The 57,671-nt window shown below is 44.2% G+C and carries 50 protein-coding genes (2 of these 50 running past the window's edge); 29 read left to right on the top strand and 21 right to left on the bottom strand.

Going from position 1 to position 57,671, the window contains the following annotated elements:
- From mqnE to GJU82_RS11205, 6 genes are all read left to right on the top strand, one after another.
- Positions 1-1,072 carry the 3' portion of an aminofutalosine synthase MqnE gene (gene mqnE / locus GJU82_RS11230; protein ID WP_153632226.1) on the top strand. Its footprint begins 59 nt before the window's first position, so 1,072 of the gene's 1,131 nt are visible here — the last part of the coding sequence; the start codon falls outside the window, past its left edge; it ends in the stop codon at positions 1,070-1,072.
- A gap of 175 nt (positions 1,073-1,247) precedes the next feature.
- Positions 1,248-2,045 (top strand): PASTA domain-containing protein, encoded by a 798-nt coding sequence (locus GJU82_RS11225; RefSeq protein ID WP_153632225.1) that lies wholly within the window; start codon positions 1,248-1,250, stop codon positions 2,043-2,045.
- A 14-nt stretch (positions 2,046-2,059) separates the two neighbouring features.
- Positions 2,060-3,115 (top strand): RluA family pseudouridine synthase, encoded by a 1,056-nt coding sequence (locus GJU82_RS11220; protein WP_153632224.1) that lies wholly within the window; start codon positions 2,060-2,062, stop codon positions 3,113-3,115.
- Positions 3,116-3,126: 11 nt separating this feature from the next.
- The gene (locus tag GJU82_RS11215; RefSeq protein ID WP_153632223.1) at positions 3,127-4,119 is read left to right on the top strand and encodes a D-alanine--D-alanine ligase; all 993 of its coding nucleotides are present in this window, start codon (positions 3,127-3,129) and stop codon (positions 4,117-4,119) included.
- 205 nt (positions 4,120-4,324) lie between these two features.
- The gene (dnaB, locus tag GJU82_RS11210) at positions 4,325-5,887 is read left to right on the top strand and encodes a replicative DNA helicase (RefSeq protein ID WP_153632222.1); all 1,563 of its coding nucleotides are present in this window, start codon (positions 4,325-4,327) and stop codon (positions 5,885-5,887) included.
- Positions 5,888-5,912: 25 nt separating this feature from the next.
- The gene (locus tag GJU82_RS11205; RefSeq protein WP_153632221.1) at positions 5,913-7,172 is read left to right on the top strand and encodes an asparagine synthetase B; all 1,260 of its coding nucleotides are present in this window, start codon (positions 5,913-5,915) and stop codon (positions 7,170-7,172) included.
- Positions 7,173-7,529: 357 nt separating this feature from the next.
- Here GJU82_RS11205 and GJU82_RS11200 read toward each other — a convergent pair whose 3' ends face one another.
- From GJU82_RS11200 to GJU82_RS11175, 6 genes are all read right to left on the bottom strand, one after another.
- Entirely contained in the window at positions 7,530-8,648 is a 1,119-nt protein-coding gene (locus GJU82_RS11200) for a hypothetical protein (protein ID WP_153632220.1), read from the bottom strand.
- 20 nt (positions 8,649-8,668) lie between these two features.
- Positions 8,669-10,147 carry a SusD/RagB family nutrient-binding outer membrane lipoprotein gene (locus GJU82_RS11195; RefSeq protein WP_153632219.1) on the bottom strand — a complete coding sequence of 493 codons (1,479 nt, stop codon included), beginning with the start codon at positions 10,145-10,147 and terminating at the stop codon, positions 8,669-8,671.
- A gap of 14 nt (positions 10,148-10,161) precedes the next feature.
- Positions 10,162-13,407 (bottom strand): SusC/RagA family TonB-linked outer membrane protein, encoded by a 3,246-nt coding sequence (locus GJU82_RS11190; RefSeq protein ID WP_153632218.1) that lies wholly within the window; start codon positions 13,405-13,407, stop codon positions 10,162-10,164.
- 721 nt (positions 13,408-14,128) lie between these two features.
- A complete protein-coding gene (locus tag GJU82_RS11185) occupies positions 14,129-14,926 on the bottom strand; it encodes a YjjG family noncanonical pyrimidine nucleotidase (protein WP_153632217.1) in 798 nt (265 codons plus the stop codon).
- A gap of 28 nt (positions 14,927-14,954) precedes the next feature.
- Positions 14,955-15,677, bottom strand: coding sequence for a 16S rRNA (cytidine(1402)-2'-O)-methyltransferase (rsmI, locus tag GJU82_RS11180; RefSeq protein WP_153632216.1), 723 nt, complete (start codon positions 15,675-15,677; stop codon positions 14,955-14,957).
- Positions 15,678-15,681: 4 nt separating this feature from the next.
- Positions 15,682-16,410: a hypothetical protein gene (locus GJU82_RS11175; protein WP_153632215.1), complete on the bottom strand. Its 729-nt coding sequence runs from the start codon at positions 16,408-16,410 to the stop codon at positions 15,682-15,684.
- A gap of 204 nt (positions 16,411-16,614) precedes the next feature.
- Here GJU82_RS11175 and GJU82_RS11170 point away from each other — a divergent pair, with 204 nt between their 5' ends.
- Positions 16,615-17,190 carry a thymidine kinase gene (locus tag GJU82_RS11170; protein ID WP_153632214.1) on the top strand — a complete coding sequence of 192 codons (576 nt, stop codon included), beginning with the start codon at positions 16,615-16,617 and terminating at the stop codon, positions 17,188-17,190.
- Positions 17,191-17,196: 6 nt separating this feature from the next.
- Positions 17,197-19,680, top strand: coding sequence for a bifunctional UDP-N-acetylmuramoyl-tripeptide:D-alanyl-D-alanine ligase/alanine racemase (locus GJU82_RS11165; protein ID WP_153632213.1), 2,484 nt, complete (start codon positions 17,197-17,199; stop codon positions 19,678-19,680).
- 64 nt (positions 19,681-19,744) lie between these two features.
- Here GJU82_RS11165 and GJU82_RS11160 read toward each other — a convergent pair whose 3' ends face one another.
- The 3 genes from GJU82_RS11160 to GJU82_RS11150 form a co-directional block, all read right to left on the bottom strand.
- Complete coding sequence (locus GJU82_RS11160; RefSeq protein WP_153632212.1) at positions 19,745-20,446, bottom strand: Crp/Fnr family transcriptional regulator; 702 nt, start codon at positions 20,444-20,446, stop codon at positions 19,745-19,747.
- A gap of 130 nt (positions 20,447-20,576) precedes the next feature.
- Positions 20,577-22,226 (bottom strand): NAD+ synthase, encoded by a 1,650-nt coding sequence (locus tag GJU82_RS11155; protein WP_153632211.1) that lies wholly within the window; start codon positions 22,224-22,226, stop codon positions 20,577-20,579.
- Between the two features lie 36 nt (positions 22,227-22,262).
- Positions 22,263-22,925 carry a porin family protein gene (locus GJU82_RS11150; protein WP_153632210.1) on the bottom strand — a complete coding sequence of 221 codons (663 nt, stop codon included), beginning with the start codon at positions 22,923-22,925 and terminating at the stop codon, positions 22,263-22,265.
- A gap of 171 nt (positions 22,926-23,096) precedes the next feature.
- On the opposite strand from GJU82_RS11150, the gene GJU82_RS11145 reads away from it, so the two are divergent.
- Positions 23,097-24,107 carry a hypothetical protein gene (locus GJU82_RS11145; protein WP_153632209.1) on the top strand — a complete coding sequence of 337 codons (1,011 nt, stop codon included), beginning with the start codon at positions 23,097-23,099 and terminating at the stop codon, positions 24,105-24,107.
- A 50-nt stretch (positions 24,108-24,157) separates the two neighbouring features.
- Here the strand turns inward: GJU82_RS11145 and GJU82_RS11140 are convergent, their stop codons facing one another.
- Positions 24,158-24,949 (bottom strand): DUF1080 domain-containing protein, encoded by a 792-nt coding sequence (locus tag GJU82_RS11140; RefSeq protein WP_153632208.1) that lies wholly within the window; start codon positions 24,947-24,949, stop codon positions 24,158-24,160.
- Positions 24,950-25,375: 426 nt separating this feature from the next.
- Between GJU82_RS11140 and GJU82_RS11135 the strand changes: the two genes are divergently transcribed.
- Entirely contained in the window at positions 25,376-26,407 is a 1,032-nt protein-coding gene (locus tag GJU82_RS11135) for an ATP-dependent 6-phosphofructokinase (RefSeq protein WP_153632207.1), read from the top strand.
- Between the two features lie 11 nt (positions 26,408-26,418).
- Positions 26,419-26,595 (top strand): hypothetical protein, encoded by a 177-nt coding sequence (locus GJU82_RS11130; RefSeq protein WP_153632206.1) that lies wholly within the window; start codon positions 26,419-26,421, stop codon positions 26,593-26,595.
- Here GJU82_RS11130 and GJU82_RS11125 read toward each other — a convergent pair.
- Together GJU82_RS11125 and GJU82_RS11120 are read right to left on the bottom strand one after the other, a co-directional pair.
- A complete protein-coding gene (locus GJU82_RS11125) occupies positions 26,556-27,758 on the bottom strand; it encodes a M20 family metallopeptidase (RefSeq protein ID WP_228488671.1) in 1,203 nt (400 codons plus the stop codon). The two genes, GJU82_RS11130 and GJU82_RS11125, sit on opposite strands and share 40 nt — an antisense overlap.
- Positions 27,755-28,123, bottom strand: a complete 369-nt coding sequence (locus GJU82_RS11120) for a sulfite exporter TauE/SafE family protein (RefSeq protein WP_153632205.1) — start codon at positions 28,121-28,123, stop codon at positions 27,755-27,757. The genes GJU82_RS11125 and GJU82_RS11120 overlap by 4 nt, the downstream gene beginning before the upstream one ends.
- A 193-nt stretch (positions 28,124-28,316) precedes the next feature.
- Here GJU82_RS11120 and GJU82_RS11115 point away from each other — a divergent pair, with 193 nt between their 5' ends.
- From GJU82_RS11115 to GJU82_RS11105, 3 genes are all read left to right on the top strand, one after another.
- A complete protein-coding gene (locus GJU82_RS11115; protein WP_153632204.1) occupies positions 28,317-29,402 on the top strand; it encodes a DUF1573 domain-containing protein in 1,086 nt (361 codons plus the stop codon).
- Between the two features lie 131 nt (positions 29,403-29,533).
- Positions 29,534-30,673: a methylmalonyl Co-A mutase-associated GTPase MeaB gene (gene meaB, locus GJU82_RS11110; RefSeq protein ID WP_228488670.1), complete on the top strand. Its 1,140-nt coding sequence runs from the start codon at positions 29,534-29,536 to the stop codon at positions 30,671-30,673.
- Positions 30,674-30,884: 211 nt separating this feature from the next.
- The gene (locus tag GJU82_RS11105) at positions 30,885-31,985 is read left to right on the top strand and encodes an AhpC/TSA family protein (RefSeq protein ID WP_194831036.1); all 1,101 of its coding nucleotides are present in this window, start codon (positions 30,885-30,887) and stop codon (positions 31,983-31,985) included.
- A gap of 209 nt (positions 31,986-32,194) precedes the next feature.
- Here the strand turns inward: GJU82_RS11105 and GJU82_RS11100 are convergent, their stop codons facing one another.
- Positions 32,195-32,770 carry a superoxide dismutase family protein gene (locus tag GJU82_RS11100; RefSeq protein ID WP_228488669.1) on the bottom strand — a complete coding sequence of 192 codons (576 nt, stop codon included), beginning with the start codon at positions 32,768-32,770 and terminating at the stop codon, positions 32,195-32,197.
- Positions 32,771-33,336: 566 nt separating this feature from the next.
- Between GJU82_RS11100 and GJU82_RS11095 the strand changes: the two genes are divergently transcribed.
- The 5 genes from GJU82_RS11095 (at position 33,337) to GJU82_RS11080 (ending at position 37,133) form a co-directional block, all read left to right on the top strand.
- The gene (locus GJU82_RS11095) at positions 33,337-34,218 is read left to right on the top strand and encodes a metallophosphoesterase (RefSeq protein WP_153632201.1); all 882 of its coding nucleotides are present in this window, start codon (positions 33,337-33,339) and stop codon (positions 34,216-34,218) included.
- Between the two features lie 701 nt (positions 34,219-34,919).
- Positions 34,920-35,165 carry an ApaLI family restriction endonuclease gene (locus GJU82_RS11090; RefSeq protein WP_153632200.1) on the top strand — a complete coding sequence of 82 codons (246 nt, stop codon included), beginning with the start codon at positions 34,920-34,922 and terminating at the stop codon, positions 35,163-35,165.
- Positions 35,165-35,425 carry a DNA methyltransferase gene (locus GJU82_RS17975; RefSeq protein WP_373921433.1) on the top strand — a complete coding sequence of 87 codons (261 nt, stop codon included), beginning with the start codon at positions 35,165-35,167 and terminating at the stop codon, positions 35,423-35,425. The genes GJU82_RS11090 and GJU82_RS17975 overlap by 1 nt, the downstream gene beginning before the upstream one ends.
- Positions 35,409-36,395, top strand: a complete 987-nt coding sequence (locus GJU82_RS11085) for a site-specific DNA-methyltransferase (RefSeq protein WP_255474012.1) — start codon at positions 35,409-35,411, stop codon at positions 36,393-36,395. The genes GJU82_RS17975 and GJU82_RS11085 overlap by 17 nt, the downstream gene beginning before the upstream one ends.
- A gap of 378 nt (positions 36,396-36,773) precedes the next feature.
- Complete coding sequence (locus GJU82_RS11080) at positions 36,774-37,133, top strand: helix-turn-helix transcriptional regulator (RefSeq protein ID WP_153632199.1); 360 nt, start codon at positions 36,774-36,776, stop codon at positions 37,131-37,133.
- A gap of 10 nt (positions 37,134-37,143) precedes the next feature.
- Here GJU82_RS11080 and GJU82_RS11075 read toward each other — a convergent pair whose 3' ends face one another.
- The 5 genes from GJU82_RS11075 to hpt all read right to left on the bottom strand — a co-directional run bounded on the left by GJU82_RS11075 (position 37,144) and on the right by hpt (position 42,079).
- The gene (locus tag GJU82_RS11075; protein WP_153632198.1) at positions 37,144-38,955 is read right to left on the bottom strand and encodes a hypothetical protein; all 1,812 of its coding nucleotides are present in this window, start codon (positions 38,953-38,955) and stop codon (positions 37,144-37,146) included.
- Positions 38,955-39,644 (bottom strand): phosphatase PAP2 family protein, encoded by a 690-nt coding sequence (locus tag GJU82_RS11070; protein WP_153632197.1) that lies wholly within the window; start codon positions 39,642-39,644, stop codon positions 38,955-38,957. The genes GJU82_RS11075 and GJU82_RS11070 overlap by 1 nt, the downstream gene beginning before the upstream one ends.
- 99 nt (positions 39,645-39,743) lie before the next feature.
- On the bottom strand, positions 39,744-40,736 hold the full coding sequence (gene obgE, locus GJU82_RS11065; RefSeq protein WP_153632196.1) for a GTPase ObgE: 993 nt from the start codon (positions 40,734-40,736) through the stop codon (positions 39,744-39,746).
- A 159-nt stretch (positions 40,737-40,895) separates the two neighbouring features.
- Positions 40,896-41,468, bottom strand: a complete 573-nt coding sequence (locus tag GJU82_RS11060; RefSeq protein ID WP_153632195.1) for an adenylate kinase — start codon at positions 41,466-41,468, stop codon at positions 40,896-40,898.
- A 68-nt stretch (positions 41,469-41,536) separates the two neighbouring features.
- Positions 41,537-42,079 carry a hypoxanthine phosphoribosyltransferase gene (gene hpt / locus GJU82_RS11055; protein WP_153632194.1) on the bottom strand — a complete coding sequence of 181 codons (543 nt, stop codon included), beginning with the start codon at positions 42,077-42,079 and terminating at the stop codon, positions 41,537-41,539.
- A 352-nt stretch (positions 42,080-42,431) separates the two neighbouring features.
- Here hpt and purE point away from each other — a divergent pair, with 352 nt between their 5' ends.
- The 6 genes from purE (at position 42,432) to lysA (ending at position 50,128) form a co-directional block, all read left to right on the top strand.
- Complete coding sequence (purE, locus tag GJU82_RS11050; protein ID WP_153633386.1) at positions 42,432-42,938, top strand: 5-(carboxyamino)imidazole ribonucleotide mutase; 507 nt, start codon at positions 42,432-42,434, stop codon at positions 42,936-42,938.
- Between the two features lie 112 nt (positions 42,939-43,050).
- Positions 43,051-43,884: a hypothetical protein gene (locus GJU82_RS11045; protein ID WP_153632193.1), complete on the top strand. Its 834-nt coding sequence runs from the start codon at positions 43,051-43,053 to the stop codon at positions 43,882-43,884.
- A 6-nt stretch (positions 43,885-43,890) separates the two neighbouring features.
- Complete coding sequence (locus tag GJU82_RS11040; protein WP_153632192.1) at positions 43,891-45,942, top strand: helix-hairpin-helix domain-containing protein; 2,052 nt, start codon at positions 43,891-43,893, stop codon at positions 45,940-45,942.
- 242 nt (positions 45,943-46,184) lie between these two features.
- On the top strand, positions 46,185-47,339 hold the full coding sequence (locus GJU82_RS11035; protein WP_194831035.1) for a 1-acyl-sn-glycerol-3-phosphate acyltransferase: 1,155 nt from the start codon (positions 46,185-46,187) through the stop codon (positions 47,337-47,339).
- 308 nt (positions 47,340-47,647) lie between these two features.
- Positions 47,648-48,964, top strand: coding sequence for an aspartate kinase (locus GJU82_RS11030; protein WP_153632190.1), 1,317 nt, complete (start codon positions 47,648-47,650; stop codon positions 48,962-48,964).
- Positions 48,965-48,970: 6 nt separating this feature from the next.
- Entirely contained in the window at positions 48,971-50,128 is a 1,158-nt protein-coding gene (lysA, locus tag GJU82_RS11025; RefSeq protein WP_153632189.1) for a diaminopimelate decarboxylase, read from the top strand.
- Between the two features lie 88 nt (positions 50,129-50,216).
- Here lysA and GJU82_RS11020 read toward each other — a convergent pair whose 3' ends face one another.
- A complete protein-coding gene (locus GJU82_RS11020) occupies positions 50,217-50,987 on the bottom strand; it encodes a DeoR/GlpR family DNA-binding transcription regulator (RefSeq protein ID WP_153632188.1) in 771 nt (256 codons plus the stop codon).
- A gap of 288 nt (positions 50,988-51,275) precedes the next feature.
- On the opposite strand from GJU82_RS11020, the gene GJU82_RS11015 reads away from it, so the two are divergent.
- From GJU82_RS11015 to GJU82_RS11000, 4 genes are all read left to right on the top strand, one after another.
- Positions 51,276-52,841 carry a glycerol-3-phosphate dehydrogenase/oxidase gene (locus GJU82_RS11015; protein ID WP_153632187.1) on the top strand — a complete coding sequence of 522 codons (1,566 nt, stop codon included), beginning with the start codon at positions 51,276-51,278 and terminating at the stop codon, positions 52,839-52,841.
- A gap of 66 nt (positions 52,842-52,907) precedes the next feature.
- The gene (gene glpK / locus GJU82_RS11010; RefSeq protein WP_153632186.1) at positions 52,908-54,398 is read left to right on the top strand and encodes a glycerol kinase GlpK; all 1,491 of its coding nucleotides are present in this window, start codon (positions 52,908-52,910) and stop codon (positions 54,396-54,398) included.
- Positions 54,399-54,431: 33 nt separating this feature from the next.
- Entirely contained in the window at positions 54,432-55,169 is a 738-nt protein-coding gene (locus tag GJU82_RS11005) for an MIP/aquaporin family protein (protein ID WP_153632185.1), read from the top strand.
- 111 nt (positions 55,170-55,280) lie between these two features.
- Positions 55,281-55,697 (top strand): hypothetical protein, encoded by a 417-nt coding sequence (locus GJU82_RS11000; RefSeq protein WP_153632184.1) that lies wholly within the window; start codon positions 55,281-55,283, stop codon positions 55,695-55,697.
- A gap of 501 nt (positions 55,698-56,198) precedes the next feature.
- Here the strand turns inward: GJU82_RS11000 and GJU82_RS10995 are convergent.
- Both GJU82_RS10995 and cls read right to left on the bottom strand, forming a co-directional pair.
- The gene (locus tag GJU82_RS10995; protein ID WP_153632183.1) at positions 56,199-56,690 is read right to left on the bottom strand and encodes a Dps family protein; all 492 of its coding nucleotides are present in this window, start codon (positions 56,688-56,690) and stop codon (positions 56,199-56,201) included.
- A gap of 749 nt (positions 56,691-57,439) precedes the next feature.
- Positions 57,440-57,671 carry the 3' end of a cardiolipin synthase gene (gene cls / locus GJU82_RS10990; protein WP_153632182.1) on the bottom strand. The gene runs 1,226 nt beyond the window's last position, so only the last 232 of its 1,458 coding nucleotides appear in the window; its start codon lies off the right edge, out of view; the stop codon is at positions 57,440-57,442.

Raw genomic sequence — 57,671 nt, 5'->3', positions numbered from 1 at the left:
GGATATAGCAGAAAAAGCACTCAATGGAGAGCGAATTTCCTTCGACGAAGGAGTAACACTTTATCGTGAAGGGGAAATTCCCTTTTTGTCGATGTTGTCCAATGCAGTGCGTCAGCGTATCAATGATGAGTATGTTTATTTCAACCGTAACTTTCATATCGAACCTACGAATATTTGTGAAAGCCATTGCTCATTTTGTTCCTATCGCCGCGATGCCGGTGAAGAAGGAAGCTGGGAGCACAGCTTGGACGATATTCGCCGCAAGGCAGAAAGTTATGTTGGTAAAGAGCTGACGGAAGTACACATCGTTGGAGCGGTGCATCCCGATCGTGACCTTTTCTATTACGCCGATTTGGTGAAAACAGTTAAATCGGTGTTGCCGGATATTCATATCAAGGGATTTACGGCCGTTGAGATCGATGCCATGATAAAGAAGTCGGGACTGTCGCTGGAAGAAGGATTGCAGGCCCTGAAAAAAGCCGGGTTGGATTCGATGCCTGGCGGGGGTGCCGAAATTTTCGATGAAAAGACACGTGCCCGTATTTGTCCTGATAAGACCGATACAGCCGGATGGTTGAAAATTCACGAAACTGCGCACCGTCTGGGAATTCCGAGTAACGCGACCATGCTTTACGGATTGATTGAAACTTACGAGCACCGTATCGATCACATGAACCGTTTGCGCGATTTGCAAGACCGGAGCAATGGTTTTAACACCTTCATCCCATTGAAATTCCGTCATTCGAACAATGCATTTTCGCATATTGCTGAATCGACAACGATGGAGGATCTGAAAAATTATGCAGTTGCCCGGATTTTCCTCGACAACATTCCACACCTGAAGGCTTACTGGCCAATGATTGGTAAGTCGGTATCCCAGTTGTCGCTGGCCTTTGGAGTAGACGATCTGGATGGGACCATTGATGATTCTACGAAGATTTACTCGATGGCAGGCGCCGAAGAGCAAAATCCATCTGCATCGACTGATGAGCTGGTTAAAATGATTAAAACAGCCGGTAAAGTACCGGTTGAACGCGATACGCTCTATAACATCGTTCGCCGATTTGATTAATTGAACGGAAGTATTTTTTAGTTACAACATACAAAACCGGAAGAGTGAAATTTTCATCCGTTGGTGAAGATTTACTCCTTCGGTTTTTTTATGGGCAATCGGTATGATTAATTTTTACTTTTGGAGTTTAGGATTAATTTTGTTGCAAGGTCATATTCACCCTAGATAAGAAGATATGTCATTCCGAAAATTTCTGAAAAGCAAGGTTTTTTGGCTGAATGTAATTCTGGCCGTTGTCCTTACGATTATTTTCTTGTGGTTAACCATGTATGCACTGTCGAAATACACGCATCATGGCGAAGCCTTCCCAACGCCGAATCTTACGGGACTTGGGCAGACCGACTGGGAAAAAATAGCCAACGACAAACAGATTGATGTGGTTATTCGCGATTCGGTTTACAATACTGATTATACACCCGGCTCTATTATTGAACAAATGCCACGAACAGGGCACTACATCAAGGCCGGGCGAACGATTTATGTAACGGTTGCTGCGGTTAAACCGGAAATGGTCCAACTGCCGAAGTTAACGGATGTGTCATTGCGTCAGGCAAGGGTTTTGCTGGAATCGAAAGGCCTGAAACCGGGTGATGTGACATATCGTCCATCGGAATATAACAGTTTGGTGCTTGCTCAGAAGTTGCATGGCTCCAGTGCCGACCCGGGAATTTTGGTCCCCCGGGGAACGCCAATTGATTTGGTGGTAGGCAAAACGATGGAGAACCAGCGGACGATTGTTCCCGATTTGACCGGTTATACTTATGATGCGGGAAGAAAAATACTTCAGGATGTATCGCTAACGGTTGGCGCTGTTATTTACAGCAAAGAGGTTAAAACCGAAGAGGATTCGACCAATGCGGTTATTTGGCAGCAATCGCCGCAATTTAACCGGCACGAAGGTGTGGAAATTGGCCATTCAGTCGATTTGTGGCTGAAGTTGCCGGTTGACAGCCTTTCAGGAAACGATAATTAATAAGGAGCTTTTTGATGACAGATAAGAAATTGCCGGTTGATGACCAGGATGAACTGGATGACGAAAACGGAATGTTTGAACATTACCGGCTCACGGTTGATCCCGGTCAAAAACCTTTGCGCATCGACAAGTTTCTGGTAAACCGGATTGACACCGCGTCGCGCAGCCGCATTCAGTCGGCCGCCGAGGCCGGAAGTATCCTGGTCAATAATGTTTCGGTAAAGGCCAACTACAAGGTCAAGCCCGGTGACGAGATTTCCATTGTCATGGATTATCCGCGCCGGGAGCTCAAAATCATTCCGGAAGATATTCCGCTGAACATCGTTTACGAAGATGATGATTTGCTGGTGATTAATAAACCGGCAGGTCTGGTGGTCCATCCGGGGCACGGTAATTATTCCGGGACACTGGTCAATGCACTGGCTTATCGTTACCGGGATTTACCGCTTTATGGCGGTGATGATCCGCGTCCGGGGCTGGTGCACCGCATCGATAAAAATACAACCGGACTGTTGGTCGTAGCCAAAACAGAAATGGCGAAGAATCATCTGGCAGCACAATTTTTCAACAAAACGACCAAACGAAAATACAATGCCATCGTTTGGGGAAACCTGAAGGAGGACGAAGGGACCATCGAAGGCAATATCGGGCGGAGTTTGAAAAATCGGCAGGTTTTTACCGTATTCCCGGAAGGGGATTATGGTAAACCGGCGGTGACGCACTACAAAGTGATTGAAAAGCTTGGATATGTCAACCTGGTGGAATGTGTGCTGGAAACAGGTCGTACGCATCAAATCCGGGTGCATATGCGCTACATCGGACATCCGTTGTTTAACGATGACAACTATGGCGGCGATAAAATTCTGAAAGGAACGACCTTTACTAAATACAAGCAGTTTGTGGAAAACTGCTTTAAAATTCTTCCGCGGCAAGCGTTACACGCCAAATTACTTGGATTTGTGCATCCCCGCACCGGCGAGGAGATGATTTTCGATTCAGAGTTACCTGAAGATATGACACAGGTGATCGGGAAGTGGCGAACCTATATTTCAAACAGAAACCAGTTTTAATCTGATCCTGGATGACAACGAGAAACATTGCAGTAGTGGTTGGCGGCGATTCATCGGAATATGTGGTATCGATGAATAGTGGCGCTAATGTGATAAAATTAATCGATCGGGAGCATTTTACACCGTGGATGGTGAAAATGAGGAATGGTGTATGGGAAGTGGCCGACGGTGAAAGTAAAATTGCGGATGTTGATAAATCGGATTTCTCTTTTACGGTTGACGGTAAACGTATCCGGTTCGAATATGCCTATATCATCATTCATGGCTCGCCTGGCGAAAATGGTATCCTGCAAGGTTATTTCGACTTGATTGGGGTTCCTTATTCGTCGAGCAATACAGAGTCCTCTGCATTGACATTTAACAAATTCTACTGCAATAATTTTCTCCGGACGTTGGGAATTGAAATGGCACGTTCGTTTCACCTGGTGAAAGGCGATGACTATGATATTGATGCGATGCTGGCAGTTTTGGGATTGCCTGTTTTTGTCAAACCGAATTCAGGCGGTTCGAGCTTTGGTATCACGAAAGTGAAAACGGCAGATGAGCTGAAACCTGCCATCGAAAAGGCATTCGAAGAGGATGACGAAGTGTTGGTAGATGAATTTATTTCGGGAACCGAGTTCACCTGTGGGTTGGTGAAAATTGGCGGGAAGAAGTTGGTTTTCCCGGCAACGGAAATCATTCCCAAAAACGAATTCTTCAATTACGAATCGAAATACGTGGCCGGCATGGCCGAAGAGATTACTCCTGCCCGCATATCTGAAGAAGCGATGTTGGAAATTCAGGCGCTGTCATCACGGATTTACGACTTGTGTGATTGCAACGGTATTGTCCGTATCGATTTCATCCGGCACGAAGCCCGGTTTTATTTCCTCGAGGTGAATACCATTCCCGGTATGACCGGAACAAGCTTTATCCCGCAACAGGTAGAAGCCATGGGGCTCGATTTGAAAGAGTTATTAACAGAAATCATCGAAGAGGGAATAAATAAGGCTAATGCGTAGTTATCAACCTGAATTGTTTATATCCTGTTGGTAAGCGTGTGTACAAGATGTTCAAGTTGGTGGTGATTTCCTGTCGGTAAATTAGTAACGTGCTGATTGAGCAGTATTGGGACCTTCATGGTGGATAAATTAAACCACATGGCGTGGTCGGAATCGTTATTTTTGGATCTTTGCAGACCCAACAATGCATTAATTTTTAAGTTAAATGGCTGGCGAAAATTATAATAACCGCAATAAAAACAGGGGTAAGCTAACACTGGATCAAATCAATGCGCAGTATGGAAAAATTCCGCCCCAGGCATTAGAGGTTGAGGAAGCTGTGTTGGGCGCACTGATGCTCGAACGGGACGCTTACATCGTTGTGGCGGATATTCTTAGGCCCGATAGTTTCTACAAGGAGGAGCATCAAAAGATTTTCAAGGCCATACAGGAATTAAATGCCAACGAAAAACCGGTGGACTTGCTGATGGTGACGCAAGAGCTGAAGAACCGGGAAGAGTTGGAAGAAGTTGGCGGCCCCCTGTATATTACCCAGCTCACCAGTAAAGTTGCTTCAGCTGCGCACATCGAATTTCATGCCCGCATCATAGCACAAAAGTACATTCAGCGCGAACTAATCCGTATTTCTACCGAAATCCAGACCAAATCCTACGACGATACCATGGAGTTGGAGGATTTGATTGATTATGCAGAAGGGGCTTTATTCAAAGTAACCGAAGGCAGTATTACCAAAGAATCGCTGCCGATTAAACCTATTTTGCGGGAAGCCATCGAGCGGATTGAAGAAAACTCGAAGAAAAAAGAAGGACTGAGTGGTGTGCCTTCCGGGTTTACCCGTTTAGACCGGATTACTTCGGGGTGGCAAAAAACGGACTTGATGATTATTGCTGCCCGTCCTGCAATGGGAAAAACGGCCTTTGTTTTATCGATGGCCCGTAATATGGCAGTCGATCACCATGTCCCGGTGGCTGTATTTTCACTGGAAATGTCCTCCATTCAGTTGGTCAACCGTTTAATTGCTGCTGAAACGGAACTTGGTTCGGAGAAACTGAAAACCGGACGTTTGGAAAACTGGGAATGGGAGCAACTAAACCGGAAAATTAAAAATTTAGAGGAAGCCCCTCTTTTCATTGACGATACACCCGCACTTTCCGTTTTCGAATTCCGCGCCAAAGCGCGACGTTTAAAAATGCAACACAACATCGGCATTATCATTGTCGACTATTTACAGCTGATGACAGCTGGATCAGACGGGAGAGGAAGTCGTGAACAGGAAGTGAGTACAATTTCGCGTAACCTGAAAGCTATCGCCAAAGAGGTGGATGTACCGATTATCGCATTATCGCAGCTGAACCGTTCGGTTGAATCGCGCGACGGAAAACGTCCGCAGCTTTCTGACCTTCGTGAATCCGGAGCGATTGAGCAGGATGCGGACATGGTTATGTTTATTCACCGTCCGGAATATTATGGTATTACGGAAGACGAAAGCGGTAATTCGCTCATCGGTATGGCCGAAATCATCATTGCCAAGCATCGTAACGGTGCCGTAGGGGAAGTTCATTTGGCATTTAAGAGCCATTTAGCACGCTTTAGCGATCCGGATGAAGAAAGCCTGGGTACCATGCCCGAAGATTTAGGAAATGGACAGGTTGGTGCCCGTTTCAGTTCGAAGATGAATGAGGATACGGAGTCCTCATTCGAGCACAGTTTAGGCGCCCGCGGATTCCCCTCAACCGGAGGCGGGTTGGACGATGATACACCTTTCTGAGAAAAGCCTCTCAAAAACAGGTATTATGAAACGAACAGTCTCTTTGCTTCTTTTATTGATCGTCCTGGCAACTAAAGCCCAGTCTGCTTTTTTGCTAATCCCGATGGATGACCAGCAAAAGAATCATCTCAAAGCCTATGGTATTGTCTATTGGGCACTTCAAAAGGACATCGAAGTTAAATGGTTGTTGAATTACCGGGGCGGTAGTTTCTTATTGCAATCCGATAAAAATGTCCATGATGAATGCCTTATCCGCGGCGTGAGTGTTGATCTGGTTCCGGATGCCAAGGCATCATCCATTTTGCAGTATATTGCCCGCGAAGATGTAAATATGGATGCGGTGGCCATGCAAAAGGCGCCGGAAATAGCCGTTTATTCGCCACCTAACAAGCAGCCCTGGGATGATGCAGTCACGTTGGTGTTGACCTATGCAGAAATCCCGTACGATGTTATTTATGATCAGGGAATACTCGACGGTAAGTTGAAGAATTACGACTGGCTCCATTTGCATCACGAAGATTTCACCGGGCAATTTGGAAAATTCTTCCGCAATTACCAACACATGCCCTGGTACCAGGAAGAAGTTCGGATAAACCGTCAATTGGCGCAAAAAAACGGGTTTCAGAAAGTTTCACAGTTAAAGCTCAAGGTTGCCGGGCTTATTAAAAATTTTGTCAAAAACGGCGGCTTTTTGTTTGCCATGTGTGCGGCAACCGACACCTACGACATCGCCCTTGCTGCCCACAACACCGATATTTGCGGCCCCATGTACGACGGAGGCCCGGAAGATCCGGATATGGATAGCAAACTGGATTTTGCCAATACACTGGCATTTCAGAATTTTCACATTGTCAAGGATCCTTATGCTTATGAATTCTCGGACATTGATGCGACGGAAACCCGAAAAGTGAAACCCGAAGAAGATTATTTTACCTTATTTGATTTTTCGGCCAAATGGGACCCGGTACCGACCATGCTTACGCAGGACCATGTGCGGATTATTAAAGGTTTTATGGGGCAGACTACCGCGTTTAATGAAGAAAAGTTGAAGGCAAACATCCTGATTATGGGGGAGAATAAATCGGCTCACGAGGCCCGCTATATTCACGGTGATTTTGGGAAAGGCTTTTTCTCGTTTTATGGAGGTCACGATCCGGAAGATTACCGCCATTTAGTTGGCGACCCGCCTACTGATTTGAACCTTCATCCCAACTCTCCCGGCTACAGGCTAATTTTAAATAATGTTTTATTTCCTGCCGCACGTAAAAAGAAGCATAAAACATAATGGTTGCTCCATGGTATCTCAAAACATGTTGAGCATACATACTTTTTTGTCCGGCGGTGTCAAAAACATGTTTTGGGTTGACCTTTTTCTTACGCAAAAAAAGAGAGCAGGAAATCCGGGGACTTCCTGCTCAACTAAACCAGGGAATAAATTGGGAATAGCTGGAATAGTAAAATCTTTTGCTATTCAACCTGTCAATTAAAAGCCTGGGTTTAGCTTAAAATTCCCCTTGCGGGGAATTTATTTTGCTTAAAGAACAGGAGCCCGGAGAAGGAGTGTGTGATTGTTGTATCTCTAATTAATCTATAAGTATAGGTCGTATTAAAACGGGCTCCTGTATCTTCTTATATCAGTGTTTTAGTATTTGTACTCAATTTCAATTGATGAGTCTTCCAAAACACCCTGAGGTTTGTTTACAGCGGTTACTTTCAATACGCCGTACATGTAATCTCCGGTACCACGCATGGTACGGAAGATATATACATCACCGGCAGCTGCATTGGGAACAGATGTCGTTGCTCCTGAGAAATCAGTCGCTTCGATGGTTACTATATCAGTGTTAGAGTAGTCATCAGCGGTGCCTTTAACCAGCTGAGCATTGTTGAGGGCATTGAAACCGACCTCAACAGGGCCGCCTAATACAGGATAAGCAGCAGTGAATTGCACATCAGCACTATCACCGGCTGTAGTCGTATTTACATACCTGGCTTCAATCAAGTCGTATGCCTGGTTGCTGGTAGTGTCCAGTGTGAATGTTTCAACATTGCTGAAACTGTAAGGTGCAATCGGAACTATAGCAACAGAAGTAGCTGATTTTGTTCCGGCCGTGCCGGTCACTTTAACGAAAACAGTGTCACCAACCTGGTGGTCGGTACCTTTTATCTCGATTGAATCGGTTGCATTAAAAGGACCAGCTTCTGCTACATATGTTCCAGCGACTCCTACCTTCGTCTCAACAGTTACGCTGCTCAATGTTTCGGTTACTGGTTCAACACTGAATTTTACATGAAAAACAGTATCGATACGGTGATTCACATCAGGAACCTCAATTGAAATCGGGTCAGCAACGGTAATTGTTTTGTATCGTGTTATGTTTTTGCCGTTGTATGAACCAGAAAACTGCAGACTTGCTGAGTAGTTGATGTCTGAGATACCTAATTGGCTATCGGTGAGGGTCATTGAGCCACTTCCGTCAGTCAAATCAATTGTCCCAAGATCTTTTTGGGTATCAGAAAGGACATTGCCATCCGCATCGGAGCTACTCAATAGGATAACACTCAGGGAAGAAAGATTTTTCTGCTGGTTGTCAATGCTTACCGTAGCAGAATTGTCGAGGCTTGTTAAGCCATCGCTCGAAATGAAGAACTCTGTGCCGAGATCATAAAAATCTACTTTGTTACCGGCATTATAGTCCTGGCAAGAAGCCATAAAAAGAGAGAGGACTATTCCTACAGAGAAAATTATATATTTTTTCATATGATCCTTGATTAATTTTGTTAGTTAATATCCCAGAAGATTTTGGTTGTCAATTTGTCTCCACCAATGGCAGTAGCAGCAGCTTTATAGTTGTCTTCGTTCAAAGTTTGTTCGTTAACGGGATAAGTGAAACGAGTTGGTATTGAAGCTACACCTGTCGGTGGGGTCGGAGGCATATTAAATGCAGGGTAATCCAAACGCCGGAATGTTGTATATCCGACCAAACCTCTGGTATAGGATGCTAACCAGGATTGCGTACCGATTACTTCTTTCCAGTTTCCGGTATTGGTTACAGCTGAGGTATAATTAACCGATGGATTTGCCAAATAACCATTGGCTTCAGCATCTGTACCTCCCCACCACAAGATGGAAGATTTAATTCCTTCGTTGTAGTATGCTTCTGCAGTCTGACCTACATTCCAACCGCGTGCAGCAGCCTCGGCAAGATAGAATTGCAATTCAGAATAAGTTATCAAAATACCCGGGAAGGTAGGTTGCAGCAATTGATCAGATACGTGAGAGTAGTTGTCAAAAGGACTATTTTCACCGTATACACCACCAACGTAAGCGAGTTTTTCAACACCAGTAACGGTTGAAGTATTAACCTGTGTGAAATACAGCGGCAGGCGCGGGTCGGACATCCCGTTCATCACATCAACCACGGTATTTGCAGCCACGAAGTCATGACGGCCACTTAATACGAGATCCTCATACAAGGTATTCGTATTCGGAGTGTTTGTTAAATAAGGCATCAAACAATCATCGCTGGATGAAGAAAAGGCATTGGCATATGCACTCTCAACTGTTGACTGGGCCAAAGTTTCGTCAGCGTCAGCAATGGTGATTCCCAATTTCACTTTCAACGTGTAAGCGAACTTTTTCCAGGATGCAACATCACCTCTATAGTAGAAGTCTGCCGGACCAAAGCTACCTTCTGAATTATCCAATCCTGCAATATCTGCAGTTACCCGGCTGATGAGGTCTTTGTATATGGTCATCGCGTCGTCATACTTGGGCGAGATGTTCGTGATATCCAGATCTTCGGAATAGGGAACATCGCCAAATATATCCACCAACCGCTGATAGGAATATACCTCCAGCAAATCGATGATGTACAGCTTGTTTTGTTGTACTACTTTATCGGCATCGGTTACCGGCGTTTGTGCATTAATCAACTCACTGGCACGCTTCAGGTCCATCAGGAAGCCGCGATAATAGTAGCGGAAGATCTGATCAGGAATGGTCCGGTTCACGATATTGTAGTTGGCTTCATCCGTATAGGTTGTTTCCGTCCAATACTGTGAGACAAGCTTCCATATATTTAGGTTTACATTCGTGCTTGAAATCTGATCGGAGAGGGACTTCTCCGCGTTGGAGAAGAGTGATTCTCCGGGTACTTCCGACGGATTCTTCGTGTCGGTGTTGTATTCTTCAAATTTATCGGTACATGACGCGAGAAGTGCAATCACTACCAATAATAACCAATATCTGTTTTTCATAGTTGTGTCGATGTTTAGAATTGAACTTTTACACTAAAACCAATATTCCGGGTGGTTGGCATTACACCACTCTGCCATCCTTGAATATTACCGGCACCCTGGCTGGCTTCCGGATCGGCATACGGCAGGTTTTTATGAATAATCCAAAGGTTCGAACCTACAACACTCAAAGAAGCGCCTGCGATGAAGGTGTTGCTGAGCAATGTTTTCGGGAAGTTGTAGGTCAATGAAGCTGAACGTAGTTTTATGTACGAAGCGTCATAAACGAATCTGGCGTTAGGGCTGTCAGTGTATCCGAATGCGTGATAATTATCTCCTGCGATACGAACGTCGTTTGGAGTACCATTTTCTTTAACACCCGGCAGAATGTAACCTCCTCCTTGGGAAATAGAATTACGTACGGGGTTTCCCAGGTCGTTAGTGAAATCTGTTTCAGCATACAAACCGGTAGCCATACCGTACCATTGGTCGAGCGAGAATACGCTACCACCTTGTTGTACATCAATCAGGAAGCTCAGTGTAAAGTTTTTGTAGTTAAGCGTGTTGCTAACACCACCAACCCAGTCGGGGTTAATGTTACCAATAATTTGGTCTGAAGTAGCAGTCACTTCGTAATGACCGTTAGCTCCAACAACACGCTGTCCATCCTGGTAAATATAGTCAGTTCCCTGAATGGCACCATAAGGTTCACCAACCCGGGCGTTGATAGTTACACCACCTTGCAGTGATGCGATCTGAAGGTTTCTTATATCTTGTGCAAGAGAAGTTACCTTGTTGTTGTTCTTCGACCAGTTTACGTTGATATCCCAGCGGAATTTATTGCTAACAACGGGAGAAGCATTCAACTGAAGTTCAATACCCTTGTTTTGTATTTCACCGGCATTTACATATTTACCGTAGTATCCGGTTGCATAGGAAACAGCTACAGGCATAATCTGGTCAACCGATCGGTTATCGTAATAAGCAACGTCGAATCCAAGACGATTGTTCCAGAAGTTCATTTCCAGACCGGCTTCCAAACTCTTGGTTCTCTCCGATTTCAGATCGGCATTGTTTTTCGTATCAGGAACGGTTACCATCGGATTACCATTGAACGGGGAGCTCTGTACATAGGTATCCTTGATACTGGCAAACGGAGCGCTGTTACCAACCTCAGCGTAGTTCAAACGAATCTTACCAAGGGACAGCCAGTCGTTCTGGATTAGATTGGAGAAAACAAAACTACCCGAAACAGAGGGATAGTAATAAGCATTGTTTGACGTAGGTAATGTCGATGATTGATCACGGCGAACAGCTCCGTCAAGATACAGGTAATTGTCATAACCCAGTGATGCCTGTGCAAAAAAACCGTTTACTGCTACAATACTGTAAAGTTCATCGGGTGGAAGCATCGGAGAAGCACTGTTGCTTAATGCGTATACATCCGGTAAACTCAAACCACCATTGGTAGAAGCATAAGTTTGATCGATTTTGGTCTTACGGATGTTCATACCGATTAAACCGGTCAAATTCAATTTGTCCGTCAGGTCTTTATTAAAGTTGGCCATCAGGTCGATATTCGTTTCCATGAACCAGCGGTTCAATCTCGAATATCCCGAAGTTACATCCGGACGGCCAACTCCAAATTCTCCGGCGACAGAACCAGTGGCTTTTCTTTCTTCCTGCAGCTCATCATAAGTATCTACAGAAACGCGTCCGGTAAGGGTCACCCAATCAGTAGCGGTCCAGTCCAACTTGGTGTAACCAATTAACCGGTTACGTCTGTCGGTCTCGTAGTTCTTAAATCGAACCCAATAAGGGTTATCCCAATATTCGGGAGTTCCGCTAGATGGAGAGTGGCGGTTCCAGGAAATATTCTGACCTGTTTCCTTAAACAGTCTCTCCTGTTCTTTTATGTCAACGTTTACTTGGAACCACTGACGGAATGAAGTAAGGATATTATCACTATAACCGGTAGAGTTACGGCCCTGGCCTACGGTGTTGATGTAGTTGGCCATGGCAGTAACCTTAAGGTTATCAAGGATATTATACGTTGCATTGAAGTTGAAGTTGTTTTTCTTTAACTCACTGTTCGGCATAACACCGGTTTGATCGAAATTGGTATAACTTAAGCGGAAGGTTGATTTGTCACCACCACCGCTAATATCAACACTGTTTGATTTGGTGAGCGCCGTGTTAAAAAAAGTATCCGGGCCGTTTTTTGCAGCAACCCATGGAGTGGGATTTCCATAATTTGGCGACTGCGGAACGAAAGCATTGTATTGATAAACCATCAAACCAGGGTCGAATTTTTCACCCATTGAGGCATCTTCCGTCGTCGGAACAACCAGGTCCGGTGTTCCGTCTCCGTTTACGTCATACTGGAACAGCCCCGGATAATTTCCGCCACTGTAGTACGGACCGTAACCACCACCATAATTGTGCTGGTATTTCGGAAAGGTACTCTTATCAATTGTACCAACTGTAATGTTGGAGCTAACCGTTACACCTACGCCTTTTTTGTTTTTCTTACCCGATTTGGTGGTAATCATGATTACACCGTTTGCAGCACGCGAACCATAAAGGGCCGTTGCAGCAGCACCTTTCAGTACGTTAATCGATGCAATATCATCGGGGTTGATATCCGATGCAGCGTTACCGTAGTCATAACCATTACGACCCGTTGTTTGTCCCGAGTTGTTGGTTGTGGAGTTGTTAATCGGAATACCATCCACAACAAAAAGTGCCTGGTTGTTACCGGTTAAGGAAGCATTACCACGAATAACTACGTTGGTAGAACCACCCATGTTACCGTTGGCTTTAATTTGTACACCAGCAGCACGACCCGATAGAAGGTTCGCAAAGTTGTCGGTCTTCACTTTGTTCAGATCATCACCGCTAACTTGCTGAACAGCGTATCCCAACGATTTTTTCTCACGCGAGACACCAAGTGCCGTTACAACAACCTCATCTACCGCAATATTTTCCGGTGCAAGTTTAATGTTGTAAACACTTTGAGAAGTAAGGGGAACTTCCTTAGTTTTCATTCCCACAAAAGTGACCGTTAAGGCAGCGGCATTTTCCGGTACCTTCAATGTGAATTTACCATCCATGTCGGTAACTGTACCCAGCGTGGTACCCTTAACAACGACAGATGCCCCAGGTATTGTACTTCCGTCTTCGCCGGAGGTCACAAGGCCTGAAATGTCCCTGGTTTGTGCAAAAGCGACCTGCAATCCAAGAAAACCAAGGAGAACAAGTAACAGCGAAAATTTTTTCATAAAAATAGTTTTAACGTTTAACAGTAAGCATTAATTCCCAATTTTCAGGTGGTTATAGAAATTACAAGCATTCGGAATAAGAAAAATACACACACGCCGGATTTGCTTATCTGGCCTAACATGGTTTAAGGACCATGACCCCACCTCATCCGGTTCAACGACCGGATATCAATTCAAAATTTGATTTTTTGTTTTGGCCGACTCTGCCATGTCGGTTGCTTAATAACACTGATTCATTTCAATTCGTAATTAATTGTAAAGTATTGGTTAAAAAGTGTTACTGAATGCAAATATATTCAAATGAAATTTATATGCAACTTTATAGATGTCTGCGAGAGGTTCGTTAAGAATGATTTTTAACCATGATTGAAGTCATTTTTTACTTTTTACAATTTGAAATTGTCAGAAAGTGAGGATTTTTCATGTTTTACAGAATCATTATAAAACATAAACGGCTATATTAATTTAGACAGAATATAAATAACGGTTGTTGGCAATGATAATTGTTAGGTAACATATGCGTCCATATTTTATGGGGGTGTATTTGAAAAAATACATAAAAAACAATGTATCGATGGTGGTATGGTGGGGGTATTTCTGGTTTTTGTGTAGTTTCTGTGGAAAGGTCGCGAAAAAGAGGATCTTTGTCCCGAGACGTTAAGGATTAAATTGGGGAATTCGGTTCGTCGTGACTGAATCGAATATGAATAGGTGTTTCCGATTAATGAATATGATATTTAGGGGTGTTTATATCAAGGATGTTTATTAATTCCGATAGGCGATGAATAAAATAAGTGGAGGACTGGCCATTCGTAAGTTGGATGTAATCTCCGTTCTTATTTTCTATTTCATGGGTATTTGGCTTTTCCTTTATTTGTAACAGGTAGTTTGAAAAATCATCCGAAAGGAAGACCTGATCAATGCCAAATTCCAGGGCGCCTTTTATATCTGCTTCCCATGAATCACCAATCATCAATGACCCCAGTTTACGCGCATTGCTGGATTTCAGGGCATGTTCAAATATTTCACGACTGGGTTTGGGTGCACCGATAGCTTCCGATATAAATACCTTATGGAAAAAATGCTCCAGTTGAGTGTTGGTCAGTTTTTGGTGTTGAACTTCCCGGAAACCGTTTGTAATAATGTAAAGCTTGTATTTCTTATGCAAAGCCTCCAGTACTTCCCGGGCACCTTCAACTAATTGGGTTTTTAATGGCATCTGAGATAAGTATGCCTCGTTGATCTCCCTCCCTTTTCCGGGTTGGGGCAGTCCGTATTCCTGCAAAGAGTCCTCAAATCGTTTAACAATCAGTTTTTCCTTCGTGATGTCCCGGTTTCGGTACAATTCCCACAAATGATGATTGATGCGGTAATAGATTTTGAAATAGTCCCCAAAACTGGTTAGCTTTTCGTGTAAGCCTAATTGTCGGAAAGCGCTTTCAAGTGCATGATACGAGTTCGTTTCAAAATCCCAGAGGGTATTATCTAAATCAAAAAACAGGTGCCGGTAATGTTTCATCTAAACAAATTTGGTCAGTGAGGATACTTCAAGGCATCTCATCTCCTTCGTGCCTCTTTTTGTCTTTATTTTTGAGGGCATGTTGCAAACCTTCCAGTACGACGACGATTTCACCCTTCACTCCTTTTTCAGTGAAGTGTTCTAAAACTTCGGCAATGGTACCTCGCGCATTTTCTTCATGCAGCTTGGAAAGTTCCCTGGAAACGGAAATTTGTCTTTCTTCGCCAAAATGCTCGGCGAACTGTTCCAGCATCTTCAGCAGCCGGTGTGGCGACTCGTAGAATATGATGGTCCGCTCTTCCGATTCCAACTCGGTGAGCCGTTTTTGTCGTCCCTTCTTTTGCGGAAGAAACCCTTCGAAGCAGAACTTATCAGCTGGTAATCCGGAGTTGACAAGCGCGGGGACAAAAGCGGTTGCTCCGGGAAGGCATTCCACTTCGGCACCAATGTCCAGGCAACTTCGGATCAAAAGAAAGCCGGGATCGGAAATCCCCGGGGTACCGGCATCGGAAATGAGTGCAATGCTTTCGCCACCTAAAATTCGTTCGGCAAACCGGCCGGCTGTTTTGTGTTCATTAAACTTATGGTGAGCTGTTACTCGATTTTCAATTTCATAGTGTTTTAGCAATTTTCCCGAGGTCCGGGTGTCTTCCGCTAATATCAGATCGACTTCCTTTAAAATCCTCACGGCCCGGAATGTTATATCTTCCAGGTTCCCAATCGGGGTAGGGATGAGAAACAATTTTCCCATAATGTTAATTTAAAAAGCGGCGTTTAACCAGTGACAAAAACTTTTGACTGGTTTCTGACTTATTCCATTTGTAATTTGATTTCAGAAAATGAACAGCTTCCTGTATGTTTTCTGCCCGATCCAGTGTTTCAACCGTTTCATTGAACTTATCGTTGCTGTTTTCAAAAAGCTCCCTGACAAAAAGATACCGGTCATTCAGGCTGATCCCTTCGCGAATACTCTTCAGTGGCCGGTTCATGTAAGCATCTTCAGTGTGGCCATCTCCAATCAAGTCGTTTAGAGAGCGTTGTGCAGAAACTGATTCCCCCAGGGTTTTACGCTTCGTCTCTTGTCCTATCTCCAGTAATTCCATATCGGGGTCATCCGCAATTTCTTCTGTATTCGTGTTTGGTTCTTCTTTTATTTCCGGTTCTTTCACTTCCGGCTTCTTTTCATTGCTGATCTCTTCTTTCTTAGCGATCTTCGGAGTTATGTCCTCTCTTGTCTCAGTTTCCGCCGGCTTTTCTTCGACCTTTTTTGGGGGCTGCAGGGAAGTAGCCACTTGATTGGGGCCAGCCTTTTCCGAAGCCTTTGATTCCAGCAATTCCAACTCTTTTACCACATTCCTTGCACGGGTAAGGACAATCTCCACTTCATCGGAAGAGAGTCCGGCATCGGTTGTTAAATCAAGTGCCAGATTGTTTAATATTTTGATGTCATCTTTGATGATTTGCAACAATATTGAGGCTTCCATATGTATGATGGTTTTGCGGTTCGTATTTGTGGAAGTAAAAGTATAAAAAAGTCAGGTCCTGCGTGTATCTTGTTCGTTATTAATCCTTAATCAAAAACGGTTAATTTAGCCTGGTCTGGGATTAAGAAATGATTGAATACATATTTCGTTCAATTGTGGAAAAAGAATCTCTGTGAAAGGAGACAATTTGGTTATTTTTACCTCATGTTTATCGAAACGAACCTAAATGCAAAAACAAAACATGGCTGCATCGAAGTAATTGCAGGTTCCATGTTTTCAGGAAAAACCGAAGAATTGATTCGTCGGTTGCGCCGTGCCGAAATCGCCCGGCAGAAGGTGGAAATATTTAAACCCGCTGTTGATGTCCGGTATTCGGAAACCGAAGTGGTGTCGCACGACGAAAACGCCATTCGTTCAACGGCCGTTGAAAACTCCTCGAATATTCTTTTATTATCAAGTAATGTGGATGTTGTGGGTATCGATGAGGCCCAGTTTTTTGATGTAGGGATTGTGGATGTGTGCATGAAACTGGCCGATCAAGGGGTCCGTGTAATTGCGGCCGGCCTCGACATGGATTTCCGTGGCAAACCGTTTGGTCCTATGCCGGGTTTAATGGCTTGTGCCGAATATGTGACGAAGGTACATGCCATTTGCATGCGTTGCGGAAATTTAGCTCATTACAGCCATCGGTTGAGCGATGCCGATAAATTGGTATTGCTGGGCGAAAAAGATGCTTATGAACCGCTTTGCCGGTCGTGCTACCGCGAAGCGACCAAATAACGACTTATGACAGCTTATCCCTTAAAGGAAGTATCGGAGATTACGAACGGGAATTTGAACGGAAATAACGGCGGGGTGCACATCCGGTTTTTATCGTTCGACAGTCGTACCGTTTTAGCCGGACCGGAGACGTTGTTTTTTGCACTTCGCGGAAATCTGCGCGATGGCCACCAATACGTAAGGGATGCTTATTTGCACGGTGTCCGGGCTTTTGTTGTTGAAGAAATACCGGCTGGATCAGAATTTACAGAAGCTGCTTTTATCCAGGTTCCCGATTCGTTGGAGGCCCTTCAGAAACTGGCAACGTACCATCGAAACCGGTTTAGTTATCCGGTTCTCGGGATTACCGGTAGCAATGGGAAAACCATTGTGAAAGAGTGGCTGAGTGAGTTGATGGCGCCGGAACACAAAATTATTCGCAGCCCGCGAAGTTACAATTCACAGATTGGAAATCCGCTATCGGTTTGGTTGATGGATGAGCAATTCAATCTGGCCATATTTGAGGCTGGTATTTCCATGCCGGGCGAAATGGAAAAGCTCGAGAACCTGTTACATCCCGAATGGGGCGTATTTACGCACCTTGGCCAGGCCCATCTCGAGAATTTTCGGAATCAGCGTCATTTGGTCAAAGAAAAACTGCAGCTTTTCAATCATAGCAAACATTTTGTCTACTGTTCCGATTTTGACGAACTGCAAAAAGCGGTTACCACGAAAAAGACAGAAGGCTGGAGCGCCGATCTTTTTCGCTGGTCGCGGGAAGACGAAAGTGCCGATTTATTCATCGGGGAAGACAAAAGAAGAAAAGATGGTTCGCAAATAGACGGAATTTTTAACGGAAGTGAAATGACAATTTTTCTTCCGTTTACCGACGATGCTTACGTAGAGAATGGTATTCATTGCTGGGCAACGATGCTGGCGATGGGATACAAACCGGGGAGTTTTGAAGGGCGTTTTGCCCGGTTAGCACCGGTTGCCATGAGGCTTGAGCTAAAGAAAGGTCAACATGGGGCCATTGTCATCGACGACTCGTATAATTCCGACACCGGTTCACTGCTCAATGCACTTGATTTTTTGAGGCAGCAGGCGGGGAACAGCGGCAAACGCAGTACGGTCATTTTGTCGGATATTTTGCAATCCGGAATTCCCGAAGAACAACTTTACGGACAAGTAGCGGAATATCTTGCGTTACGCAAGGTTGATCGTTTTGTCGGGATTGGCCCCAAAATTAACCGCTATCAGGAACTTTTCCCGGTAGGAGACAAGGCATTTTATAATTCCACCGAAGATTTCTTACAACATCTGAACGGATGCAATTTCCATGATGAAGTGATTTTGCTGAAGGGAGCGCGAACGTTCCGGTTCGATTTAATATCGGGTATGTTGCAGGAGAAAGTGCACCAAACGGTATTGGAAATAAATATGTCGGCACTGGCGCATAACCTGAAAATTTACCGGCAGAAGCTGAAGCCGGAAACCCAAATCATGGCCATGGTAAAAGCGTTTTCGTACGGGACCGGTTCCACGGAAGTGGCGCGTGTATTGCAATTTCACCGAGCCGACTACCTGGCCGTGGCCATTGCCGACGAAGGTGTGGCACTTCGCCGGGAAGGCATCGGGTTACCCATCGTGGTGATGAACCCGGAAGAGCACAGTTTCGATGCAATGATAGGGAACCGGCTGGAACCCAACATCTACCGGCTCGAATTATTGAAGAGTTTTGAAGCGGCACTTCACCGAAATGCGATGCGGAATTTTCCCATCCATGTGAAACTTGACACGGGAATGAAGCGGCTGGGCTTCGAAACGGAGGAGCATTTGAAAGAGCTGGTTGCTTTTGTTCAGGCGCGCGATACCATTTATATACGGTCGATTTTTTCGCACCTGGCCGTTTCGGATGAACCGGTTGAAGACTCGTTTACCGACAAGCAGTTTGAGCGTTTTGAGGTGTTGGGCCGAATTGTCGCGGATGGCTTTGACTATAAAATTCTGAAGCACATTCTGAATTCAGCGGGTATCGAGCGTTTCCCCGGAAAGCAATATGATATGGTCCGGTTGGGGATTGGCTTGTATGGTGTGAGTTCCTTTGTTCAGAATGAACTGCAAAATGTAGCGACACTGAGGACGACAATATCACAGATTCGGACCGTTCAGGCTGGTGAAACTATCGGCTATGGGCGAAAAGGAGTTGCCAAAGAAAATATGCAGATTGCCGTTTTGCCCATTGGTTATGCTGACGGTTTTAACCGGTTGCTGAGTAACGGTGTGGGAAAAGTGAGTGTTAAAGGGACGAAGGTCCCGGTAGTGGGAAATATCTGCATGGACATGTGCATGGTTGATGTGACCGGCTTAGATGTGGAAGAAGGCGATAGGGTGATTGTGTTTGGGGAAGAAATCCCGGTAGGCGAAGTGGCCGAAGAATTACATACCATTCCTTATGAAGTGCTGACTTCCGTCGGACAAAGGGTAAAACGCGTGTATTTTGAGGAATAAACAAGTCCGGTAATCTTTTTTTACTGATACCGGACTTGTGTCTTATTTATCAAACTGACTTTGGCTAACCCAATTTACTGATGCGCTGCAATTGTTGCAGGTCCAGTATTTTAATTTTCCTTCCGTCAATCGCAATCACTTTTTCACCGGCAAAGGTCGAGAGCGTGCGAATAGCGTTGGAGGTTGTCATGTTCGAGAGATTGGCAATGTCTTCGCGCGAAAGGTAAACTTTCAGCGTCATGCCATCATTTTCAAAACCGTATTGATTGCGGAGCAGTAACAACGATTCGGCCAGACGTCCGCGGATATGTTTTTGCGTAAGGCTAACCGTTCGTTGGTTCGAAAAACCAAGCTCACGGGCTAAATCTTTCATCAGTGCCAGCGAAAAATCGTGATTACGCAATAATACGTTGTAGAGAATATCCGGCGGAATGGTGATGATAGCCGATTCTTCAATGGCTACAGCTGTTCCGTTATGCATCTCATCTGCAAGCAACGACCGGTAACCAATCAAACCGTTTTGCTTGACCATCCGGATGATTTGCTCACGACCACCAACCCCTTCTTTGAAAATCTTAATCTTTCCTTCTCTCAGGTACTGCATCCCGGCAGGTTTGTCACCCTCTTTGAAGATATATTCGTTTTTCTTGTAATAGGTTAAGGTCTGATATTTCTCTACTTCTGCCTTCTCCCCGGGAGTCAGGAGATAAAATATGGTTTTGTTGTCTTCAAATTGACCTTCGAGGTCAAAGTTTGAACTAAACATATAATTTGGGCATTTATGTTATACAGCATCAAAGTTAAATAATTAATCCAAATATAAAATTAATTTGAAGGAATTGTAAACTCAGATTTAAGAGGTCTGAGGAAATGCTGTAAATAAAACCTTAATAATGTCAATAAGGGTACTTGGCAACCAGTGGCATTTTGCGTCCGAAACCGAATGCCTTCGAGGATATCCGAAGGATTGGCGGTGTTTGGAATCGCTTATATTCGTTCATGTTAACTTTCCGTACGGCCATGTGAACCGTCTCCTCGTCAAACCCCATCCGGATGATTTCGTCAGGGCTTTTGGCCAGCTCGATATAGTTGAAGAGAATTTTATCCAAAATATCATAATCAGGTAACGAGTCAGAATCCTTTTGGTCGGGACGAAGTTCGGCCGACGGCGGTTTGATGATGGTATTTTCAGGAATCACTTCGTGCTCGCGGTTGATGAAACGCGCCAATGCAAATACATCCGATTTATAGACATCGCCCAGCACCGAAAGGCCACCGTTCATGTCACCGTAAAGCGTACCGTAACCGACCGCAGCCTCGCTTTTATTAGACGTATTTAATAAAATATGGCCAAATTTGTTGGAAATGGCCATCATCAATGTCCCACGGATGCGGGCCTGAATATTTTCTTCGGTTACATCCGGGTTCACACCTTCGAAAATTGGGGCTAATGCCTGGTCAAAAGCATCGACCATTTCGTGGATATTGACTATTTCGTATTGTATTCCCAGGTTCTCAGCCAGATCGCGGGCATCGGCAATGGAGTGTCCCGACGAATATTTTGATGGCATTAACAACACGCGAACATTTTCGGGGCCAAGTGCGCGGGCAGCCAAAACGACGGTTACCGCTGAATCGATTCCGCCTGAAAGTCCTAAGGTGGCTTGTTTGAAATCCATTTTTCCGAAATAGTCCTTGATACCCAAAATCAGCGCGCCGTACATTTTCGCGATGGGCTCGTATTCGCGCAAGATGCCTTTCGATTTGGTGTTTTCGGTATCGATAATCCGGAAGTCTTCTTCGAAATAGGCCAGCTCATCTACCACGTCACCATTGGCATCGATGAAAAGAGAACCACCATCGAAGATGATTTCAGTTTGTGCGCCTACCTGGTTTACATAAACAATCGGGATATTGAAATCGTGGGCATTGTTCAGCAAAATGTCTTTGCGAAGCTTCTCCTGGTTGTAGGAAAAGGGCGACGCTGAAAGGTTAATAACCAAATCGGGATTTTGCTTTGCGAATTCTTCCATTGGGGAAACCGCATACAATTTTTCCCTCCCGAAAGCGCTTAATACCGGTTGGTTGTACCACAAATCCTCACAAATGGTAACGGCCAGTTTTTTCCCGTTTAATTCGATTAGTTCGAAATTATGGTTGGGTTCAAAGTGGCGGTACTCATCAAACACATCGTACGTGGGCAAAAGCGTTTTGTGATGCACACTTTCAATCTTGCCATCCTTCAGGAAAAAAGCGCTGTTGTACAGCATTTTTCCTTTCGGGCTGCGGTTAATGCCTGGTCCGCCCACCAAGGCAGCGATGCCCGTACAGTGGCGGGCAATCTCTTCGATGGTTTTCTGCGAATGCTCAATAAACTCTTTCCGTTCGAGCAAATCGTGCGGGTAATAACCGGTGACCGATAACTCCGAAAACACGACCAATTCGGCGCCCGCCTCACGGGCCTTGCCGATGTTGCGAATGATTTTTCCCTTGTTATCCTGAAAATTACCGATATGGTAATTCAGTTGTGCCAGCGCAATTTTCATTGTTTCAGCGTATGCTTAGAGTGACAGTTAACTAAATTAAAAAATGAATCCGAGACGAAACCGCAGACTTTTCAGATTGGTGTTATCCTTGACGGAGGAATTCGAAGTTACATCGGTGAAACCGTTGTTGTATGTAACACCGGCAGTCAACGCATTGTTTCCGCCCAAATCGTGCTCCAATCCAAATCCAATATTCAAACCCATATTAAACATTTTCACCTCATCACTGACATTGGTATGGTCCAGAGTGCCATCACTGCTCGTTCCTGAAGATTTAATATTCAAATAATTGGTCAATCCGAACTGGGCATAAATATTCATTCGCCCAAAATCTTTTGACCGAAGTTTTATCGCGAGAGGCACTTCCAGGTACTTCAGTCGATATTCTATCTGCGTTCCGGGAGGAAGCGATTCGCCGGCAAATGTGAAATTCTGCCCGGTTTGGTAAATCAGGTTCCCTCCCGTTTGGTTCATGGTCAAACCGGTAGTCAAGGCATAACTTTCGCTTCCGAGAAAAATATCGGCTTCAACACCATAATCAAAACCCAGATGAGACTGGTCGTTTTTCACGCTTTTCGAGTCGGATGTTAACCACGAAAACTGCGGACTGGCTACAAATGTTAGACGAAATGGCCGCTGAGCGTATGATGAGAAAGCCATCATCGTTAGAACAACTGCGAGTGCAAGAGGTTTTTTCATTTTACGATAATCAAGATTACACAAATAATTTACTGCTGGTTTTTTATTTTTACACGAAGTTTATGAAAAAGCGCTTTGTTTGCAAGGCTTCGTTAAAACTTTGGTTAAGACACAAATCTCCGGTTTTTAAGTGAATTGAACAAAATTAATGATAATTCTAAATTGAACCAGATGAAGAAAATTTTCCTGCTGCTTATTCCGGCGCTGTTAATTGGTTTCACAGCCTGCCGGCAGAATCCGTTAAAAATAGATGTTTCAGGTATCGATGTTTCTGTAAAAATAAATCGGCTAGACCAGGATTTATTTAAGGTTACGCCGTTGAATGAGGATTCGATGCTGCCGCAGCTCAAAAAGGGGTATGGCAATTTTTTCAATCTGTATAATTACCGGATGATTCGGTTGGGAAATCCGGATGATATTCAATATCCAGATTATCTTCAGAAGTTTTTAACTGATCCGATGATTCAAAAGGCCAAGGCTGCAGTTGATTCGGTATATCCTGATTTATCGGGACTGGAAGGGCAGTTGACGGAGGCGTTCAAACATTATAAATATTATTTTCCCGATATGGAGGTCCCAAAGGTTTATACCTGTATTTCGGGCTTCAATCAGTCGGTTGTAATGGCTCAGGGAATTTTGGGAATTAGTCTCGACAACTACCTTGGAGCAGGTAATGCTTTTTACAAAGAACTGGCTTTGTCTGATTACCGCAGGAAAAATATGCGTCCGCAGATGATTGCCCCGGATGCCATGCGCGGTTGGGCCATGTCGGAATATCCCGGGAACCTTAACGGAAGTAAACTTATTCAACATATGATTTACCAGGGAAAGCTGATGTACTTTTTGGATGCCATGTTTCCAGAAATGGAGGACAGCCTGAAAATTGGATATCCTGCGAAAAAGCTGGAGTGGTGTAAAAAGAATGAAGGGGCAATGTGGACTTACCTGGTGGGACATAAGTTGCTTTTCTCGACCGAACACCTGGAAGTTTTGCATTATATCAATCCGGCGCCTTACACCAGTAGTTTTACTTCCGAATCTCCCGGGCGAACAGGGGTTTGGCTCGGGTGGCAAATCGTTCGGCAGTACATGAGAAAGAATAAGGGGGTAAGCCTTGAAGCATTTATGAAAGACACCAATTACAGTGAAATTCTGAACCGCTCGGGATACAATCCTGATTGATAAAAAAAAGGCCCGGGACTTTCCTGGCCTTTTTTTTTAGAAGATCCTTTTTAGAGTTCTTTAATTTTAATGTTGCGGAACCAAACATCGTCTCCGTGGTCCTGCAGTCCGATGTAACCTTCAGTGGCAACGTTTGCCCAGTCGGGGTTCAGTGCCGGGAATTTGGAGCCGGCAACCAGTTTGTTCCATTCCGGAGTCCAGAGGTGGTATTCAACAACGGTTTCACCGTTTTGTTTGTGTACAATGGTCCCCTTGTAACTGATAATTTCAATGGAATTCCATTCGCCGGCTGGCTTGGCATTTTGCGGTTTTGCCGGGATGAGGTCATACAGCGAACCTGCCTGGCGGTTTCCGTCTTTCCCCAATTTGGCATCCGGGTGACGCTCGTTATCCAGAATTTGCATTTCGGGCGCAGTTTCCCAGATATGATCTTTGGTTTCCTGTCCGAGATACATGATACCTGAGTTTCCACCTTCCGAAATTTTCCAATCCAGTTTCAGGTCGAAGTTGCCGTATTTTTTATCATAGATGATGTCACCACCGTCTACAGAACCGGCTTCTCCACGTCCGGAGCCAAGGCAGTGCAACGTTCCGTCAGCAACTTCCCAACCTGCCGGGAAGTGATCTTTTTTATAACCACGCCAGCCGTCGGAAGTTTTGCCGTCAAACAACAGGATCCAGCCGTCTTTCTTTTCCTGGTCAGTTAATGTGTTGAGGGGGGCAGGTACGCTTTTTTCTACTTTTTTTGCAGCGGTGTTTTCTTTGGTAGCTTTTTTCGATTGATTTTTACAACCTGCAAATGCGATGGCAGCAACCATCAGGAACATAATAATTTTTTTCATGAGAAGATGCTTTTGTTTGTTCGTGTTACGATTTCAGTTTCTTCGCTAATTTAAAAATTAATTGATAAAATAGATGAAGATTAAAAACTTCTGTGGGTATTCGCAGATACTTTTGTCCCAAAGTTTGTTAATTCATCATCGGTGATAATTTTATGCAAACGCTATAGTGTTTAAAGTTCACTTTCCTGAAGTAAATCAAATTGTCAATTGTGCGTGATGAGAGTTTCGCAGTGCATAGAATCAGGTTTGGTTTGGTCGTTGATTAACAAGCCCGGACTTGCAGTCATTGACAAAAATAAGAAAAATTGAATGGATAAATTTTCGATACCCGTTGTAATTCTATTAATTTGTCAGGCAAAATCGTTCTTAAAACTGCAATTCAGAACATTTCTTAATTACTATCATAGGGATTAAACTCCGGCCAGCATGAGTAAAAAAGGGAAAAAAATTGGAATTCTTACAGCCGGTGGCGATTGCCCCGGTCTGAATGCTGCTATTCGCGGTGTCGCTAAAACAGCCATTATGACATATGGTATGGACGTTTATGGATTCACAGCCGGTTACAGTGGATTAATCAATAGGGAATACTTCAAGCTTGACGAACCGAAGGTATCCGGGATCATTACCCTTGGCGGGACAATTTTAGGAACCTCCCGTGAAAAGCCGTACAAGCTGGAAAAAGGGGAGGAGTTTAACGATAAACCCGACTTAATCCGACAAACCTATGAAGAATTGGGACTGGATTGTGTGGTTTGCATTGGTGGCAATGGAACCATGAAGACAGCCAGTATGATGGCGAAGGAAGGATTGAACGTCGTTGGTATTCCCAAAACAATTGATAACGATGTTTTCGGCACGGATATTACTTTCGGGTTCGATTCAGCGGTGGGAATTGCCACGGAAGCAATCGATCGTTTGCACTCAACAGCCAACTCCCATCAGCGTGCCATGGTTATCGAAGTGATGGGGCACCATGCCGGATGGATTGCATTATATGCCGGAATGGCCGGTGGTGGCGATATCATCCTGATTCCCGAAATCGAATACCATATCGGTAAAGTATGTAAAACCATCGAAGAACGTTTTGCCAAAGGAAAACCTTACTCGATTGTTGTGGTGGCGGAAGGAATTGACAAGCCCAAAAAGATTTCGGCTGCACGTTATGTCGTTGAAAATATTCAAACTTACACCGGTATCGAAGCCCGCGAAACCCGTTTGGGATACATTCAACGGGGAGGGACGCCATCGCCAATGGATCGGATTTTGGCAACTCAGTACGGAGCTTTTGCTACTGAATTGATTGCTGAAGGAGCTTATAACAACATGGTAGCCATGCGTCGAAACGAATTAACAGCTGCGCCGTTGGATGAAGTTGGCGGAAAATTGCGCCTGGTCGATCCGGGGGATGCTTTAATTACCAAAGCACGGAACCTGGGTGTTTCGTTTGGCGACGAGTAATTTATGCATTCATGGAAATGAAGATTGCCACCGTTCGGTTTGCTCCGGTCCCGGGAAACCCTGACGCAACCATTGCCAAACTTCCTCCTTTATTCGACGGGGCAGCCACAGTTGATTTGATGGCTTTGCCAGAGTTAGCCAATTCCGGCTATGCTTTTTCTTCCAAAGCAAAGCGGGCAGCCAGGTAAGCCATGTGTCCAACGGAAGTTTCCAGCGCTTTTTCGTCGATATCGAAAGTAGGGGAGTGAAGCGGTGCTGTTTCGGCGCTTCCCGGGGTTTTCACGCCAAAGCGGAAAAAGGCTACCGGAAATTGTTGCGAATAATAGGCAAAATCTTCGCAGGTCATCCGCAGTCCCATGTCTTCCACTTTTTCCTTACCCAAATACTCAACGGCAAACTCACGGGCCATTTGGGTGACCTCACGGTCGTTCATCAGCATCGGGTATCCGTGATTAATTTGAAATTCACAGGTGGCACCCATGCCTTCCGCAATCGACTCACTAATTTTTTTAATTCGTTCTTTCGCTTCAGCACGCCAGGTTTCGTCCATGGTACGGAAAGTTCCGGATACATTTACTTCATCGGGGATGATGTTGGTCGCCCCTTCAGCGATGACCCTTCCGAAAGAAAGAACCGAAGGAACATCGGCTGGCGCATTGCGGCTGACAACCTGTTGCAGTGCGGTAATAATGTGTGCTGTTGTCAATACAGTATCCGTCAGTTTGTGCGGCAGAGCCCCGTGTCCGCCTTTCCCCTTAACGGTGAAAAAGATTTCGTCACCCGAAGCCATGTACATTCCGGGACGGAACCCAACATGGCCGGCTTCCATTTCCGGGAGTACATGTTGTGCCAAAATCAGTTCCGGTTTCGGATCGTTCAACGCGCCCGATTCCAGGAGGAGTTTTCCTCCTCCCGGGAATTGCTCTTCGCCCGGCTGGAAGATAAACAGGAAGGTACCCTGAAGTTTGTGTTCCAGTTTTTTTAGAATTCGAATAACCCCCAATAATGAGGCAGTGTGGGCATCGTGACCACAGGCGTGCATTACTCCCCGGTTGAGGGAGCAATAGCTTTGGTCTGAATTTTCGACAATTGGGAGTGCATCCATGTCGGCACGCAATGCGATGGTCCGTCCTCCGGGTAATTTCCCGTCGAGCCGGGCAATAATACCCGTTTTTACAATGCCGGCCCGGTAGGATACGCCGATTTCGTCCAATTGCTTTTGGATGAAATCGGAAGTCTCGAACTCCTCAAATGACAATTCGGGATATTGGTGCAGGTGACGACGAATCGCTACGGTGTCGTCGAAATATTGTTGTGCAAGTTGTTGTATCTCTTTTTTCAATTCCATCATTTTCCAAAAAACATTTTAGCTCCGACAACCAACAGGAACAAGGCAAAGGTTCGTTTCATCAGTTTCTCGGGAACCGAAATGGAAAACTGTGCTCCGATCCAGGCACCCAAAACAAAAATCAGGGTAATAATAATGGCATATTTCCAGTTAATAAATCCCTGTTTTTGGTAAGCCATGGCGGCCAGTATTCCGGTTGGCGGTAGAAGAATAGCCAGACTGGTTCCTTGTGCGGTGTGTTGGTCCATTCCAAAAAGATATACCAATGCCGGAATCAGGACAATACCACCGCCTACACCTAATGCTCCACTAACAATCCCGGCAGCTAATCCAACCAGAACCAGTAACAAAACTTGCGAGAGTTCCATAAACCATAGTTTTTGTCGAAGATACGAATTTCCCAAAGTTCAACGTTATTATAACGTAAAGTGCCGGGGGTACCAACTTCATAAATAGAATTAAAGAATGTTAAAACTGGCGGTTTTGCTGCCGATTATCTGAAGTTGGCCTGAATAAGCGAATGATAATTTTAGTAGATTTGTTCGGATAAAATGTTGTATTATGAAGAGAACTGTTTCTGTTTTAATATTATTTCTGTTTGCGGCAGGATTGAATCTTGCGGTAGCCCAAAACCGGGCCACCATAAAATTCGATGACCTGGAACATAACTTTGGTACGTTCAACGAAGAACAGGGTAATGTATCGTACGATTTCAAATTTAAGAATACGGGTAATGCGCCTTTGATTGTTTCTTATGTGCGCTCGTCGTGTGGTTGTACAACCCCCGAATGGACCCGGAAGCCTGTTGCACCAGCTGACGAAGGACATATCAGGGTAACGTATAATCCGAAAAACCGTCCGGGAAATTTCACTAAAACCATTAGTATCTCCTCAAATGCAACGAATCCGATGGTGGTATTGAAAATCCGCGGTAAGGTGGTTCCCCGTGTTAAAACCCCGGAAGAGATTTATCCGCGTGAGGTAGGCCTTATCAGGATGCGCACCAATCATCTGGCTTTTGTTAAAATTAAAGATGACGAGGTAAGAACTGACAGTCTTGCGTTTGTCAACCTGGGAGACAAGCCGGTTACGATTGGGGTCAGGCAGGCACCATCTTATCTGAAAGTGGACATTGTTCCAAAAACAGTGCAGCCGGGTAAGAAAGGTCATTTTGTGGTGACTTACGATGCATCGAAAAGAAAAGAATATGGATTTGTGATTGACCGGGTATATCTGACCGAAAATGGTGAATCGAATTATAATTACTCCATCGGTGTCAGTGCTACGATTGTCGAGGATTTCTCGAAACTTACTCCGCAGCAATTAGCCAATTCGCCTAAGGTAGGTTTTAACGAACGCGTATTTAATTTTGGTGAAATCGCCGAAGGCCAAAAAGTAAATCACGTTTTCCAGATTAAGAATACCGGTAAAAGCGACCTGGTTATTCGCCGTATCCGGGCATCTTGTGGTTGTACGGCTGTTACGCCGGCCACAACCGTTATCAAACCAGGCCAAAGTACCGACTTGAAAGTGGTCTTTAATTCTCATGGAAAACGTGGCCGTCAGAATAAATCGATCACGGTAATTACTAATGATCCGGATCAGCCAACCACCATTTTGAGAATTACCGGAAATGTGAAATCATAACTTGGTTTGAAAATATAAACCTTGAAAACCTCTATTTTTATGGAGGTTTTTTTACGCCCGAATACTCCTGATTTTTCCGTGTAAACGGGGTAAAAATTGTAATTTCGCATAAACGTGAAGAACAAATGAGCATGGATAATCATCATAACGACCACCCTGAGAATGGCCCAAATTACCGTGGATTGAATGTAAATAAAGGCATTGAGCAACCTGATTCGGTGAATGAAGATTCGGTTAAACGATTTTTGACCAGGCGTAAGCGCAAACTGCTCCAGGCGGATGAGTATGTCAAAGGAATTCTTGACGGGAATATTACGCTGCTTAGTCAGGCAGTGACCCTGATAGAAAGCAGTAATCCCGAACATCAGCAACTGGCGCAGGACATTATTATTAAATGTTTGCCGTTTGCCGGAAAATCTATTCGTTTGGGAATTACCGGCGTGCCCGGAGCAGGAAAGAGCACGTTTATCGAGGCTCTTGGTAAGCAAATCACCGGAAATGGCGGTAAACTGGCTGTCCTGGCTATCGACCCGAGTTCAGAGCGTTCGAAAGGTTCGATTCTCGGCGATAAAACCCGCATGGAAAGTCTGTCGGGCGATCCCAATGCCTACATCCGGCCCAGTCCTGCGGCGGGTTCACTGGGAGGCGTAGCCCGCAAAACGCGTGAGACTATCGTTCTTTGCGAAGCGGCTGGTTTTGATACCATTTTCATTGAAACAGTGGGGGTGGGACAATCCGAGACAGCGGTACACTCAATGGTCGACTTTTTCCTGTTGATTCAGATTGCCGGAGCTGGCGATGAGCTGCAGGGCATCAAACGAGGAATTATCGAAATGTCCGATGCTATCGCGATTAACAAGGCTGATGGTACCAATGTGGAGAAAGCCAACATGGCGGCTTCACAGTTTCGCAATGCATTGCATCTTTACCCGCCTACCGGGTCGGGATGGATTCCGAAGGTGCTGACCTGTTCATCGCTGGTAGGCGCTGGCATTACCGAAATTTGGGATACCGTGAATGATTACGCCGATCGGACCCGGAAGAACGGATTCTTCAATTACCGGCGCAGGGAACAGGCAAAATACTGGATGTACGAATCGGTAAATGAAACGCTCCGGAATGACTTTTACAATAATCCGAAAATAAAAGAGCGGTTAAATGGGATGGAAAAAGCTGTACTGAACGACGAAATCAGTTCGTTTGTAGCTGCCCGCCGTCTGCTCGATATCTACTTCAAAACCTTTGAAAGTAAAGACAAAAAGCCGGGATAACATGGCTTGGACGCAATAGTACATCACATAGAAGGAAGGGGGCTCTTGATGTGTAAGTTATGTAATACGGGAATTTCAGAACCGTTTTCCTGATTCAGATCTTTTGATAACTTTGCTTATCACATTGGAATATGTCAAAGTATCGTTTTGTTAGAATAAGAAAAATAGCTGATAGGAAGTTAATACAAGCACAATGGAAAAAATTAATCGAATGAAAAAATTCCTCTTTTTACTGCTTGCCTTATTTGGTTTGGCAGCGTGTTCATCATCACCCGATGGATTTGTTATTAAAGGAAATATCCAGGGCCAGGATTCTGGTGAAGTGGCTTTGTTAAAATATGACGGGACCAAATGGGACGTGGAAGATACCACAAAATTGGATGATGGTAATTTTGTATTGAAAGGAAAAACTGATTTACCCGAATTACGCGTAATTCGCTTAGGTCAGAAGAAACTGGTTTCTCAGTTCTTCGCTGAAAACGGAAAAATCAATGTCAGGGCTTACGCCGATAGTCTCGATAAAACGGTCGTTACCGGTCCAAAATCAAATGACGTTTTTTCTCAGTTTACTGATGAAATGAAACGTCTTTCCAGTGAGGCTAAAAATATTCAACAGCGATATGCGAAAGCCCGCATGAGCGGAGATGAAGATGGCGTGAAAAAAGCGCAAATCGACATCGAGGCGATGGTTGACAACCAGAAAGTATACGCCAGGAATTTCATCCGGGAACACAACAAAAGCACGGTTGCACCGTTCGTCGCCTTGTGGCAGTTTGGTCAACAGGCCAGTTCTCAGGATTTGGATACGTTGATTGCTTACTTCGATCCTTCCATCAAGGAGTCGATCTATATAAAAGAATTGCAGAAACTGGCCGATCAGCGACGGGGAACCGGAATAGGCGCCGTGGCCCCCGATTTTACCATGAACGATCCGGACGGACAACCATTCACGTTGTCATCGCTTCGCGGAAAATATGTTCTGCTCGATTTCTGGGCATCATGGTGTGGGCCGTGTCGTCAGGAAAATCCCAACGTGGTGAGAGTGTACAACAAGTACAAGGATAAAGGCTTTACGGTTTTGGGCGTATCACTCGATCGCGACCACGACGCATGGGTGAAAGCCATTAAGGACGATCATTTGGCATGGCATCATGTTTCCGACCTGCAATTTTGGAACAACAAAGTAGCCAAAGAATATGGTGTAACGAGTATTCCGCACTCTTTGTTATTGGATAAAGATGGTAAGGTTATCGCCAAAAATCTTCGCGGTCAGGCTTTGAACGATAAGCTGAAAGAAATTTTGGGCGAATAAAATAGTTATGCTGGCAAAAAGCCGTTCCGTTAGGGGCGGCTTTTTTTTTGGTGTGCCGTGCATGGTAAATAACTTGGTGGTGAGAGTCCTATGGGGGTATGTAGTGCCCCTACAAAACACCCGATAGACAACTTTTCATTACAACAAAAAAGGGACTCCACCCATCAGGCGAAGTCCCTTTTTTTATCTAATAAACCAACATAACTCCATTAAGGCCTGGCAATGCCAATCACCCCTTCGGCAACGCGTGGGCCCGCTGCTCCTGTTGGCTGGGAAGTCAAATCATCTTCACCGGAGTGAACAATGATGGCACGGCCGATAACCGAGTGCGGCCCGTTCAGTTTCACCATCTTGTCCACCCGCTGGTAATGACCGGTACTGTCGGCGCCCACTTCAATATTTCCCAGGTCGCCAACGTGACGAACAGCGGCATCCGGGCCACCGTGGTTTACATTTTCCGGATTAAAGTGTCCTCCGGCCGATTTTCCGTCCGGGCTTGAAATATCACCATATTCATGCACATGGAAACCGTGTTTGCCAGGCGTCAGGCCTTTCACATCCGCTACTACCTCGATACCGCCATCCACTTTCGTGAAGGTAACGGTCCCGGTCACATCATTACCTTCGGTCGGTTTAAGAACACACACTGCTTTAGTCACTTCGGGTGTTGCCATCTTTTCCATGCCTGCATTGTTCTGTTGCCCCGATTTAGGGGCACAAGCCTGCGTCACAATCAGTAAAATGGCTGCAAGCATACCATTCCATACGAAAATTTTCTTCCTCATAACACTTTGTTTTTTAACGTTTGTCATTCAATCATCTTTTTCATTCGTACCGGCGGGTTAGCTGCCTGGTTATCCGGCCCAGCAGGATATTTCTATCCTTTTAGCCTGCAACTAAGTAAAACTAACCAAGGTGGCATCTTGTTCAATAATACGACTGGAATTAAATGAAATCCAACTCCTCTTATCTGAACAACCTCAAGTAATTATCAAATACATACATCCTCCCTCGCTGTCCTCCTGTAATCTCTCTTAGCACCCCTAAGCCTTCCAGTCCTGTAATTAACTTGTAGGCAGAAGGCATTGAAACTTCAGCTACTTCACTCACTTTTCATCTCAACCAGTTGACCATCGATTTAAACTCTTTAAAATTGAATCCGGCTCAGGCAATTTTTTATATCTACCTGACACCCTCCTCAAACGCCTGGCCGAAAGTTTTTAAGATTTTAATGGAATTTAACACGTTTACTTGCCGGAAACATTTACTTTCGCTGGCAGATTTTGCGTCGTATGGTGTTCAGGAAGAGAGACAAAGTGCGTACCGCAATGTAATGAAATGAGGAGAGGGAATGCAGGGATCGATTTTATTATACCAAATGAGTTTTTTTGTAGCCGCCATTCCGGTGGCGTCCGTTCTTTACGGAGTAACAAAAGGAAAATTCAACTACCGGATTATACATGAAAGAATTGGTTTTAAAAATCTTCCGGAACCGTTTCGGGGATTGAAGATTGTCCAGATATCGGATATGCACCTGGGAAGTTTCCGCCAGAAATATGAGCAAATTGCCAGGGCGGTGGAAATGATCAATGAGCAGGGGCCCGATCTGATTTTCTTTACAGGCGATTTGGTCAACAACTTTGCCGAAGAAACCGATGGCTGGGCGCCGGTTCTGGCCAAAATGAAAGCCAAATACGGTAAGTTTTCTATTTTGGGCAACCACGATTACGGCGACTATTCCGAATGGGAATCCCCCGCAGCCAAGGAGAAGAACCTGACCGCCATTAAGAATTTCCATAAGAAAATTGGTTTTCGGTTGTTGCTGAACGAATCGGAAACCCTCACCATCAACGACGAGGAAATCGCATTGGTCGGGGTCGAAAACTGGGGCAAACCTCCGTTCCCCCAACATGGCGATCTGAACAAGGCCCTCGCGAACGTTGCTCCGGAACAGTTTAAAATGCTGTTGAGCCACGACCCTTCACACTGGGACGAAGAGGTGCTGACCGGTACCGATATCGACATCACATTCTCGGGACATACCCACGGAATGCAGTTCGGCATCGAGCGGGCGGGCATCAAATGGAGCCCCATACAATACAAGTACCCGCGCTGGGGCGGGCTCTATAACGAGAAAGAACAATACCTGTATGTCAACCGCGGATTGGGCTATCATGGCTTCTCGGGCCGAATTGGCATGCCCCCCGAAATTACCGTGATAGAGCTGGCATAAATTCAATTTCCCGTTCCGGGAATAATTCCCAGCTGCCGCATCAGGAAGGCTTACGTAGAAATCACAACACAATTCGCAAGTAAGCCAGAGACTTATTCCTCCATCTACGATAGCTTTAAGGATTTAGGGGATGTTGCGATATTGTGACTTACATATTATTAGCTTTTAAAAATGTAAAACTTACTATTTGGACGCCCTCGTAAAGTCCCCTTTCAAGCCGCCAACTTCATTTAACGCTCCGGCCTAACTGAGGGTGTCCGAAAAGTTGAATTGGAAAAGTGTTTACTTTCAAATTGAAAGCAATCTTGGATTTACCCCTCCTCCCGATGGACATCGGGACTCCCTAAAGGTGAGGCTTAAAGTCCCCTTCAGGGGATTTAGGGGTAAATAACTAAAGCTGTACTTGCAATTTGATAGTTCTGAAAATGCTCTTTGGACTTTTCGGACTCCCTCCTGGGAGTGGGGCACGAAATCCCCACTTTTTTGATTAACGATAAAAAAACGCTAATTTCAATAGTGAAAGTCGTAAGGGTTACTAGTTCGCCGAGAAATCCAAAAACCAACAATGAACACTGTTTCTCAGGAGACAATATCTCTCCATTATGTCTCTCATTGTAAGGTATAGCAGGAGTGGCTGGAATGTGGTAGTTGGGTACGACAAGTTCAATACTTCAGCAACAATTTGAATTTTGTAAATTTGTATGATGGAACATTCAAGAGTTAAGACAATAAAGAATAGAGATTTTAAACCAATTCGTGTGATGTTCTATTACCCACAACGAACACAGGCAATAAGAATACAGGAAACATTAAAGACTTTATATGCGGGAGTTAGTGGTGAATATTATGCCGGTGACGATGCATGGGAATTTATGGAAAGATATACAGGAGTTGATTTAAAAGGAATTCTAACACAAATTGCTGACAAAAAAACAAAATCGGAATAATGGACTTCAACAAAATATATAAAGGAGATTGCCGGGTAATTCTAAAGGAGTTAAAGCCTGAATCTGTTGATTTGGTATATCTTGATCCTCCTTTTTTTACTCAAAAAACGCATTCTTTAAAGACACGGGATAATAGTAGGGAATACAAGTTTAATGATAAATGGGATTCTATTGAGGAATACATTAGGCTTATATCAGAATCTATTATTGAATGTAAAAGAATTTTAAAAAAAAACAGGTTCTATATTCTTACATTGTGACAAAACGGCATCTCATTATGTTAGAGTGGCGTTAGACAAGGTTTTTGGGATGAATAACTTCCAAAGCGAGATCGTATGGAATTATAAACGATGGTCAAATTCAAAAAAAGGATTGCTTAATACTCATCAGGTAATCTATTTTTATTCAAAAACTTCAGATTTCAAGTTCAACCAGATTTATACAGATTATTCGCCAACTACAAATATTGACCAAATATTACAGGAAAGAGAAAGAGACAAAAACGGGAAATCTATTTATAAAAAGGATGAAGATGGAAATATTGTATTGGCAAAGGGAAAAAAAGGAGTTCCTCTGTCAGATGTCTGGGATATTCCATATTTGAATCCAAAAGCAAAAGAACGTGTTGGTTATCCTACACAAAAACCAGTTTCTCTCTTGCAACAAATAATAAAACTTTGCACAAATGAAGAAGATGTTGTATTAGACCCTTTCTGTGGTAGTGGAACAACCTGTGTGGCAGCAAAGCTACTTAATCGAGTATACATGGGGATTGATTTATCAACAGACGCTGTTGAACTAGCCAATAACAGACTAAAGGAACTAGTTGTAAGTGAATCTAATTTGGTAAAAAACGGGGTTGAAAGCTATGTTGGAAAAACAGATAAAGAACTGGCATTATTAAAATCTATTGGAGCAATCCCTGTGCAACGGAATGTTGGAATTGACGGGTTTTTACAACAGCAAATTAACGGAAAACCTATTCCCATCAGAATTCAAAAGAAGTACGAAACTTTAGATGACACTATCAGGGCATTGGATAATGCGAAACAAACTAAACATTCTGATGTAAAGATAATTATTCAGACAAATGACAATAGAGGCTTATTCCAGTTGGATACAGATGCAGTTGTTTTACCTTCTAATGAATTGGTTATTAAAGAAAAATTAAAAGGTATCGGATTTCGTGTAGATAATGGTGGAGATGTTCACAAAATCGGACAGATCTAAGCCGCATAATTTTTAAGCATAGAGTGAATTACTAAATAATTAAACTGTTCCCTCTTGATAATCGCCACTCAAACCACCGACCCAGCCAGGAAATCCACCATCCAATCCCGATAGCCAAAAAAACACGATAAACTTTTCAATAAAGAGAGTAAGTGAATCTGTATGAACAGATAGATAAACAATAAGAACCAGTAGCAATAAAATACGCACGTGTAGCAATACGCCACACAAAGGAAAAATTGTAAATAGTACGATAAATCAAAGAAAACATACAAGTAGCAAAATAGTAAAAGCAAGTAGCAGAACAGAAAGGAGTGCTTTATTTTTTAAATAAGCGGTAAATTGTTTAATTTGTATAGGTCATTCAAAACCAAACCCATGCTAATCTACAACTTCGACCGGATTTTTAAGGCCCGGGGTATCGCCCGGCCTTTCACTTACCTGAAAAATGCGGGTTTCTCCGACAATTTTGCCACACGGGTTAAAAACAACAGGGTGGCCCGGCTCAACCTTCGCGAAATCGAACGGCTTTGCGTGCTCCTGCGCTGCACTCCTAACGATTTCTACGAGTGGGTGCCCGACAAGAACACGCAGGTCGATCAGGAGCATCCGCTCAACAAAATAAAACGCTCCGATAAAGTCATCGACCTCACCCGGATGCTCAATTCCATCCCGCTCGAACAACTCGACGAGGTGGAGCAACTGATCAAAGAGAAAATAGAGAAAGGCGAGGCGTAGTCGCCGCTGTTTATGACTGGCCGTTTCCGGGAATAATCCCCATCTGTCGCATCAGGAACGTGGCGTTCATCGTACGGGTCACACCCTCGTACAGCTTGTAGTCGAAGGTGAGCCCTTCGTCCGAAAGGTCGACCTCGAAGCACTGGTTGCGCAACGTTTTGGGGTGCTTCTCGTGCAGTTCCGTCAGCTTCAAATCGTGGGTGGCAATAATCCCCATGCCACCGTTTACAATCAACTGTTCAAGGTATTGAATGGAGCCGCTGAGTTTATCTTCCGAATTGGTCCCCCGCAGTATTTCATCCAGGATAATGAAGATTCGCCCTTTCTCTTTCAGGGCTTCCAGAATAACTTTTAGTTTTTTCAGCTCAGCAAAAAAGTACGACTCGTGCCTTCCCAGGTCATCGTCGGTGCGCATGTGGCTGTAAAGCGGCATGGGGGTAAAGCGGAACGCTTTTGCACAAACGGGCGCCCCGGCCATCGCCAGCGCCATGTTCACGCCCACCGTGCGCAGGAACGTGCTCTTGCCTGCCATGTTGGCGCCGGTAATGATGACAAATTCGCCGTTCCCGCCAATCTGAAAATCATTGTTAACCCGCTCCGTTTCCGGAATCAAGGGATGGCCAACTGAGGTTGCATTCAATGCACGCCCGTCGTTCTCCGGGACAGGGAAAACTGCCGCCGGTCGGTTATACGCGAAATTCGCCAGGCTGTTCAGTGCGTCGAACTGCTCGGCTGCCTCGAACCATTGCGGAAGCAGCGAAGCATTTCGCCGGTGCCATTTCAACAACGCCAGGCTGCAGTTGATGTCCCACATGAAAATGGAGTTAAACAGGAACAAGGTGATCATGTTGAGCCGTGCTTCGAAAAGCTTCACCGTTTTGTTCAGGCTGTTTATTTCACTACTTGCTTTCCGCGGCGAAATAAGCAGCTGGCGGATGGCCTGTGTTTCTCCTGCAGCGAATGTTTCGTTCTCAACTAAATCGAACAGTTTCCGGTACTTATTTAAGAGCGCCGAGTTTTTCCCAAAGTTGTCGAAGAAAAAGGATGTCTCTTTTCGGCGAACGCCAAACAGGGACCATTGCACAAAAAAGGTAATCATATACTGGCCGAAAGTAATTTCGCCGGCAATGAGCAGCCCAATTGCAATGAGGGTGAGAATGGGAACAACGATGCCGGCTATCCGGAAAAATGTTTCGCCCGGGAACTTCACGTCGATATCCTTCCAGTTTTTGATGGTCTCAATGTGCGCATCATCTTCGTGATAAAGCATGGCGCTGGCCGAAAAGGTCTGTCGCCACGGTAGTTTCTCTGTCAGTTCCTTTACTGCGTCCTGCCGGGCTTTGATTTTTTCCGGCGAAAGCATCATGTCCTCCAACCATTTGGCCAGCCGCCGGCTCCCGATGGATGTGGTGGTCCGGTTCAACATCCGGAAAAGGGAAAATTCACCGAAGAGGTCCAGGTCAAATGAGTAGGGATGCCCGGATTGCTTGTACTCGTTTCCCGGCCCGAACGGTGAAAAATCAAAACCAAGCGCTTTTAGTTCATTGCGGTTGACTTCGATATAATTCTCCTGCATTTGCCTGGCCTCCGAAAGTGTGGCGTATCGTTTCATCAGGAAAAGAAAGGACGAGATGAACACGATGGCCAGTCCGACGATGAGCCACGGTGACGCCATCCGGAGCTGGTAGAGCAGGATCAAACCACCCATAAAAACAATCAAACGAAGAAACGACAACAACCGCAACCATTTGTGGGCCACTGTCAGTTCCTGCTCAAACTTTTGCTGTCTTTCCTGGTAAATCTTTTCGGCTGGTTGGCTCATTAGGCGAACATCTGGTGTTTGAGGAAAAAGTTAACGACCAGCATCGAGAATCCTATCACCACAAAGGAAGCCAGGATGATGTTGTACGCCCGTTTGTTTTCGAGGGGGATAATGAATTCCGGTTTGCGCGGCCGCATAAATACTTCCAGGAATAACAGTAACCGGTACATTCCCCAGCCAATGAGGCTGCCGAGGGCCATGCCACCCAAAATGTCGCCTGGATAATGAACGCCCAGGTAAATACGGGTGGAAGCAATGAGGAGTGACCACGCAATCATGAAAACGGTGAAGGTCCGGTTGCGGAACAACAGGATAGAGAAGATGGCGAAGCCAAAGGAATTAGCGGCATGCGCCGATACAAATCCGTACAAACCTCCCTTTTTAAAGAAATTGTGGGCCAACGGTGCCACATTGGGGTCATGTGACGGCCTTAATCGTTCGATACCGTGCTTCAGAATTCCGGAACCCTGGTCGGCAAATAAAATCAGCAATGCGAGGACCAGAAAAACCAGGAGCGATTTTCTTTTATATTTCCGGATAATGGTGATGAATATGACCAGGTAAAAAAACAGCCACATTTCCGTCCGGGTAAACAGGGTCATGGTGTAATCCCAAAAGCTGTTGTGAAAGCTGTTGAGGTAGAGGAATAACTCCGTGTCCCATTGGTTAAGCGTTTCGATAATGCCCATGTCAATTTCTTTGTAACATTTGTTATAAAGGGGGATTTGTTATCTGAACCTGCTCCAAAATACGAAGAATCGCGGTTTTTGCAATGCCTCTATTCAGGCTTAATAACCGTTCAGCGTTTTCCAGATTTGGTCTTTTAGTTCCATAATGCCCATTCCGGTAACCGATGAGATAAACAAGTGCGGGATTCCCTCCAGCTCATGGCCAATCTCTTCCATCAATTGCTTGTCGAGCATGTCGCTCTTGGAGATGACTAAAAAGCGTTCTTTATCCAAAAGTTCCGGATTGTATTTTTCCAGTTCGTTCAGCAAAATGCCATATTCCTTCAGGTGATCATCGCTGTCGGCCGGAACCATGAACAACAACATGGAGTTCCGCTCGATGTGTCGCAGAAAACGCAAACCCAGACCTTTCCCTTCGTGTGCTCCTTCGATAATTCCGGGTATATCAGCCATTACAAACGACTGATTATCGCGGTAGCCTACAATACCCAGGTTGGGGACCAGCGTGGTAAACGGGTAATCGGCAATTTCGGGCTTGGCAGCCGAAACCACCGACAGCAAAGTAGACTTTCCGGAACTGGGAAATCCTACCAGCCCGACATCGGCCAGGACTTTTAGTTCCAGGATGCGCCAGTGTTCTTCATAGTCCTCTCCCGGTTGTGAATACCTCGGTGTTTGGTTGGTTGCCGATTTAAAATGCACGTTCCCCTGCCCGCCACGGCCACCTTTTGCAAGGAAGCCCGTCTCGCCATCTTTCGTAATTTCAAACAATGTTTCGCCGGTTTCGGCATCCTTCGCAATTGTTCCCAGCGGCACATCAACGATGACATCATCACCATCTTTGCCGGTACTGGTTTGTTTTCCCCCCGGTTCACCGTGCCCGGCGAAGATGTGTTTCTGGAATTTCAGGTGTAGTAATGTCCACATCTGGGCGTTGCCGCGCACAATCACATGGCCGCCACGGCCACCATCGCCTCCGTCGGGACCACCTTTCGGGATATATTTCTCCCGCCGCATGTGGCTTGAACCAGCACCGCCTTTTCCTGAGCGGCAAAATATTTTAACGTAGTCTACGAAGTTCGATCCTGCCATTTTGTATTTCTGTTGAAGGGGACAAAATTACACCCTTAATTTGACAATGCGAAAAGCATTTACGCTTTGTGAGACGATATCGGCAAAATGACTCATCAAAACAGAAAAAAGGCCGCCTTCCATCTCGAAAGCGGCCTTGCTATTTTGTTTTCGCTGCGATTAAAGCGCCTTAACCGACTGGACCAGTTTATCGGCAATTTCCTCAACTGTCCCCATTCCTTCTACGGGAATATATTTTCCTTTTGATTTGTAGAACTCGATTAATGGAGCGGTTTTGCGCTCGTATACCGAAATCCGGTTTTCGATGATCGATTGGTCCCGGTCGTCGCTGCGGCCCGATGTTAGCCCTCTGTTCAGTAATCGGTTAATCAATTCCTGTTTTTCTACCTGGAGACAAAGCATCCCGGATATTTCCATTCCGTTTTGTTCTAAAATGAGGTCAAGGGCTTCAGCCTGTGCAACTGTCCGTGGAAAGCCATCGAAAATAAATCCGTTTGCCGTCGGATGGGCATTCAATTTACCTTTAATCATGTCGACGACCACAGAATCGGGTACCAATTCTCCTTTGTCGATGTTTTTCTTTGCTTCAATGCCGAGATGGGTTTTTGCAGCTATTTCAGTGCGCAACAGATCCCCGGTGGAAATGTGAACCAGGTTGAAGTTTTTTCCCAGGAATTCAGCCTGCGTACCTTTTCCCGCTCCGGGGGGGCCAAAAAGAACTAAGTTAAGCATATCCTTTTTATCTAATTGATGTTTTGGTTTCCCGATATCAGGTCGATAGGCTTGCAAATTAGTTATTATTAGTCAGGTACTAATGTGTAGATATCCTTTAAGTTACGGCCGCGCCCGTTATAATCAAGTCCGTAACCTACAATGAAATCATTCGGTATTTCCAACCCTATGTAATTCAGGCTTACCTCTGTCTTCAGTGAATCTGGTTTGAATAACAGTGTTGCCACTTTTACATCAGCTGCACCTTTTCCTTTTACCTGCCGAACGACATCGGCAATGGTAAATCCGCTGTCAACAATGTCCTCAAGAATGACGATGTTGCGCCCCTGCAAATTTTCATTCAGCCCAATCAATTCTTTCAAATTGCCCGAAGATTGAGTGCCTGAATAGGAAGCCAGTTTCAGGAATGTAATTTCAGCATCCGCCAACTCTAATTCTTTCATCAGGTCGGCCGAGAAAATAAAGGAACCGTTAAGAATACAGAGGAAAATCACTTCTTTCCCTTCAAGTTCGCTTCGCATTTGATCGGCCATTTTTTTTATGGCCTGTTGAATTTTCCCCTCAGAAATGGAAATTTCAAATTCTTTGTCCCAGAGCTTAATCCGTTTCATTCGTCTTACAGTTAACCTTTTAAGATATTGGAACCTCAGTTTTGTAAAACCCGTTTGGATTGTTGATTGGACGGTCTTTGTGATGGATTTGAAAAAGGTGTAACGAACAATTTTTCAAGATACCGACCGGAAAAAACAGAACCCGGGCAATTGCCAGGGCTGGATAAACAAACGTCAGAATTCCTTAATACAAGCTTGAAATTTCCGGACAAAGGTAAGCATTTCTTTTTTTTGTGACAGATAATTGCTGTGAGTAAGTGGGCGATTTTTAATGCATTTCTATTTTTTGGTGTTATTTTTATCCGGTCAATTTATGAATTGTATTATTCAACCAATAAATAGTCAAAAAATGATGGAACCAACGGTTAGTATCATTATGGGTAGTACCTCTGACTTACCGGTTATGGAGGGGGCTGCCAAGATTCTGGATGAGTTCGGAATCCCTTTTGAAATGAACGCCCTTTCAGCTCATCGGACACCGGAAGCGGTGGAAAAATTTGCAACAAATGCCGCTGATCGGGGAATAAAAGTAATTATTGCAGCTGCAGGAATGGCCGCACATTTGCCTGGCGTAATTGCCGCCATGACGCCACTGCCGGTTATCGGGGTACCCATTAAGGCCAGCCTGGATGGTTGGGATTCTATCCTATCTATCGTTCAGATGCCTCCCGGAATACCTGTAGCAACGGTTGCCGTAAACGGAGCGCGCAATGCGGCTATTCTGGCTGTTCAGATTATGGCTACAGGCGATGCGGAGTTAATGGAAAAGTTCAAAGCATTTAAAAGCGGTTTGAAGAAAAAAATCATGAAAGCGAATGAGGAGTTGGCGACTGTGAAATACCAATACAAAACAAATTAAACATTAGGTTTCACTCCTCATTTTTTGTAAATTAACCAATAGTTTTTCAGGGGGTCGATGGTTGCTATGCAACCACCGGCCTTTTTTATCCATTTTAGTTGACGAAATTGGAATGCATCAAACCAATAACCTGACATTTAACCTTTTTATTTGTTTCTTTCTCCTCCCGACAACGTCAATCTTCGCTCAGTCTGATTTCGCTGAATCAGACAGTTATTCCATTTCTGTTGGCGGGGCTTCCGTCACTCTGCAAACTCCATTCGCTGCGTTTTATAACCAGGCTGGCCTGGCCGGTTTAGAAAAATTATCGGCTGCGGTATATTATCAGCAACGTTATATGACCAGCGATTTCGCGGAAATGTCTGGCGTATTTTGTTTGCCCCTCAGAACCGGAACTTTTGCATTAAGTGTATGGCAAACAGGAATTACCGGTTACCACCAAAATCGTTTCGGGCTGGCGTTTGCCAAGAAACTGGGACCACGCTTATCGGGCGGATTGCAATTCAGTTATTACATGATGGATTTTCCCGAGAACGGAACCGCCCGGGGAGTTGTCCTCTTCGAAATGGGGGCTCGTTACGAATTCCCGGGGAAGCAAACGCTGGGCGTTCATCTGTTTAACCCGTTTGACTCCCACATAACATCCAATATTAATCAACGCACGATACCGCCGGAGCTTAAAATTGGGGCAGAATTCCCGATAGGCGGGCAGCTAAAAACCTTCGTGGCAACTTCCGGCGATTGGAGCGGCAACTGGATGTTGCACGGTGGTTTCGATTTCCAGCCTCATGAGCACTTTTCATTGAGAGGTGGGATTTCCGGGAAACCGTTGAACTATGCTGTTGGTATTGGTTACCGCTGGAATTTTCTGCAAACCGGTTTGGCCGTGCTGCATCGTGATGTGTTGGGCTATTCTCCGTCGATTTCACTAACCTTTAATTTATAGTTGTTTATGGTGAAGGATAGGTGGCATATCGTATTGTTGTTGTTTTTCGTCCCTTTATTTCCAATCGATTTGATTGGGCAGGAACGCTCCCGCGATCAGGAGATTGAACAAATCATTGAATCAATTCGGGAGTCGGCCGAGGATGAAACGGAATCGGCTTTGATCCTGGAAGACCTGACGCACCTGGCGGAACAACCATTGTATATCAATTCTGCATCGGGCGCCGATTTGGAAAAACTGCATTTTCTGAATTTTTCGCAAATTGCCACCATTGTTAGCTATCGCGAAAAGCATGGTGATATTTTGTCTTCTTGGGAATTAAGCTCTTTGCCCGGGTTTTCCCCGGATATCGTAAAAAGGATAAGTCCGTTTATCTCGTTTTCGCAGCCTCAGTCTGGTGGACGAAAATATTCCCGGAAGGGAAGGAGTTATTTGCTTTTAAAAGGGCAGCGACTTTTCCCGGAAAGTCGGGGATATAAAAGCGCATCAGGTTCGGGGCCTCCTAAATATAAGGGGACACCGGAACGATTTTATACCCGTTATCATTATGAAAAACCGGAAAGCTGGGCGGCTGGCTTTACAGCAGAAAAAGACGCGGGAGAGGAATTTTTTACGCAAGACAATGCCAACGGGTTCGATTTTTATTCTGCTTTCGCTGCCGTTTACGGAAAGGGCGTCATCAGGCAAATCAATATTGGAGATTACTATATCCGGACCGGGCAGGGGCTTAACTATTGGTCTGGAATGGGATCGGGCAAGTCGGCTGATGTACTGAATGTGATGAAATCCGGTCAGGGTATCCGGGCATACACATCGGCTGATGAAAACCGTTTTTTTCGTGGCGCCGCCATGACGTTGGGTACCGGACCGTTTGAAATGTTCCTGTTCCTTTCGAATAAGGACCGTGATGGCAACAAAATTTCGGAGGAACCTCCGGTGTTTACATCGCTTCAAACTTCCGGATTGCACCGAACTGAAGGAGAACGGGCTGACAAACTGGCCATGAATGAACGGGTTTATGGAGGATATGCGCAGCTGAAAACCGCTCATTTTCGTGCGGGCATTACTTATAGTCGTCAGCAATTCGATGGTGAAATTCAACCGGGTGATGAGTTGTACAAACAATATTATTTCCGGGGTAACAGCAATCAGCAGGCAGGAATTGATTATCAGGTCGCCTTTCCGTCCATCCAGTTATTTGGCGGGGTTGCTGCCAGCGAAAACAAGGCATTGGCTGGAATTCAGGGAATCATATGGCATCCGCATCCGCAAATTGGGGTATCTGCTGTTTACCGGAATTACTCCCGGGCATTTCATTCATTTTATGGAAATGCTTTTGGCGAAAGTTCGGGCGTGAGAAACGAATCTGGATTTTATTTTGGGACAGAAATACTTCTTGCACCTAAATTAAAACTCGACTTTTATGCTGATTCGTATCATTTTCCCTGGCTGCGTTCGTCCACTTCGTCGCCGGGTCCTGGGACGGAATTATTCTCACAACTCACCTGGTCGCCGTTACCTGATTTTGAATGCTACCTGCGTGGAAAAACAGAAACCCGGCCGGATAAAGTTTCTAACGAGGGTACCGTTGCAACCGATGCGGATGAAACGACCGCCCGGCTGCGATTGCATACCGATTGGGATTTGTCGGAATCGGTTACGTTGAGAAATCGAATAGAATATGCGGGATACAAAAAGGGAGATGAGACGGAAACAGGCTTGCTGGCTTTTCTTGATGTGGTTTTTCATTTGAGTAAATTGAAAACAGGGTGCTGGATTCGTTATGCATGGTATCATACTGATGGATATAACTCGCGAATTTATGCCTACGAAAATGATGTTTTATATCATTTTTACATTCCTGCTTTTTACGGAAAGGGGCACCGTGTATACATGAACCTGAAATGGGAACCTTCGCGCACTTTTACTTTTTACCTGAAAGGCGGTTACAGTTTGCGGCCAGGAGTAGAAACATGGGGCTCGGGAAATGATATGACCATGGGAAACTCACGGATTGATGTGCGTGCATTGTTGCGAGTGCGCCTGAATGGCCTATGATCTCTTATTCCGAATGCTAAACAGCGTTTATAATTTGCTTATTGCAACTGCAATCAGGATGATAAGTACTTCATTTCTTTATGGTACGGACGGGTGAGAGGGATAGGAAGGGATCGTCTTTACTTAATCGGCCTGGCAATTCATTTGATGGCTTGATCGTACGGGCAATTGACCTGGTGTGGTATATTTGCACATTATTCCTACCTTTGTTGAATTGCTTTTTATTTAACATGCTTGCACAAATGCAGTTCGAAAAAAAATTTGAAGATATCAGGCCCTATCGCGACGAAGAAGTTGCTGAAGTGATGAAGCGGCTAGTGAAAGATCCCATATTTGATAAGGTGTTGATGAATCTTTACAAAGAACGTGAGTACGTTGAAAGGGTTAAAGCTGCACTCCTGAAAACAAATACCATTAATGATTTTCAGACGAACTTTGTCGTTCCTTATCTGAATCAAATTATTAGTGAGAGTACTGATGGTGTAACCATCGGAGGCCTGGAATACATAGAACCGGATCAGAGTTATGTCTTCATTTCCAACCACCGGGACATCATCCTGGATGCGGCTTTAATGAATATTGAAATCAAGCGGGTTGGGTTAAATACTACGGAGATCGCGATTGGGAGCAATCTGTTGATTTATCAATGGATAATTGACATGTTCAAATTGAATCGTGCTTTTGTTGTTGCACGGAATACAACACTGAAGCAGCGTCAGCATGAATCCCAGAGATTGTCCGAATACATACGTTATCTTGCAAAGCATCGGGGGGACTCTGTTTGGATTTCGCAGCGCGAAGGACGTACCAAAGATGGGAACGATCAAACGCAGGTCTCGGTTTTGAAGATGCTGAACATGTCAAATCAGGCTGATTTTGATGCCGGTTTCCGGGAACTGAACCTAGTCCCTTTGTCCATTTCTTATGAAATTGAACCCTGTGGTAACGAAAAAGTAGCAGAATTACTGAAACGCCAATCTGATGCAACTTTTACAAAAACCGAAAGAGACGATTTATGGAGCATGGTCAGTGGGTTGAAGAATCAAAAAGGGAGGATACATCTTCAGTTTGGAAAACCGGTTGCTGAACTGCTTGAGGACATTGCAAAGGCTGAAAATGTTAACCAGTCGTTGAATGAACTTGCGGAATACATTGATAGTGAGATTTACAGGAATTATAAATTGTGGCCTAACAATTACATTGCCTATGATATTTTTTATAAAACAAAAAAATATTCGGACATGTACACGGTTGAGGAGTTGGAAAAGTTTAACAAATTGATACATGAACGGCTCGAACTTGTTAATGAGGTCCGGGAGGAGGCCAAAATGCTTTGGCTTAGCTTGTATGCCGCTCCTGTTTTTAATTACGAAAACTGTAAATGCCACCGGAAATAAATGAAGTTCTCGACTGTCATTCATTCCCTGGGCGAAATACCCAACCGCTTCTCCTGGTTTTATTCTATCGGGACATCATAAACCAATTGTCCGTCTTCGCGAAATTGTTCCACGGCCTGCTCCGTTAGTAGGTATTTCTGAATTATTTAGCTGAGAAGTTGAAATATTTCGGAGAAAAACAGCTTTTACTTACGATTCGTAAGTGAATTTTTCGTTACCTCCTTTTTCTAATCCATTTTTCCTTTGATTAATTTGTAGTTTTGCTTTTTAAAATTGCAACAGGTTAAACGGTTAAAGAGGATTGACCAATGAAAGTCTTGAAATTTGGAGGAACCTCGGTAGGTTCCGTTGAAAACATGCGGGCGGTGATGAAGATTATCGCCGATGGTGATCGCAAAGTAGTTGTTTTGTCGGCCATGTCGGGAACAACCAACACTCTTGTCGAAATTTCCGACTATTTGTATAAACGGAATAAGGAGGCAGCGTTGGGCGTTATCAGCGGACTCGAAAAGAAATATTACAACGTTGTTTATGACCTGTTCGGGAAGAATGAGAATAAGGAAAAAGGGAAAAAGATTCTTGAGACGCATTTTGAAAAACTAAAATCGTTTACCTTAGGCGATTTCAACGAAGTGGGTGAACGGACGATTCTGGCTCAGGGTGAGCTCCTTTCGACTAATTTGTTTACTATTCTGATGCAGGAAAATGGGTACAACGCCTGTTGTTTGCCGGCGCTCGATTTTATGAAAATTGATAAAGATAAATCCCCTGATACAACTTATATCCGAACCCATCTCGCTGAGCTGATGGAAAATTCTCCCAAGGCTGACTACTATATAACTCAAGGGTTCATCTGTCGGAACCCGGAGGGAGAGATTGACAACTTGCAGCGTGGAGGTTCAGACTACTCAGCATCGCTGATTGGCGCTGCAATTAAGAGTGAAGAGGTTCAGATTTGGACGGATATCGATGGCTTCCACAATAACGATCCGCGTTTTGTTGAAAATACACATCGGGTAGACTTTCTGTCGTTTAACGAAGCCGCCGAGCTGGCCTATTTCGGTGCAAAAATTTTGCATCCGCAGACCATTCATCCTGCGATGATCAATAATATTCCGGTTCGCCTGAAGAATACCATGGCACCTGAAAGCCAGGGAACACTGATTACAGCTGAATCGAGTGGCCCCGGAATTAAAGCTGTGGCCGCTAAGGACGGTATTACAGCGATTAAGATTCGCTCCGGACGAATGCTGAATGCCTATGGTTTTCTGAAAAATGTTTTTGAAATCTTCGAGTTTTTCAAAACGCCCATCGATATGATCACCACCTCGGAGGTGGCTGTTTCGCTGACCATCGATAACGACCATCATTTGCATGAAATTCTGAAGGAGTTGAGGGAGTACGGCGAAGTTATTGTCGACGAGAAACAAACCATTGTTTGTATTGTTGGAGACATTGTGGCTGGCGAGAAAGGCTATGCGGCACGCGTGTTTAAAGCACTTGAAGGCATTTCCGTCCGGATGATTTCCTACGGAGGGAGCCGACACAATATTTCGGTGCTCGTAAATACCCGCGACAAACAAGCGACCCTGGAAGCACTTAGTGATAAAGTTTTAAACGTATAATATTCGATGATAGACAACCGGTTTATTGAAAAATTTAAGGCGCTCGAAACGCCTTTCTATTTTTATGATTTTGATTTGTTGCGCCGGACCCTCGACGAAGTAAAACAGGAAAGCACTAAGTATGGTTACATTGTGCATTACGCTATGAAGGCCAATGCTAATGATGCTTTGCTGGGAGTAATCCGCGATGCCGGCATGGGGGCCGACTGTGTGAGTGGCAATGAGGTGACTAAAGCGATTGAAATCGGAATCCCGCGTGAAAAAGTAGCTTTTGCCGGCGTTGGTAAAAGCGATAAAGAGATTCGCACGGCACTCAAAAACGATATTTTCAGTTTTAATTGCGAATCAATTCCGGAAATCGAGGTGATTGACGAGCTGGCTGGTGAAGTTGGTAAAGTGGCGCCGGTGGCTGTCCGCATCAATCCCGATGTGGACCCGCAAACGCATGAGTACATCACAACCGGATTAAAAGATAATAAGTTCGGGATCAATCACTGGGATTTTGATGAGGTTGGACGTCGGCTGCGCTCGCTGAAAAATATCCGGTTAACCGGAATTCACTTTCATATTGGTTCGCAGATTACTGATATCTCAGTATTCGGGCAGCTTTCGCTGAAGGTGAACAAGATTCAGGAATGGTTTGTCGAAAACGGCTTCCACTTACAGCACATCAATATGGGAGGAGGGCTCGGCATTAATTATGAAAATCCTGAAAAGGAGCCAATTCCGGATTTCAAATCCTACTTTAAGGCATTTCACGATAACCTGGAGTTACAGCCCGGACAGCAACTCCATTTCGAGTTGGGCCGGTCGCTGGTGGCACAATGCGGACATCTGATTTCGCGCGTACTTTACGTGAAACAGGGGTTGGAAACGCAATTCATGATTCTGGATGCCGGAATGACGGAATTAATTCGTCCGGCTCTTTACAAAGCAAATCATAAGGCAACTAACCTGGCCTCTAGCGGGGAACTGGTGAAGTACGATGTGGTTGGCCCGGTTTGCGAATCGTCCGACACATTTTCCAGGGGAACCTTTTTGCCTCATTCCAAACGAGGTGATTTGGTCGCGTTGCATTCCGCCGGGGCTTACGGCGAATCGATGGCTTCGACCTACAACATGCGCGATATGGTGAAAAGTTACAATTCTGATGAATTAAGTTAGCCGGAATTAGTATTGAATCAAGTCGTTACCTGATGAAAATCAACTTTCGATGAAAGAAGGGTGACGAGGCATTGATGCGATTAAATTGTTAAACGGCCAATACTTGTATTCCTTGATCTTCAAGCCCTTTTTTGAATTTTTCATCAGCCGATTTATCCGTGATTACAATATCGACTTTATCCAAACCACATATTCGCCCAAAACCCCTGCGCCCAAATTTCGACGAATCGGCCAGTACAATTATTTTTTGTGCAGCTGTTATCATTTTTTGATTCAGGGATGCCTCCATTGCAGATGTCGTCGTAAATCCATGTGATAAATCGATGCCATCAACTCCCATAAAAAGTTTGTTGCAAGAAAATTCAGAAAGCATTTTTTCAGCAAAAGGGCCAATAACGGAAGATGAACTCTTTCTTATATTGCCTCCAAGTTGAATTATTTCAATTTGTGAATAATGACCTAAAATAAGAGATGCATCCAGCGAGGCAGACAGAACTGTAAGGTCGTATTGTAGGTTGAGTATCTGACGTGCAAACTCAATAACAGTTGTTCCTGACGCAATAATGATTGTGTCCAGGTTGTTGATTAACGTTATCGCTGCTTTGGCAATTTTTTGTTTCTCGTTTGCATGAATTTTCTCTTTTTCATTGACCGGCTTTTCGTTGATGTATGGATTTATCAGTGTTGCACTGCCATGCGTTCGAAAAAGTAAGTTTCGTTCTTCAAGTGCTTTTAGATCTTTTCGAATGGTAACAAACGAAACTTCTAATTCTTTACTTAAGTCCATTACATTAACAAAGCCATTTTCGTTTAGCTTCTTGAGGATATACTGATGTCTTTCAGCAATACTTATGGCCATTTCTTCCTGATTTTAATATTAACAAATATACGGAATCATATTCAGATGGACGAAAGTGTCTCGTCCGAAATTATTTCATTGTGGATTTCGTTATCTTTCGAAATGATGTTTATTGTTAAGGTGTAGAACGTCAGAAAACCGCTGTTTTTCGCGTAAATACTAGATATGTAGGCTGCTTGTGTTTTGAAACATGTAAATTATGGTTTCGTTACCTATCGAATTCTTTCGTAAAACGTTTATTATTGTCTCAATGAAATATATATCAAACCTTATAAATCAGCTGTGGGTATGAAACGCAACGAAATGATAGAAGCACTTCACAAAAATCATAAGGACTATGATTTTATCGTCGTCGGAGGGGGTGCAACAGGAATAGGAATAGCCTTGGAAGCCTCGGCGAGAGGGTATACTGTTGCTCTTTTTGAGCAGTCGGATTTTACCAAATCTACTTCCAGTAAAAGTACGAAACTGGTGCATGGAGGTGTTCGTTATTTGGCGCAGGGGGATGTGGCCCTTGTGCGTGAAGCTTGCATTGAGCGTGGATTGTTGAGAAAAAATGCGCCGCATCTTGTTAAAAACCAATCGTTCATTATTCCAACTGCCGGATTATGGGACGAGATTCAGTATACTATTGGTCTGATATTATATGACCTGATGGCGGGGAGTCTTAGTCTTGGTCGTTCGACAAGGATTTCGAAAAAGAAAGCATTAAAACGGATTTCTACGTTTAATCCTGTAAAGTTGACGGCTGGTGTTGTTTATCATGACGGACAATTCGATGATTCGCGACTGGCTATAAATTCATTGCAAACAGCTGTTGAGCATGGGGCTGTTGTGTTGAATTACACCACTGTAACGGGATTGACGAAGGATCAGGACGGAAATTTGAACGGTGTTGAAGTAAGGGACGAAGAGACACTCGATACATTTAAGGTTTCAGGGAAGAATATCATTAATGCTACCGGTGTTTTTGCTGACGATATCTTGCAAATGGATAAGCCCGGAAGTAGGAAAACAGTTGTGCCGAGTCAAGGGGTGCATTTGATGCTTGACAGGTCTTTCCTTCCCGGGAATGACGCCATCATGATCCCTAAGACAGATGACGGGCGTGTTCTTTTTGCAGTGCCTTGGCACGGAAAAATTGTAGTAGGAACAACCGACACTCCTCTCAAAGAAGCATCGTTGGAGCCTAAAGCGCTGGATAAAGAGATTGACTTTATTCTGAATACCGCCGGACGATATCTTGTTAAGGCACCCAAACGTTCGGACGTATTGAGTGTTTTCGCTGGATTGCGGCCGCTTGCTGCACCAAAAAAAGAGGGCAGCAAAACGAAAGAAATATCCAGAAGCCACAAAATATTCGTGTCGGAATCCGGTCTGTTAACAATTATTGGTGGGAAATGGACTACTTATCGAAAAATGGGAGAAGATTTAGTGGATCGCGCCGAAAAAGAAAAGAAATGGAAGCATATCGGAACTAAAACGAGATATCTCAAAATTCACGGGTATAAAAAGGATATTGATTTGAACGATCCGCTATATTTTTATGGAACAGACAAAGATGGTGTTATGTCTATTGCGGCCAGCGATGAAGCGTTAAGCCAACCTTTAAGCCGGAAATTGGATGTTCTTAAGGCACAGGTAGTTTGGAGCATTAGAAATGAAATGGTTTGCAACATTGAAGATTTTCTGGCAAGAAGAATACGGGCGCAACTTCTTGATGCCCGGGAAAGTTTGAAGATTGCACCGGAAGTCGCCAGAATTATGGCCCGGGAGATGGGAAAAACTGAGGAATGGCAGAAGGATCAGATAAAAAGCTATCAGAAAACAACCGAGAACTACATTTTAAACTAATGTAGTTCTTCAACCGGACTTATATATCAATACGACTAAATTTCAATATTACTAAAAATCACAACTATGGAAACGTACATTTTGGCTTTAGATCAGGGGACTACAAGCTCCAGGGCCATATTATTTAATCACAATGGAGAGATTAAATCTTCAGCGCAAAAGGAATTTGCACAAATTTTTCCGGAAACAGGATGGGTTGAGCATGATCCGATGGAAATCTGGTCTTCTCAAGTGTCAGTTGCTGCCGAGGCCATGTCAAAATTGGGCATAAACGGCAAGGCTGTTTCTGGTATTGGTATTACCAATCAGCGGGAAACGACGATTGTGTGGGATCGAAAGACAGGTGCAGCCGTCTATAACGCTATCGTTTGGCAGGATCGCAGAACATCAAAGTTTTGTGATGAATTGAAAGAGAAAGGCCTTACGGATATGATCCGTGAAAAAACGGGTTTGATTCCGGATGCCTATTTTAGCGGGACAAAAGTAAAATGGATTCTTGACAACGTAGATGGAGTAAGAGAGAAGGCTGAAAAAGGAGAATTAGCTTTTGGTACTGTTGATTCGTGGTTAGTATGGAACTTAACTGAAGGACGCACACATATTACAGATGTCACGAACGCCAGTCGAACAATGCTGTTTAATATCAATACACTTGAGTGGGATGAAGAGTTATTGGAATTATTAAATATTCCCAAATCAATGCTCCCTGAGGTTAAGTCTTCCAGCGAAATTTATGATTACTCAAACACTACGTTCTTTGCCCATAAGGTGCCGATTGCCGGTATTGCCGGAGACCAGCAAGCTGCTATGTTCGGACAAATGTGTATCGAAGAAGGTATGGTAAAGAACACTTACGGCACCGGTTGCTTTATCCTTCTCAATACGGGCGATAAACCGTTCTATTCTAAAAATAAACTCGTCACGACCATTGCCTGGAAAATCAATGGGAAAGTAACGTATGCACTCGAGGGTAGTATTTTTATTGGTGGCGCAGTTGTACAATGGCTGCGTGACGGATTGCGCATTATTAATACCTCTTCCGACGTTGAGGCTTTAGCGAAAACGGTGGAAGACAATGGTGATGTTTTCTTCGTGCCAGCGTTTACCGGCATGGGCGCCCCTCACTGGGATCAATACGCCAGGGGAACGATGGTGGGTATCAGTAGAGGTACCAACCGAGGACATATTGCACGTGCAGCGCTTGAAGGTATTGCTTTCCAGACCCTTGACGTGTTAGAGGCTATGAGAAAAGACACCGCGATGGATTATACTGAGATCAGAGTGGATGGCGGAGCTTCGAATAATAATTTGCTCATGCAGTTTCAGTCGGATATCCTCGATAAGCCCGTTGAAAGGCCTATGATTACAGAGACAACTGCTTTAGGTGCTGCCTATCTGGCTGGTTTGGCTACTGGTTTCTGGGAAAATGTTGATGAAATCAAGCAACAGTGGCAGATTGACAAACGCTTTACTCCTGAAATGGATAAGGTAAAAGCTGAAAAGCAGATCGCCAAATGGAAAGATGCTGTTTCAAGAGCTAAATCTTGGGTTTGTTAAGTTCTTTTATTTTATTTTTTAGCAATTGGAATTATGAATATCGCATATATATATGAATTTCTGGGTACTTTTATACTCATCCTTCTTGGTGACGGTGTTGTTGCCAATACTGTACTCAGAGGCACGAAAAGCGAAGGAGCCGGTTGGTTAACCATTACAATAGGATGGGGATTAGCCGTATTTATGGGGGTTATTGTGGCCGGACCTCATTCTGGCGCTCACATCAATCCGGCTGTTACTATTGGATTGGCAACTGCCGGACTATTTCCATGGAGCATGGTGCCTGGTTATATCGCAGCACAGCTTCTCGGAGGTTTTACCGGAGGCGTGGTTGTCTACCTTTTCTTCAAACAACACTTTAACAGGACTGAAGATCTGAATCTTCATTTGGGGGTTTTCTGTACAGGTCCTGCTATCCGAAAGACACGTTCGAACCTGTTTTCAGAGATTATCGGAACTTTTGTTTTGGTCTTGCTCGTACTTTATATTGCAGGGCCTTCTTTTGCCGCCTCAAATATTAAAGGCGCTGTTATCGGATTAGGTTCTATCGGGGCGCTTCCCGTAGCTCTCGTTGTTATGGGTATCGGTATTTCTTTAGGCGGGACAACTGGTTATGCTATAAATCCGGCCCGAGATTTGGGGCCCCGGATTGCTTATGCCGTTCTCCCATTCCACGAAAAACGTGATGCAGACTGGGGATATTCATGGATTCCTGTTATTGGTCCTATTCTAGGGGCAATAATAGCCGCTGTAATTTTCCTTCAACTCTAATCCGCGAATTATGAAAGAGAAAAAACAATTAGTGTTCATCATTCTATTATTGTTTTTGACACTTGGAGCAAAGGCCAGGATGGATTCAATGTTCACGTTCAGGTAAAAACGATGCATTACTGGCGCGGCCTCAAGGTAACCAATGGCTTAATGACCGGTACCTCAGTTGGATACTTCAGTAACCATTTTTCTTTATATGGTTGGGGCGGGTTAAGTATTGACGGGAGTTATACTGAGGTAACAGGTATAGCAAAATATACAAATAAAAATTATAGTTTGACACTGGTTGACATCGACAATTTTTCCGGATTGCCTAAGGTTGACTATTTTAACTACAAGGCGAAGGAAACCAATCATATCGTGGATTTGACAGCTGCTTATCAATTTCCATTTATGAGTTTATCTTGGTCAACCGTGCTTTACGGGAACGACCGCGTTGTGGGAACGTCCACTCAGAGGTATTTAGAATTAGGGTTTAACGCTGCCTTAAATGAGGCATCAATACAATTAGCAATAGATTTGTTCTAATTTTTTTACTGCGAATAAAATTTCAATATTCAGTTTTATTGGTTTTGGAGTGTGTTCTTTAATCTGTATTAATTGAGTTTATTACGAATACTAAAGGAGGGTGTCCGAAAACGGGCTTCCTTTTTATTTGTTGAAAGTCAGTCATATAGCTTCCTGTCTGTTTGATTGCATGTCTGACATTTAGTATCTTAGGGAATGAGAGGAATCAACTTCAAGCCTTATAATCAGGGAGAGTCCGAACTCTTTCCTTCGCGGTTGGATGAATTGTCAAAAACTACAAAGCCGGGGGCTGTAATGGTTACCGTCAACGAATGCTTATTAAGGTAATGTTTTACAGTATTTTACTAATATCTTTTCCTTCCGTAAGGTAGTGCCTTAACCGGGAGTATTGCCTACGTGTGGCTTAGCGGTATACTGTTTCCTAAATGCGGGTACGTCAATAGCCTAAGAAAGGTGCCCTGATTTCGGACACCTTTCTGTTTTACTAATTTATGGCTTCCATTAACTCAAAATCTTGTCACCGAGGAACGAAGAGTACATCCAAACCAGTTTTTCCTGTTCGCGAACGTAATTGCTCATCAGGGCGTTTGTTCCTTCATCGGCGGCTTTGTCCGAATCAGCCAGGATTTCCCGTTGTAATTTAATAATCACCTTAAAGGCGTTCAGAATTTCCGCAACGCTTTGGTTCCCATCCGAAATATCAGTTACCTCTTTTATTTTACTATTCTTCAGGTAATCGGTATAACTGTGAAATGGTGTATTTCCAAGTGTCAGAATTCGTTCGGCAATTTCATCATTTTTTAGTTGCAAATCATTGTACAACTCTTCAAACTTGATGTGCAGCTCGAAGAACTTGTCACCTTTGATGTTCCAGTGAAAACCTCTTACATTGATGTAAAATACCTGGTAGTTTGCCAGAAGCTGGTTCAATTTTGCCGAAAGGTTTTCGGCTTTTTCTACCTCTAGTCCAATTGCATTCAGGTTCATATTCATAATGTTTTGATTTAAATGATTAATAATGAATTTCCTTCCCTGGTTAGTCCGGCTGGTGCAGGGAAAGATTATTTTTTTAGATGTCTTAGGTATGATGCATCCAGGCAATTGATGCCTTTTTTAAACGTATGAAAACCAATGTGCCGATAATTCCTGCTCTGATTAACACATTCCGAAAGCGGGGAAAGGAAAGTTTTCGCATGATGTCTATTAAATAGACAATTACCCAAAAAGGGTTTAGTAATATTAAAAGAAATGTTGAGTACTTTAGAATTTCTTTCATTGAAATGGTGAATGTTTTTTAATTTGTGGATTAAACGGAAATAAACAGCAGTATTTTTTGCCAAAAATGTTAAAGCGGCAGTCTTTCTTATTTATACAATCTGAATCCATAATTGTTTTGTTGAATTGAATCAGCAATTGAACCAATTGATGGCGTGGTAAATGCCAGGAAATTGTTAAAACGGGCCTCATATTTCCGTCTTCTTTATTTATAATTTGTCTAATTAGTTACAAGCTTTAATTTTATCCACCCGCAATATGATGCGGTATTGAATCTATATATCTCTCCCCGGTAGCTTTTTTTGTTTGAATGCGTTGTTTCAACCGGTTTCCTTCGACGAGTTTTTCTGGTTACCGACTTCTTATCTTTTTATTCGGATGCTCAACCGGAATGACGGGCAGTTGTGGCCTTGGCATGGCTTTGGAGTAAGCAATTGTGTTATTATTGTCGATGAGTTATTTCCCAATTACAATAGTGGAGCAATAAGGCGGGCAACCGAGCCGATCAGTTTCTGAAAGGCAGGTCTGTTTTCCCATTCGGTAAGCGATAATTCATGGGAATCTCTCAAATCATTTTCAAAATCGGCTCTGATTTTTCCGGCTACTTCCTCATCCATAATGATGGCATTTACTTCCGCGTTGGAATCGAAACTGCGGTAATCCATATTTGCCGTTCCTATCGAAGCCACTTCTTGGTCA

Source organism: Prolixibacter sp. SD074, from assembly GCF_009617895.1.
Classification (GTDB): domain Bacteria; phylum Bacteroidota; class Bacteroidia; order Bacteroidales; family Prolixibacteraceae; genus Prolixibacter.
The sequence above is the reverse complement of the archived record's forward strand: the minus strand, read 5'-3'. Positions and strand labels throughout refer to the sequence as shown.

What these genes read in the sequence shown, in the direction of transcription:
- GJU82_RS11045 (WP_153632193.1), top strand. Translation starts at nt 43,051, where the DNA reads ATGCATCAAACCAATAACCTGACATTTAACCTTTTTATTTGTTTCTTT.
- dnaB (WP_153632222.1), top strand. Translation starts at nt 4,325, where the DNA reads ATGGCTGGCGAAAATTATAATAACCGCAATAAAAACAGGGGTAAGCTA.
- GJU82_RS11100 (WP_228488669.1), bottom strand. Translation starts at nt 32,770, where the DNA reads ATGAGGAAGAAAATTTTCGTATGGAATGGTATGCTTGCAGCCATTTTA.
- GJU82_RS11175 (WP_153632215.1), bottom strand. Translation starts at nt 16,410, where the DNA reads ATGGAAGCCTCAATATTGTTGCAAATCATCAAAGATGACATCAAAATA.
- lysA (WP_153632189.1), top strand. Translation starts at nt 48,971, where the DNA reads ATGATAGACAACCGGTTTATTGAAAAATTTAAGGCGCTCGAAACGCCT.
- GJU82_RS11020 (WP_153632188.1), bottom strand. Translation starts at nt 50,987, where the DNA reads ATGGCCATAAGTATTGCTGAAAGACATCAGTATATCCTCAAGAAGCTA.
- GJU82_RS11205 (WP_153632221.1), top strand. Translation starts at nt 5,913, where the DNA reads ATGAAACGAACAGTCTCTTTGCTTCTTTTATTGATCGTCCTGGCAACT.
- GJU82_RS11155 (WP_153632211.1), bottom strand. Translation starts at nt 22,226, where the DNA reads ATGAAAATTGCGCTGGCACAACTGAATTACCATATCGGTAATTTTCAG.
- GJU82_RS11170 (WP_153632214.1), top strand. Translation starts at nt 16,615, where the DNA reads ATGTTTATCGAAACGAACCTAAATGCAAAAACAAAACATGGCTGCATC.
- GJU82_RS11120 (WP_153632205.1), bottom strand. Translation starts at nt 28,123, where the DNA reads ATGGAACTCTCGCAAGTTTTGTTACTGGTTCTGGTTGGATTAGCTGCC.
- GJU82_RS11075 (WP_153632198.1), bottom strand. Translation starts at nt 38,955, where the DNA reads ATGAGCCAACCAGCCGAAAAGATTTACCAGGAAAGACAGCAAAAGTTT.
- GJU82_RS17975 (WP_373921433.1), top strand. Translation starts at nt 35,165, where the DNA reads ATGGACTTCAACAAAATATATAAAGGAGATTGCCGGGTAATTCTAAAG.
- GJU82_RS11195 (WP_153632219.1), bottom strand. Translation starts at nt 10,147, where the DNA reads ATGAAAAACAGATATTGGTTATTATTGGTAGTGATTGCACTTCTCGCG.
- GJU82_RS10995 (WP_153632183.1), bottom strand. Translation starts at nt 56,690, where the DNA reads ATGAATATGAACCTGAATGCAATTGGACTAGAGGTAGAAAAAGCCGAA.
- GJU82_RS11150 (WP_153632210.1), bottom strand. Translation starts at nt 22,925, where the DNA reads ATGAAAAAACCTCTTGCACTCGCAGTTGTTCTAACGATGATGGCTTTC.
- glpK (WP_153632186.1), top strand. Translation starts at nt 52,908, where the DNA reads ATGGAAACGTACATTTTGGCTTTAGATCAGGGGACTACAAGCTCCAGG.
- meaB (WP_228488670.1), top strand. Translation starts at nt 29,534, where the DNA reads ATGGATAATCATCATAACGACCACCCTGAGAATGGCCCAAATTACCGT.
- GJU82_RS11145 (WP_153632209.1), top strand. Translation starts at nt 23,097, where the DNA reads ATGAAGAAAATTTTCCTGCTGCTTATTCCGGCGCTGTTAATTGGTTTC.
- GJU82_RS11035 (WP_194831035.1), top strand. Translation starts at nt 46,185, where the DNA reads ATGCAGTTCGAAAAAAAATTTGAAGATATCAGGCCCTATCGCGACGAA.
- GJU82_RS11015 (WP_153632187.1), top strand. Translation starts at nt 51,276, where the DNA reads ATGAAACGCAACGAAATGATAGAAGCACTTCACAAAAATCATAAGGAC.
- GJU82_RS11090 (WP_153632200.1), top strand. Translation starts at nt 34,920, where the DNA reads ATGATGGAACATTCAAGAGTTAAGACAATAAAGAATAGAGATTTTAAA.
- hpt (WP_153632194.1), bottom strand. Translation starts at nt 42,079, where the DNA reads ATGAAACGGATTAAGCTCTGGGACAAAGAATTTGAAATTTCCATTTCT.
- GJU82_RS11165 (WP_153632213.1), top strand. Translation starts at nt 17,197, where the DNA reads ATGACAGCTTATCCCTTAAAGGAAGTATCGGAGATTACGAACGGGAAT.
- rsmI (WP_153632216.1), bottom strand. Translation starts at nt 15,677, where the DNA reads ATGGGAAAATTGTTTCTCATCCCTACCCCGATTGGGAACCTGGAAGAT.
- GJU82_RS11080 (WP_153632199.1), top strand. Translation starts at nt 36,774, where the DNA reads ATGCTAATCTACAACTTCGACCGGATTTTTAAGGCCCGGGGTATCGCC.
- obgE (WP_153632196.1), bottom strand. Translation starts at nt 40,736, where the DNA reads ATGGCAGGATCGAACTTCGTAGACTACGTTAAAATATTTTGCCGCTCA.
- GJU82_RS11070 (WP_153632197.1), bottom strand. Translation starts at nt 39,644, where the DNA reads ATGGGCATTATCGAAACGCTTAACCAATGGGACACGGAGTTATTCCTC.
- purE (WP_153633386.1), top strand. Translation starts at nt 42,432, where the DNA reads ATGGAACCAACGGTTAGTATCATTATGGGTAGTACCTCTGACTTACCG.
- GJU82_RS11135 (WP_153632207.1), top strand. Translation starts at nt 25,376, where the DNA reads ATGAGTAAAAAAGGGAAAAAAATTGGAATTCTTACAGCCGGTGGCGAT.
- GJU82_RS11000 (WP_153632184.1), top strand. Translation starts at nt 55,281, where the DNA reads ATGCATTACTGGCGCGGCCTCAAGGTAACCAATGGCTTAATGACCGGT.
- GJU82_RS11095 (WP_153632201.1), top strand. Translation starts at nt 33,337, where the DNA reads ATGCAGGGATCGATTTTATTATACCAAATGAGTTTTTTTGTAGCCGCC.
- GJU82_RS11140 (WP_153632208.1), bottom strand. Translation starts at nt 24,949, where the DNA reads ATGAAAAAAATTATTATGTTCCTGATGGTTGCTGCCATCGCATTTGCA.
- GJU82_RS11160 (WP_153632212.1), bottom strand. Translation starts at nt 20,446, where the DNA reads ATGTTTAGTTCAAACTTTGACCTCGAAGGTCAATTTGAAGACAACAAA.
- GJU82_RS11060 (WP_153632195.1), bottom strand. Translation starts at nt 41,468, where the DNA reads ATGCTTAACTTAGTTCTTTTTGGCCCCCCCGGAGCGGGAAAAGGTACG.
- GJU82_RS11030 (WP_153632190.1), top strand. Translation starts at nt 47,648, where the DNA reads ATGAAAGTCTTGAAATTTGGAGGAACCTCGGTAGGTTCCGTTGAAAAC.
- GJU82_RS11130 (WP_153632206.1), top strand. Translation starts at nt 26,419, where the DNA reads ATGGAAATGAAGATTGCCACCGTTCGGTTTGCTCCGGTCCCGGGAAAC.
- GJU82_RS11220 (WP_153632224.1), top strand. Translation starts at nt 2,060, where the DNA reads ATGACAGATAAGAAATTGCCGGTTGATGACCAGGATGAACTGGATGAC.
- GJU82_RS11215 (WP_153632223.1), top strand. Translation starts at nt 3,127, where the DNA reads ATGACAACGAGAAACATTGCAGTAGTGGTTGGCGGCGATTCATCGGAA.
- GJU82_RS11125 (WP_228488671.1), bottom strand. Translation starts at nt 27,758, where the DNA reads ATGATGGAATTGAAAAAAGAGATACAACAACTTGCACAACAATATTTC.
- GJU82_RS11105 (WP_194831036.1), top strand. Translation starts at nt 30,885, where the DNA reads ATGAAAAAATTCCTCTTTTTACTGCTTGCCTTATTTGGTTTGGCAGCG.
- GJU82_RS11200 (WP_153632220.1), bottom strand. Translation starts at nt 8,648, where the DNA reads ATGAAAAAATATATAATTTTCTCTGTAGGAATAGTCCTCTCTCTTTTT.
- GJU82_RS11040 (WP_153632192.1), top strand. Translation starts at nt 43,891, where the DNA reads ATGGTGAAGGATAGGTGGCATATCGTATTGTTGTTGTTTTTCGTCCCT.
- GJU82_RS11005 (WP_153632185.1), top strand. Translation starts at nt 54,432, where the DNA reads ATGAATATCGCATATATATATGAATTTCTGGGTACTTTTATACTCATC.
- GJU82_RS11185 (WP_153632217.1), bottom strand. Translation starts at nt 14,926, where the DNA reads ATGAAACATTACCGGCACCTGTTTTTTGATTTAGATAATACCCTCTGG.
- GJU82_RS11115 (WP_153632204.1), top strand. Translation starts at nt 28,317, where the DNA reads ATGAAGAGAACTGTTTCTGTTTTAATATTATTTCTGTTTGCGGCAGGA.
- GJU82_RS11190 (WP_153632218.1), bottom strand. Translation starts at nt 13,407, where the DNA reads ATGAAAAAATTTTCGCTGTTACTTGTTCTCCTTGGTTTTCTTGGATTG.
- GJU82_RS11225 (WP_153632225.1), top strand. Translation starts at nt 1,248, where the DNA reads ATGTCATTCCGAAAATTTCTGAAAAGCAAGGTTTTTTGGCTGAATGTA.